We start from the raw sequence: 46,018 nt of genomic DNA, 5'->3' as shown, positions 1-46,018 counted from the left end.
CTGCGGGAGGGTCTCCCTCCGCAGGCATCTGGCGAACCCGAAGGGGTTTCCCGACCTAGGCATCTGGCGTTGGGGTTCCCAAGGACGGTGCACCTGGCGTGAGGGGCGGGGGTGAGGTTTTTTTATTGTAAATAATTAGGCGAACTCGATATATAGCAATCCTATTTGATTTGTGAGAATTGAAAGACACAGATTCCCGACTTCTTTTAGAAGTCGGGAATCTTGTTTTTCACAAATGATTGTCTCAGTAGCAGACTAAGCCACTACCATTTGTGTCGGATACGGTCGTAAATCTTTACGTATTCTTCTCCTGGATGATTCCAAGAGTAGTCATACTCCATACCCGCAAGGGCAAGTTTGCGGAACTCTTCTGGATTGTTGTACCACAACTTCAAAGGACGTTCCAACGAAAATTCAAGCGCATGATAATCTGACTGGTAGAAGACATATCCATTGCGTTCTTCTGGTGGTTTGGTTTGGTCGTAGTCTTTATCAAACACGGTATTAACTAGCCCACCGACTCCGCGAACTATAGGTACAGTACCGTACTTCAAGCCAATCATTTGAGTGAGTCCACAAGGTTCATAATTACTGGGGACAATAATCATATCTGCCCCAGCATAAATGAGGTGGGATAATTCTTCGTTAAAGCCAAGTTCTAAATGAACATCAGGATTATTGTTCAAAAAGTCTTTTTCATGGCGGAAATGATTATTAATGCTTGACTCTGTTGCTGAACCCAACAACACAAATTGTGCTCCATTATGGAGGGCGTAATACATTGCGTGATGGACAAGATGAACGCCTTTTTGCTCATCTAAACGACCAATGTAGGAAATGATTGGCTTCTCAACATCCTGCAATAACAGCCGCTCTCGTAAAGCTTTTTTATTCTTGGCTTTTTCTTCAAAATTGTCTTTGGTGTAGTGAGAGGGAATGTATCGGTCTGTTTCAGGATTCCAAAAATCATGATCAATGCCGTTGAGTACACCAGTGAATCTATCTTGGTGTAGATGCAAGGTGTGACCTAATCCATAGCCAATGTCAGTGTAACGAGCTTCCCATGCATGATGTGGTGAAACTGTTGTCACAGCATTGGAATAAACAATGCCCCCTTTCATAAAGTTCAGGGCAAAGGGATTGAAGTTGTCCTGGAGCTTATCAGACTGGAAGTAGTAAGACTCTTGGTTTAAACCCGTTGCCCAAAGAGTTTCGACTCCAGCAGATCCCTGATGCTTGAAGTTGTGGATAGTGTAGCAAACCCGTTGGTACTCCATCCCATAATATTTGTACATTTCATACAGCATCACAGGAACTAAGCCCGTCTGCCAGTCATGACAATGGATGACATCAGGTCGTTTGTTGCTTTGAAGCAGAAATTCCAAAGCGGCTTTGCTGAACAACGCAAAGCGCATATTGTCATCGTTAGATCCGTAATAGCAGCCGCGATTGAAGAAATTATCCCCAGAGTGGGGTTCAATAAAGAAACACAGCCGCCCGTGTACCCAGCCACAATAAACTGAACAGTGAATTGCACCGCCATACCAAGGTACCCACAAGTTCGTGAAGGCGTCATGGAGTCCCCAAATGTGGTCATAACGCATGCAATCGTACTTGGGCAAAATGAGTTCGACGCTATGTCCCTGGTTTTCTAGTTCCCTGCTGAGTCCGTAAACAACATCGCCTAAACCTCCAGCTTTGATAACAGGAGCGCACTCCGAGGCAATTTGTACGATGTACATCTCTCTCCTCGCTTAACAAAAATTTACTTTTATTATCCTTTCGATCATGACACAAAATATGTACCCATTGGCAAGTCACTTACCCAGTCATTAGGTACAAATCTTAGAAAATGAGCGAAAAAGAACGGGCTGCGCCTCGCAGGCAGTTCTTCTTAAGTAAGAAGCTGGTATGTTGAGAAGTTAAAATTGAGAATTCCAAAGAATATAGCTATCTTGGATTTTAAACTTAATACTGATTAAAATTCACCTCAAAGCAACCCTTGAGGTGAATTTTAATTTTATTTTTCATACATTTTTGAAAAAAAACAAAAAAAGGAGACAAAATGATTTTATTTTTGTCACCAAACAAAAATAAAATCAGAAAAAACAATAGAAATTGAAAGCTTTCTTGATATCATTGCTTTTTATGACTCACTAACAGATATAACAAATGAATTTATTAGGTCACTATTAGAATGAGTAAAGGACTTGATAACCTCAAAAAAATAGCAGAACATGTAAATGAGATAAAGAGTTTGAAATCTTATCGCAATTCAACAACTTCACTTAGGAGCAATTTCTAAATGGCTAGCATCAATATTTCTGATATTCGTCCTGCTGGTTCTGAACTGTTCGTGGATTCTGAAAGCTTCATGAATGATTTGGCTGACCAAGAACTTAGCGCTACTAAGGGCGGGCTCAGTCCTATAGTAATTTGGGGTGTAGCAATAGCCTCGGAGTATGTCATTGGTGCTATGGTTAGCGGTGCTGCTGTTGGGGCTTATTCTGCTCTCAAGAAGAAATAGGAAACAGCGGTAGCTCATTTTTTCTAAGTAACCTTATTTACTTTCAACTAACCACAAATATTACAAACTGAACGAGTGATATCATGGCAACGATTTGTATTCGAGATCTAGCAGGATTTGACCTAATGTCGGACGAAGAAAGCTACTTGAACGAGTTTACTGAAGAGGATTTTCCTGCTATTAAAGGTGGGATAACACCCTTTATTACAACCGTGGTTGCTTTCTCCGCAAGCGCTGGTGCATCTTATGCGATTTCTCGCCTCTTCAAGTAATTTCTTTAAACGTTGATTTCCTTGTTTAAAGCTGTTCAGTTATCAAGAAGGCAATGGTCAATCTATTTTTATCTAAATTCAGCAGATAAAAGTTACTTAATTACCATAATTTATGATAATTAAGTTGTCATTTTGACTTGAGTATAGCGAGAGTATAAATTTTTTGTATTAATATTTTTATACTCTTGCTTTTTCAATCTCAATAGGTAGAAAGTATGGAAATAAATAATTCTAATCTTCCTGAGCTAACAGTTATTTTTTACCTAATATTAGGGATTTCAAACCTAATTGGTGGTGAGTATCTTGCTGGATTTGCTTGGATTTCCTTAAGTATATCGCAATTTATAGTCCAAAAAATAGGGTCTTGGCCCTCTAATATGTTTCGGTTGGAGCGACCGGAAGTTATCCTTGCATGGGTTACATATCTGATATTTGCTTTTTTAATTTTCTATTATTTGATAAATTTGGTAACTAAGAGTAAATAAAATTCCATAAAATCATGTCTTTTACAATAAATTCTCAAAATGTGATCGATTATTTAGTTGCTCACAAGCTCTGCTCCCAGGAAGAAAAATATTTACTCAAAGTTGAGCAGAAGTTGGCAAAAAATTTTAATTTGTTATTGACTTTACCTGGTGAGCGCCAACTTCTCGTTAAGCAAGAGCGTCACAATCAAGAGGGAAAAACTGCGGGTGAATTCTTGAACGAATGGCGACTTCATGAGTTTTTAAAACAATTCCCAGAACTCAGCTACATTCGCTCATCAATATCAGAGGTGCTTCATTTTGACGCCAAGCATTCGATTATTGTTTTCAACTACCTAAATGGGTATCGTGACCTAGCTGATTTCTACGCAAAGGAGAATTTTTTCCCGACTGCGATAGCGAAGCGCAGCGGCGAAGCGCCGATCGCATCAGCAATCGGAACCATTCTAGCAACAGTTCATCGCGTCACTTTAGATCGTCAGGACTACCGGGACTTCTTGTCTCAAAATTCTGAGGGTGATATTATCTCCTATACTCCTAACTTTGGTCTTGGGCTAGAACGGATTAGTCCTGAAGTTTTCGGTTTAGTTCCTGCCGATGGACTGAAATTCTTTGCTCTCTATCAACGGTATGACAGCCTTGGAAAGGCGATCGCAGAACTTTCTACCGCTTTTGAACCTTGTTGTCTAACCCACAATGACCTCAAGTTGAACAATATCCTTCTGCACAACGATTGGGAACAAGCCATTTCCAAAGTAGACCAATCAAGTCATAGCATAGTCCGCTTGATAGATTGGGAGCGTTCTAGTTGGGGAGATCCTGCATTTGACTTAGGGATGCTAATCGCTAGCTACCTGCAAATCTGGCTAAATAGCTTGGTCATCAGTAAGTCTATCGATATTCAAGAAGCTTTGCGCCTAGCTATGACTCCCCTTGATATGCTTCAACCTTCTATTGCAGCCCTTACTAAAGCTTATTTAGGTGAGTTTCCAGAAATTTTAGAGCGCCGTCCTCATTTTATAAAGCGAGTAGTGCAGTTTTCTGGTCTTGGCTTGATTCAACAAATTCAGGCAATGATTCAGCACCAAAAATCCTTTGGCAATGGAGGTATCTGTATGCTTCAGGTTGCTAAAACTTTATTGTGTCGCCCTGAACAATCAATCCCGACGGTTTTTGGAGTGGCAGAATCTGAACTCATTAGCTTTAACCGTTCTCTAATTTAAGTATTTTTATTTACAAAAAAATCTTAATGCAATTACTGAATTCTCTTTCAAATCAACTGCCCGTTTCTCCGCCAGAGGGAGTGCTGGATTCTCTTCAAGACATTGTCAGCAACCTTCAAATCCAGTCCAATTTCTATATTAGCCATCCTGCTTACAAACCCTTAGAGCTTCCTGCTGAGGTGGTAGCCCGCTTTCAGCGACTACCTTCAAATCTTCAAAATAAGTATTTAAGTTTACAACTGCAAAGTTTTCTCTACGGCATTTACTACAACGGCTCCTTACGATCTAGCCTGGTACCAGAAGCAAATTCAGTTGGTTTAGCAGCTCACCAGAATCTAGAGAACAATACTTTTTTGGGGATAGATCTGGAATTTTACGAGCGACTACACAAAAGCAATAGCGGCAAAGGTTACTTTGATCCAGGTTGGTTTGTGCTGCGACAGGAGAGTGATGGTAGTCTTGCTGTCACCAAGGGCGGACTAACACTGCACATTGAGCGCGATCGCCATTTACAACCAACAGAACAATCAGCCACAGTAGGTGACTCCGTCGCCATCCAGATGCCTCGTAATCTAGTTCAAAATGGATTTTACATGGCAGTCAGTGATGCGGGTTTAGACACTGAGCTTGATATCGTCAGAGTTTACTTTAATTTAAGCCCGGAAGGTGCAGTTGCCGTTATGGGAAGTCTAACCCAGCAGCTGAACGAAATCAAAATCCCCTTCACCTTTAAGGTGCTATATAACCCCTCTGACTATGGGCGCTACGACTCAGGGGTTCTCTACTTTACAAAAAGCAACTATGAAGCAGTCCAGCAAGTGCTAAGAAGTGTTTATGCAGAAAATCAATCGCATTTTCGCATAGAAGTGCCTTTATTCACTAAGTGGCTCGCGCCAGGACTTGCTTTAGCAGAAGAACCAGATAACAAATTTAGTGCTTCTGAGAGTTTTGGGATGAACCGCTGTCAAATTATTGCCAGTGGGTTGCTGGAAGCTTGGCACTCTGGGGACGACTCCCCAGAGAATCGGATGGCATCTATCCGCCAACACTTCTCCCTGCTTGGGATTGATTTAAAACATCCTTATTTAAATGCCAACTCTCAAGACATCTACACGCCGTTGAGCCTATGAAACTAACTGATCTCGCGCCACCTAAAATAGTTTCAGCAAGCGAAGTTAATCATGGGGCGGATAAATTCCTGGAATCCGATTTGCCATTCTACCGTAAACTGGGGCGGACTGATTTAACGGTTAGCTGTCTTGGCTTAGGTGGAGGCGGTGGTATCTCTAGTGAGGATACCCTTTACGCTTTTGAACGAGGGATTAATTACTTTTTCTACTCTAGTGATCTGCACCACTATATCTATAGTTCGATGTCTGGGGCGCTGCGCCAACTGTGTGGGCGTGGCTCCTCGGTACGCGAGAAAGTGGTGCTGGCAACCGTGACTTACATCAAGAGTCCAGAAATGGCAATAGCCGCTTTATTAGATCAGTTTGGAGAACTAGGGATTGACTACATTGATGTGTTATTCTGGGGCTGGATTGGTTCTAACGATAGACCAGCTTTACAGGATTGCTTGCAGCTTTCTCCGGATTTGAGAGGTCCCAATAGCGTTTATCAGCGCACCATCGAAAGAATGTTTGGCACCTCAGAACGCCTCAAAAAAATGGGTGCAGTTCGCTACATCGGTGCTTCTTTCCATGACCTTAACCTTGCTGAACAGTGGTTGGACAGCCCCTTGTTAGATGTGGTGATGGTGAGACACAATGTCGCCCACCGCTCTGCCCAGAGCCAAGTGTTCAATCAGGTTAACGCTCAAAATCTTTCTCGACCGGGCATTGTCACGTTCAAGACGACTGGCTCTCACACAAGTTTACTCTGGAATGCCCCAGAGAGTTTACCAGAAGCTTGTTGGCGACCTACTGTGCCTGATTTATACCGCTACTCTTTAACGCAGAATTGTGTTGATGTTTGTTTAACAGGTTTGACTGAGCGCTTTGAGATTGATGCTGCGATCGCAGGAATCCAACAAGGAAAACTGACTCCGGCTGAAATTGATTACCTTAACCTTTACGGGGATTTACATCGCCACAAGCTGAAAATTCAAGAAGCCTCACCTGAGCAACTGATATACCAAGCTTCACGAGAAACTAATCACACCAAGCCATGAAAGAAACTTTAGAAAAAACAGAGTTGCAGCTCTTGCAGGAATTTGCACTGCCAGAAATTTCTCCAGCAACGGATGAAGAAATTATTGCTTATCTACGCCGTTCTTATCAAGTGGCTGAAATTGCAGCTAAAACTGAACGTGACGCACTCATTTTAGGTATCTGTGAGCAGTTTGGTGTTACTGTTTCTGATGAGGAATTGCAAGCAGCAGGAGATGAATTTCGTCTAGAACACACCTTATTAGGAGCTTCTGAAACTCTGAACTGGCTTTCTTTTCAGCGTATTACTGTAGAAGATTGGTCTAGTGGGATTAAAGTATCGCTACTGACAAAGAAATTAAAAGAATTTCTTTTCGGAGCAGGCGTCGATAATTATTATATAAACAATCGTAACAACTTTAAACGTGTGGCTCTGTCTCAAATTCTTGTGCGTGAACTAACAGAGGCACTGAAAATAGCTCACGCAATCAGACAGGAAAATGCTTCGTTCTGTGCTTTGGCACTCTTACATTCAAAGGGTAAACAGTCCAAAGAAAATGGTGGCTTTGCTGGTATTCGCTTTCTTTCAGAACTGATGCCAGATATTGCACAGACTGTTTCTAAAGCAAAGGAAGCCGAAGTAATTGGACCAATTGAAACGACACTTGGTTATCACATCATTAAAATTGAAAAGTGGTTTCCTAGTGAACTCACTGAATCAGTTAGAGAAGAAATTTTGGAATCACTTTTTCAGGGTTGGTTACAAGAAAGACTGAACTTAGAGCTTCGCGACAAAAAGCTATAAAAGAGGGTAAAGCAATGAAGCGTTTTGAATACCGAATTGAACAGGTTATATTCGACAAAAGAGAGTCACGGGATCAACAACTCGTCGATTTGTTGAATTATTTTGGTCAGGAAGGATGGCGTGTAAGCAGTCTTGTAGTTGAGCCACGCATTGCAATGAATGAAAACAAAATCAAGGTATTGCTGGAAAGAGAAGTTAATGACGAAGCAGAAGTTACCTAATTTGGAAGTTATTTTGTCATATTAGTTAATCATCTCTTGCATAATCTGAACTTATCCACTTAGCATGATCAGTTTAGTGTTGTCAACAAAAATGCAGGTGGTATTTTAAGTTAAAAATCAGGCAGAGAACCAATGAGAAAAATACTTGATTCTCTGCTTAAAACTTTTAAATCGCTTTATCTTTTTGTACTTCTTGTCTTAGCCATTCAGAAAATAAATCGGACAAGATATTAGTGCGTAGCTTGTCATCTAACGTCGGTTGAATAAGTTCCTCTACAAAAATCAGATGTACTCCCTTAGAAGTCAAAATTGGCTTGAGAAGCTGGGGAGATTTAACAGCAAAAACAGCAGTAGAAACTTCCGGCTTTAAATCCTTGCGGCGCACTACTCCCCGATATCCCCCTTTCCGGCGTAATTCTGTATTTTGGATGTATTTGTGAGCAACATCAGAAAAACTCATCTCACCTTCCTGAATAGCATAGAAGAGTTCTATTGCTAAGTCTTCATCATCTAGGATAACTTCATACATCGCTACACCAAAATAATCAAGATAATGTTCAAAAAAGTAAGGTTCAACTTTATTTTCAAACAAATGTATTGCTAACTTCCCAGAAATGAGATTGGTATAAGCTATATGTTCTAAATCATCCAAAGAAAGACTATATTTATCTAACCATTTCCAGGTCTCTTCAGCACTCTGAAGTTGATAAACTAATCGGAATTGATCTGCTGCTTTTTGAAGTTCCTCAGTCTCTACTTTTATACCCACTTCTACTACAGTTCTTTCAATAAATTTGCGTGTCATAATTGCTTCGGTTATCTCGGGAATTTTACAAGTTAGCTTGACTTGCTCAAGAATCTCTTCGTTAGTAACGGTGATAGTTGGTGACATGATATCTCTTCTAAATAGGGTAAACAAAATGAAACGTGAAAGATTGATTGATAACTCTATTTTTGTAAAAAAGAGTTAAAGATTTTTTTTTCAGGGAAGTTTTCACGGATTTTCCAGGGATGAGAGTGGTTAAGTTAAGCAATATATACCGCAAACACCTTATAATTTGACTCCACCCTGTTGCAACTTCTTAAACGGATCAAGTAGAAAATCAATAATCCGGCGCTGGCGCACAATGACTTCAGCCGTCGCTGTATCCCCAGGATGCAAAGCGATACATTTATTAGGCGTGGGAATACAATGCTGTTTTAGGGTAATTTCTAAGTCATAAGCTGCCACTTTACCATTAGGCGTGTCCACTTCTACAGTCGTCGGAGAAATTTTCACTAATTCACCTTCTACTACGCCGTAATCCTGAAAAGGATAAGCATCAAACTTCAACTTAACAGGTAATCCTTGACGCAAAGAACCACTTTCAGTTGTCGGCATTTGCGCCCTAATTATTAAAGGCGAACTTAGGGGTGCAATCTCCGCAATCATTGTCCCTGTTTGGACTACAGAACCAGCTTTTTGAATCGGTAACTTAAATACTGTACCACTTTCTGGAGCTTTTAAAATTCGTTGTCCGATTTGAAACTCTAGGGATTGAACTTGACTCTTTGTTTGAGCAATTTCTGCCTGTAGCCCTGTCATTTCTGTTTCCAAATTCTTTAGTGGCTCTTCAGTTTTTAGGATAGCAAGCTTACTAGAATGAGTCAAAGTTTGATAACCCCTTTCCCGTTCTTTCAACTGCAACTCAGCCTGAGCAATATCCGCATCTGCTTGCCGAATGTTTTGTTCATAACTACTTTGTTGTTCTGCTAAACGTAACTTAGCTTGTTCAATATCTGATTTAGTTTGTTCATGGATCTTTTGTTTTTCTTGCTCTATATCTTGCTTTTCTACAAACTTAATTTCTGGAACAACTCCTTTCTTGAAAAGCTGGCGATAACGTTCAACCTCGCGCCGGGTACTCACCAAATTATTCTCTACTAACTTATTAGCCGTTTGACCATACTGGAGAGCTTGCTTTACCTGATTTACTTGAGCAAGTTTTTCTTTCTTTTTTAAATCCGAGGAATTTCTTATAGTATTAAGATTCTGCCGTGCTTGGTCAACTTGAGCCTGCTTTTCCAACTCTTGAGCTTGATTTTGTTGAGCTTGAGTGGTCAAAGCTACAACTAACTGATTCTTCAATAAATTCAACTGCGAAAGTCGATTTGATTGCCCCTCTAACTTATCCTTTACCTGGCGTAATTCTGCTTGAACTAATTCTGATTCCAGTACCAATAAAGTTTGTCCATTCTTAACCAATTCACCTTCCTTGACACGAATTTCCGCTACTGTTCCTGGGACAGCAGCATCTAGCCTAACGGTTTTTCCCTTAGGCTCAAGCCGTCCTCTAGCCATACCTGTTTCATCCACCTTAAACAGCATTGCCCAAGGTAAAATGATAGAGACAAATATCACCAAAAAATACAATAATCCCCTTGTCCAAACTTTAGGAAAACTATCAAGTGAACCCTTTGTTAAATCAGACCAATCATCAGTTAATAAAATTGGTGTTTGAGAAATCAAATTTTTAGCAGGCTGCTCATCCTTATTGATTTGGAAAGAAAGCTGTCCATTTAATTCATTGAATTCATTGCGCTGTTCATCTTTAGGAATTTGGGACGGAACCCGTCCATTCAGTATATTTGGCATGATTTACCGTGATATCAATTTTAGATTTTGGATTGGTAACTGGTAATTGGTAATAGTTTTTTCAGCGTTACTAGTAGCGTCATTTGTCATTGTGTAAATGCTTCTGTGGCTTTTTGCAGCATACGCAACGAAGTGCAGCGATCTCCTGCAAAGACGCTTGTTTGTGGGGTAGAACTTACGGCGCAGGCGTGCGGTAGGTATAGGACAGAAAATCTCGGCAAATGCTAAGGGACGCAAAGTGAAGCATGAAAAGACTTTATTTCATACTCAAGTTCAGCAACGCCGTTTTTTCTAATGATTACCCTTACCTATTTCCACTGTTTACCCTACTGCATTCAACTGCTGTTGATTGAGGTAAAAATAATGTCCTCGTTTCGCCATCAATGCTTGGTGAGTTCCACTCTCAATCAACATGCCCTTATCTAGTACCAAAATCAAATCTGCATTTCGCACAGTCGAAAGACGATGAGCAATAACCAATGTGGTTCGCCCCTTAAGAATTGTGTTCAAATTCTTTTGAATAATGCTTTCCGATTCTGTATCCAGATGAGAGGTAGCCTCATCAAAAATTAACAATTTGGGATTGCCTAATAGTGCACGGGCTATAGCAATTCGCTGTCGCTGTCCACCAGACAACAATCCTCCACCTTCACCAATCTGGGTTTCGTAACCCATAGGCATTTTTTTAATAAACTCGTCAGCCCCTGCTAACTTTGCAGCCTCAATAATGTGTTCCAAAGTTGCCCCAGGATGCCCTAAGCTAATATTTTCTCGAATCGTTCCACCAAACAAAAAGGTATCTTGGTCAACAACGCCAACTTGGTGACGTAAGGAACGTAGAGAAATACTGCTAATATCCTGTCCATCAATCAACACTTTACCTTGTGTAGAGGGATATAACCCCAAAACCAACTTAGAAATGGTAGTTTTCCCAGAACCACTACGTCCCACCAGCGCTATCATTTGCCCAGGTTTGACTTGAAAAGTGAGATTTTCTAGGACATTGACATCGCTTTCTGGGTGATAGCGAAATGTTACGTTTTCAAACCGAATGTCACCCTGAATTGGTGGTAAAGATTGTCGCGCTTGGTGCTGCAAATCCTCTTCAGGTTCCGTATCCAACACATCATTAATGCGTTCGGTTGCAATCAGCACTTCCTGCAATTGATTCCACAACACCGTTAATCGTTGGAAGGGGGTAATAATATTATCCAACAGCATATTAAATGCTACTAATTGCCCAATTGTTAGCTCGTTTTGAATCACCAAGTGTGCACCAAACCACAGCATGACGGTAGTTATCACTGCTTGAATTGTGTTGCTGAAAATTTGTAAGCGATTGCTGATAACTTGTCCCGAAAAGTTAGTTTTTATCTCTTTATCTAATAATTCCTCCCAATGCCAACGCACTGTTTGTTCCACCGCTGTAGATTTAACTGTCCGTACACCAGTTAGGACTTCAATCAGATAACTACTCTCCGACGCCAAAGCATTAAAGATTTCTCGCGAAATTTTCTGTAGAAAAGGTGTGGCAATCAATGCCAGCAAGGCGAAAGGTGGTATGACCAGCAACGACAACAACGCCATTTTCCAGCTATACCAAAACATCAATCCCAGATAGATAAACACAGTTAGTAAATCTAGCAGGATAGATAACGCTTCACCTGAAAGGAAACGTTGAATTTTACGGTTTTCCTGGACACGAGAGATAATATCCCCCACATAACGGGACTCAAAGAAAGTCAAGGGTAGCCGCAAGGTATGGCGAATAAAGGCAACAATGAGTGCTAAATCTACCTTATTTGCTGTGTGGTCAAGTAGATATTGCCGCAACCCTGTCATCGCCACGCGGAAGAGACTAAAAATCAGCAACCCTAACCCTACGGCTGTCAAGGTTAGTTCAGAACGCTGCACTACGACTCGATCAAAAATTAACTGAGTGAATAGGGGGGTAATTAGTCCAAATATCTGGATAAATACAGAAGCGATAAACACTTCCAGCATCACCAACCCATGAGGCTTCATCAACTCAAAGAATTGCCAAAAGGGAGTTGTAGTCTCTTTGGCATCCTTTAAAAAGGCTGTGGGTTGCAGCAGTAGTGTATAGCCAGTCCAGTTGGCTTTAAATTCTGCGTGGCTAAGGGTGCGTTGACCAATCGCAGGATCTGTGACAATTACGCGTTTTTTGGTGATTTCATAAATAACGATGTAGTGCTTGCCTTCCCAATGAACAATCGCAGGCAGTTTTTGCTTAGCCAATTGGTCAAGACTAGCTTTGACTGGTCGTGTGGCAAATCCAATACTTTCTGCTGCCACTGATAACCCCCGTAGTGAGGCCCCATTACGGTCAACATTGGCGATGTCCCGCAAGCGATTAATACTAAAGCTTTTTCCCCAATAACGAGACACCATTATCAAACAAGCTGCACCGCAGTCTGATGCACTCTGTTGAGCAAAAAATGGATAGCGTTTAGTTACGTGCCGCAACAAGTGTCCAACTCGTTGTGTGGGATTTGGAAAGTAAGCCTTGCTTATCTTTTTTTGGGGTTTTGTCTCTGCGGCTGGCATTGACAAACTACTTGTTTTAGCCTCCACTTGAGACTCAACAACCGTCACTGGGAGTTTATCAGAGTCCACTAACAGGGAATTACGCCCACGCGCTTGCTCATACAAATGCTGCCGGATTTGAGGATACTTAGTCATCAAGGGCGACAACACCTCAGATGGAACAAAGCATAATTGCAAATTTACACTCGCCCTAGCTCCATAAGGCTGAAACTTAGCATCTGGAAATAGGGTAAATTCCCCAAAGGAAGCGCCCGTTTCCAGAGTGGCTATTAATTCACCAGCCTCGTCTAGCAACCTCACCTTACCAGTCATCACAATGTAGATACCAGCTTCAGCCTCAGTTCCTTGCCAAAACTTTCCGACTTTTGGGTTTAGCAATTTAGATTCTTGAAGGCAGCACTTCCCTTCTTCGTCCGAAACAGAATACTTCAAAATGTTGTTCAACTGTTGCAGACTAATCCACTGCTCAGATAGATTTTGCACCATGAATCTCTCAGTCCGTACCTAAGGTTGCTAAGTTAAGAGCCAGAAATCCAGTATCATCCGACATGTTTTCGGATTGAAGGTCGTGAATTAATATTTTGGAATTTTTAGGCTTTTCAGTTGTGGCTTCCGAGACATGACTGGGTTTTGGTCGAGTAGATAATCCCATCTGTTTGAGCAGTCGCTTGATATGGCGATTACTCACCTCAATCCCAAATTCTTTCGCCAGATGTTTCTGAAGCCAGGAAGTTGTCCACCGTCTAAAAGAATAACCATAATCGCGGGGACTATGGCTAAACAATTCTTTCAAACGTTCTGAATATGCCTCGTTCACTGCTTTCGGACGACCAATTGGACAATCTTGCCATTGGTGAGCCATTCCACTACGGGCTATATGCGTCCAATGTCGCACTGTAGCCGGACAACACCCTAAACTCTCACAAATTTCAGCTTGAGACTTTCCCTGATCTGCTAGCAGCATAATTTGAATGCGCCGGCGGTATTGGTTAGGCAAATCTTCTTCCAAATTTTTTTGCAGCAGTTTGCGCTGAAAAGGTGTTAATATTTGAGATTCGACCAAAGCGCTGCCTTTGCAAGTAAGTTGATTATTCTGCTGTGACATATTTATCGATTTCGCTAAATGATGGCAAAAACACTTTGATGAACATCATGAAATAAGTCTCCTTATTTGTTTTATTACACGAAGAATGTATCGAGAGTTATTCTCTCATTCAACTCTGCTTTGTCAATAGAAAAAATAAAAAGTTTTTTTTTATAAAGTTTTTTGTCAAACTGACACGCGCTGCTGTTAAATTCAATTCTGATTTATAAAGAAATTTTAAACGCAAGAGTTATAGAAAGAAAACTTCGGTTATAATGCGAAAGCCAGTAAGAGACTGGCAATAAAGCACCTGAGAGTAAGTCGTTAACGTAAAAATTTCGCTGTGAACCTGGCAAAATGATTTTAGGCTTCGTAGCAAGTTTTCAAATGAGATCAATTTTTTTGGTGTAAGATGTCAGTAATACCATTTCACGATTGTGCCTGATACAAATGATTGGTCTTTAATTCTTTCTCCCGGCTCGGGTGCTGTCTATTTGTATCAACTTCAAAGTGAAACGGTATTAGAGTTGTCCTATGAGCAATTAATCGACTACTACAAACTACGCTTCCTTTTCAACAAGTCCTGGACTTGCTGAACCCAAATGTAGAGGGCCGGATTAGTCATGAGGGCGTTAATACGAAAGCACTGCTGTATAGATTTTCGCAAGTACCCATTTCATCGATCTCATGGATCTTTTTAGATTAGGAATTTTTCCCAGCTTGTCCATAACTCCTCAAATAACTAAAGCCAAAACTACATAATTTTATTTACTTTTACTTGAGTGCGTCACCTGATTTCACATCAAACCAGTGGATATTCTGGGGCGGTAAAGCTAATCTAATTTCTTCATTATTCCATTTTTGCTCTGGGGGTAACAATGCACGTATGGTCAACGGTTCTGTTTCAGCAGTTGCAACACGTACACTGACCAAGTTATGCATACCCAAGTTTTCCACCAGATACACTTGTCCTTGGATAACCTGTGTATCATCAGGTTGTCCAATGCGGACGTGTTCAGGACGAATACCTAAGATAATTTCTGGTGGTACTGTTGGTATATCTGGCAAAAGTATGTTTGCATCACCTAAGATTGCAGAACGTCCCTTACAAGGTAGTGTAAGCAAATTCATTTGCGGACTGCCAACAAATCCAGCTACAAATAAATTAGCTGGTTGGTTATAAATGCGTTCTGGTGGGTCGAGTTGCTGAATCAGTCCGTCGTTGAGGACAGCGACTTTTGTTGAAAGCGTCATTGCTTCTGTTTGGTCGTGAGTCACGTAGACTACTGGGGCTTTTTGGGCGGCAAATATTTGTTTTATATCTGCGCGGACTCGTTCCCGCAGGAGTGCATCTAGGTTACTGAGTGGTTCATCTAGCAAGTAAACTTGGGCGCGACGCACTAAGGCCCGACCGACGGCGACTCGCTGTCTTTATCCCCCGGATAATTGACCAGGTTTACGCTGTAATAATTCTTCTAATCCCAAAAGTTTTGAAACTTCCGTGACTCGCTGTTCAATTTCAGTGCGAGGAGTTTTTTTCAGCTTTAGTCCAGAAGCTAGATTTTCGTACACGGACATATGGGGATAAAGCGCATAGCTTTGAAACACCATCGCCATGTTGCGATCGCCTGGTTGCTTAAATGTAATATCCTCATCCCCAAGAAATATCCGACCACGAGTCGGTTCCTCCAACCCTGCAATCATTCGCAGTGTCGTAGACTTACCGCAGCCACTCGGACCGAGTAAAGTCAGAAATTCATTGTCATCTACAGTTAAACTCACATCTTTAACTGGAATGACTTTGGGAGTATAAGTCTTATTTAAGTTTTGTAGTTCCAGTTTCGCCATAATGATTTATCTTTTGATTATTTGTTGATTATCTGTTAATTATCCCTTAACAGCACCAGCAGTCAAACCTTGAATAATCTTGCGCTGAAAGAACAAAACCAGTAAAACTAAGGGCAATGTTCCAATCACGGTTGCTGCAGCAATCGGACCATAGGGAATTTCAAAAACTGTAGCACCACCTAATTGTGCTGCTGCAACAGGAATTGTTTTCATCTCTTCACGGGTAATAAACGTGAGAGCAAAGATAAACTCATTCCAGGCAAAAATAAATGTCAGAATTCCCGTCGTTACCAATGCAGGAAGTGTCACAGGTATTAAGATTTGTATTAACATTTGCAAGGTGTTATAGCCATCCACTCTTGCAGAATCTTCCAAGTCTTTTGGTAACTGCTCAAAAAAGCTACGTAACACTAAAATTGTTAATGGTAAGTTGATAGCAGTGTAGGGAATAATCAGGGCTAAATAGTTGTTCCCTAGATGTAACTTTTGGATAATTTCTAAAAGTCCCAAGAATAATAAAATTCCTGGAAACAAAGTCACAATCAGAATAGCTGCAAGGATAACTCTGCCACCCCAAGGACGCAACCGTGCTAAAGCGTAAGCAGCAGGCGCACCCATAACTAAAGACAAAACTGTAGAAACAACTGAGACAAAGGCACTATTTAATATGTAGCGCAAAAACGGACGACGAGTGAATAATTCCGTGTAGTGATTGAGAGTGATTCGAGAGGGAAAATAAATGGTAGGGACTTTTGAAATATCTTGATTCACTTTGAATGAAGTTAGTACTTGCCACATTGCTGGTGCTAAGCAGAAAACGACCACTAGGGCAACTACTATCCAAAGCAAAATGTTTTCCCAAGATTTTTTTACTTTTGTTTTTGGTTTAGAATTTTTCGTCAAGTTTTCCTGATGAACCGTCATAGAGATTTGAAATTTGAGATGTTATGTTAAATCTGGTTGATTGGTTATCATTCACGTTTTTACCTCACCCCAGCCCCTCTCCTTATTAAGGAGAGGGGTTAGATCAGGTTTTTACGATACGAAAAGTATTCAACTGTATTTCATCTTAGAGTGAGAATTATTAAGAGTAATCAGTTAACAGTTAACTGTTAACTGATTTAAAAGGTATTTACACGAGATTTTTTGAGCAAAAAACTAGCAATAATTACCGCTGCAACTAGTAACAGGAACGTACAAACAACCAAAGCTGCTCCGTATCCAAAATCTAAGTAGCGCATGATGGTAGAATAAATATACAGCGACACCACTTCCGTTGCACCACCTGGACCACCCCCAGTCATTACAGCAATCAAGTCATAAACTCCAAAAGCTTGAGCAAACCGAAACAATGTGGCGATGAGGATTTGCGGTATCAACAAAGGCAGGGTAATTTGATAGAAGCTTTGCCAACGTGTTGCACCATCAATTGCATGAGCTTCGTATAAGTCGGGTGAAATCGACTGCAAACCAGCTAATAACAAGATACTGATAAACGGAGTCGTTTTCCAGACATCTCCAATTATCACGGCTATCATTGCCAATGTCGGGTCTCCTAACCAGTTAATTCCACTTTTAATCAAGCCTAGCCGCATTAAAATATCATTGACAACTCCAAACTGATCATTGAAAATCCAAGCCCAAGCAAGACCAATAAGAGCAGTAGGTAAAGCCCAAGGTAGGATAGCAATTGTACGCACCACACCCCTGCCAAAAAACTCCCTGTTCAACACTAAAGCTATACCTAATCCCAACAGTAACTCTAGCAACACTGTTGCAAAAGTAAATACTGTTGTCGTCCAGAAACTCTGCCAAAAACGACCATCCCCCGACATCCGCACATAATTGCTAAAACCAGAAAAGACGGGTTGCAGATTTGTTGCTAAATTTTGAGTAAAGAAACTCAACCAAAAAGCACGAACTATTGGATATCCAAAGACAAACAACAGTAACAGCAACGCAGGTAGCAAGAAAATCCACGCTGTTCGTTGTTCTCGACTTCTGATTGTTTGTAGATTAGTCATTTCTTTACTAGATGAATACTTGTAAAAAACGAAGAACCTCACCCCGCCCTCCGGGCACCCCTCACGCCAGGTGCACCGTCCTTGGGAACCCCCCTTCGGGTTCGCCAGTCGCCTACGGAGGGAGACCCTCCTGCAGCGCTGGTCTCACCGCAACGCACTGGCTCTCCTTATTAAGGAGAGGGGGATAGTTAGTAATTGGGAGAAATTGATATTATTGGTCATTTTATAAACCTGGTATACAAAGTTTCTCATCAATTAGCCTTTAGCTTTTAGTAGTTGCCTAGTTTCACTAGCTGCAGCTTGCATTGCGCGCTCAGGAGTCATGCGATTTGTGAGTGCTGCACTCAGGTAACGTTGCAAAATATCTGATGCTTGAGCATATTGAGCAATCGGCGGACGCAAAACGGCTTTATCAGCTATTTTAAGTAACTCAGGATAATAGGGGTATTTACTAACAATTTGTGGATCTATAAACAGAGAACGTCGGCTTGGTACAAAACCCGCTTTCAAAATAAACTGGCGCTGTGCTTCTTCACTGGTAAAAAATTGAATTGCTTTCCAAGCTTCTTTAGGATGTTTTGATAATTTAGCAATTCCCAAACCCCAACCACCTAAACACCCTCCTGTACTGTTACCAGGGGTAGCAACCATTGGTTTAATGCCAATTTTACCTTTGAGAGGAGAATCTTGAGCATTTGCTAAGGGCCAAACATAAGGCCAACTGCGTAAAAATGCTGCTTGACCACTTTGAAATATGCGTCTGGTATCTTCTTCTATATATGTTGTGACTCCAGGCGGAGAAATTCCTTCTTTAATTGTGTCTTTGAGAAAGGCGATCGCTTTTACTGTCTCTGGTTTATCTAGCCCTACTTCTAAAGTATCAGGCTTCACCCAAAATCCACCAAAACCTTGCAAAACTTCCACAAACATAGCAGCTGAACCTTCATACTGGCGACCTTGCCAAAGGTAACCCCAATTAACTTTTTGTTGCTCTTTTAAGGACTTAGAAATTTTCACTACGTCTGCGAATGTTTCTGGTGGTTTAAAACCTGCCCCTTTGAGTAAGTCTTCGCGGTAGTAGAAGACTCCAGCATCGCTTCGCACAGGAATTCTGTAGAGTTTACCTTCGTAACGTCCGCCTTCTACATCTTTGGGTGAGAATGCTGCTAATTCGGTTTTTGTGAGGCGATCGCTCAAATCTAACAACCATCCTGCTGCAGCAAATTTCGGTGTCCAAATAACATCCATGTTGATTAAATCATAAGGAGAATCTCCCAAAATAAATGCTGAAGTATAAAGGTCTTCTAGTAGATTCGTCGAATTGGGACCTCCAACAATATTAATACGAATACCTGGGTTTTTTTCTTCAAAATCTTTGACGATGCCTTGCTTCCAAGGTTGAGCATCAGGAGCAGTCATCAACAGATTTAGGACAACTGGTTCTTGCGGTATGGCTTTTGGAATGGAAAGCAAGATCATGCCCAGTAGAACAGCAAATAATATTCCTGTGCGCCATTTGAGGCTTCGTAATTTTTTCAGCTTTTGTTTTATTTTTTTGATTTTAGACATTTTTAGCAAAATATCTCTATTCTAGGAAAATTTTTTTTAAAGGTTTTAATTGAAACATTCTACTCTACGATTTGCAAATCCAAAAATTTACTGAAATATTTTTTCGGAATATATCACTGAGCTAAGGTAGATAATAAAGATCAGCCTTGTTGCATAGTAGTTTATGAAGCTCGACTTGCAGAAGTTTTACCTGGCTTGCAACCCAAGCAAGACCTTAGTTGTGAGCAATCCTCTCGATAGACAATATTATATTGATTTTGCTTCAGTGCGGGGTGGCAGGATAATTGAAGAATTAAAAGAAAATATTACATTTTTTTCCCCCGATGAGCCAACTTGTGAGCTATTCACGGGACATATCGGCTGCGGGAAGTCTACAGAACTGTTGCGTTTGAAGGCAGAATTAGAGGAAAAAGATTTTTTTGTCGTTTATTTCGAGTCTAGTCAAGACTTGGAATTGGGCGATGTGGATATTGCTGATATTATGCTGGCGATCGCCCGCCGAGTCAGTGAGAGTCTTGAAAGCCTTGAAACGCTGGAACTAGACGAACCTAAAGGGTTGAAAAGTTTACTTCACGGTATCAACAAACTTTTGCAAGCAGAATTGGAAGTCTCTGCGGAAGCATCCATTCCGCTGGGTATTGGCAAAATTACAGCCAAAGCAAAAAGCAGTCCAGAACTCCGCAATAAGTTAAGAGAATATCTCGGACCGCGAACCAAAGGAATTTTAGACTCAATTAATGAGGAACTCCTGGAACCTGCTGTTGAGAAACTGAAGCAGCAGGGCAAAAAAGGACTGGTGGTGATCGTTGATAATCTTGACCGTGTAGAGAATTCTCAAAAACCGTGGGGAAGACCACAACCAGAATATCTCTTTGTTGACCGGGGCGAACAGTTACGTCAACTCAACTGCCATGTTGTTTATACTATGCCCCTTTCCTTGAGATTTTCAAATGACATAGAAAGATTAAGCCAGCGATTTATGGTCAATCCCAAGGTACTGCCAATGGTACCTGTGCTGCAACGAGACGGTAGTGTTTATCATGAAGGAATATATCTACTCAAACAGATGGTGCTAGCAAGGGCTTTTCCATATGTACCAGAAGGTTATCGTTTAGATTTGATTAAAGATATTTTTGACACTCCAGAAACATTAGAACGATTGTGTCGTGTTAGTGGCGGTCATGTGCGCGAGTTACTCATGTTGCTTTATGATTGGATAAAAAAAGAACGTCGGCTTCCTCTTTCAAAGAACATTTTGGAAAATGTGGTAAAAGCACGTAGAAATCAAATGAAGTTAGCAATTACAAAGGATGAATGGGAATTGCTGCGACAGGTGGAAAAAAGTAAGCAGGTGCGCGGAGACGAAGACTATCGCAGTTTAGTTCACAGTCGATTTGTGTATGAATATTGCGACTCGGAAGGGTCTTGGTTTGATATAAACCCGATTTTGGCAGAAGCAGCAGAGCTTTAACAATTCAAAATTAAAGACAGTAGTAGATGGAAGTAGATGGACACAAATAAATGAAACAATTCTGTAGGGTGGGCATTGCCTAAAATAGATTTTCTCGTAGAACGTAACTTTTTGCTGGCAATGCCCACCATTAGTTTAATTCTGTCCACCCACTTACAGTGGTTTTCTCTAAGGTGGGCATTGCTCATCGATTTCAAATATCACGTAGGTTTTTCTGAGCAATGCCCACCCTACTAACTAACTACTAACTGACTAACAACTAATAACTCAATATGATGAATCAGCAGGGGCAAATCAAAGAGATTGCAGCTTTTAACGAAAATTCCTTACAAGAGTTAACTTGGGCGATTGAAAGTTCTAGAGGAGAATTTTCGCTGATTTTGGCACTCTGTAATTCTGCGAGTTTGCGACGGCGGCTGACACAAGAATTGCAAGCATCTTGTTCTGTGAAAATTCGTGAGATAATTTTGGAGCAGTCTGTTACAACTCTCTACACAACAATTCAAGCAGAACTGGGTAACGAGCATCCCGAAGCGTTAATTGTCTCTGGCTTAGAGTCGGTAAAAGCGATTGATTTGATGCTCAGAGGTGCAAACCAAGTCAGGGAAGAGTTTCGCAAAAATTTCCCCTTTCCTATAGTGTTTTGGGTAACAGATGAGGCGGTGCAAAAGCTGATTCGTTTAGCGCCTGACTTCCAAAGCTGGACAACAACAGTTGAGTTTGCTATCCCTACTGAAGATTTGATTCAATATATCCAGCAAACGGCTGATGAAGTTTTTGCCAAAGTTTTAGAAGTGGGCGCAGGGAGATTTCTCGATAACGCCGCCCTTAATTTGGGAATTGGTTCTCCACGACGCACCGAGTTAGAGTTAGCGCGAGTAGAATTGCAAAATCGTGGCGTCACGTTACATCCAGAAATTGAAGCGAGTTTAGAGTTTGTCTTAGGTCGAGATACTCGTGGTTTGGAGGAGTCTCGGCAACATTACGAGCGTAGTTTAGCACTTTTGCCGAACACCAACTCCCCACTTCCCAAATTGCTAGAGCAACGCGCTTGTCTACTTTACTGCATGGGCTTGTGGTGGCGTACTTATGCTGTATTAAATCATGTGGAGAGCGAACGCGCTCATGCCACTACTAAAGATTATTTTCAAGAATGTATAACCGTATTTGAACAAGCTAACCGCCAAGATTTAGTAGCTAATTTTATCAATGGTTTGGGAGGAGTGCTGCAACGTATGCAGTGCTGGGATGAATTAGAACCCGTTGCTCGTAAAGCAATAGCTTTGCATCAAACCTATCCCCATCAGTTTAGACTGGCGAGAGCTTATGGTTTTTTGGCTGAGGTAGCAGTTGCTAAATCCGCTTGGAAAGAAGCTCAAGAAGCAGCAAAACAAGCTTTGGCAATTTTGGATAGTGCAGCATCCACCGCAGAAAATTCTGTATCATCAGAAACAATTGCCGATTTAGAATGGGAGCAATCGTCTCACCAAGGTTGGTATTTATTTACCTTAGCAAAGGCACAAATCGCACTTGGCGAGAAAAAAGAAGCCATAACTACCCTAGAAACAGCTAAAGCACGAACTAAAGCACAGTACGAACCAGAGCTTTACATTCAGATTTTGTGCGAGTTACGCGACTGTTACTTTCAACAAGGTGAATATCTCAAAGCATTTCATATTAAATTAGAACTGCGATCCAACGAGCAAACGTATGGTATCCGTGCTTTTATTGGTGCGGGACGATTACAGCCAAAGCAACAGGTGACAAACCCCACTTTAGTTCTGGTAGAACAGCAACAGACAGTTGCTCAAGAAATCGCTGCAACAGGAAGAGAGCAAGATATCAAACGTCTCGTCGAACGCGTAGCCCGCCCGGATCACAAGCTGACGATTATTTATGGACAATCTGGTGTTGGCAAAAGTTCGATTTTGCAAGCTGGCTTAATACCAGTGTTGAAAAATAGAGCAATTGGTACTCGTGATGTTGTACCTGTTCTACAGCAAGTTTATCCTGATTGGCTTCGGGAACTGGGCGATCGCTTAGCTGAGGCGCTTCCCCAAAGACGAACCTCTCCCCCAACCCCTCCCCTACAAGGGGAGGGGAGACAAACTCCCCCCTTCCCTAGCAGGGAAGGGGGGCTAGGGGGGTTAGGTGTAAGCGATACCAAAAGTTTTACATCTAACCCTCTCCCTATCAACGAGAAGGAAACAACAGATGCAGCCAACTCCATCCTCAACCAATTGCAAACAAATGCAGATGATGAACTCCTAACAGTTTTAATCTTCGACCAATTTGAAGAATTTTTCTTCGTTTACAAAGATCCAAAACAAAGACTCACTTTTTATAACTTTTTGCGGGAATGCTTAGATGTACCCCATGCCAGAGTCATCTTGGCATTGCGAGAAGATTATTTATATTATCTCTTAGAGTGTAACGATCGCCTCACGAATTTAGAAGTTATTAATAACAACATTCTGGATAAAGATGTTCTTTATTATTTAGGTAATTTTTCCCGAAAAGATGCCAAAGCACTTATTCAAAGCTTTACTCAAACAACCAAATTATTATTAGACGCAGAACTCATTGATGCATTAGTAGACGATTTAGCCGGTGACTTTGGCGAAATCCGCCCGATTGAGTTGCAGGTAGTAGGGACGCAACTGCAAACAGAGAAAATAAAAACGCTGGCACAATATCAAGAACATGGTCCTAAAGAAGAATTAGTAGGAAGATTTTTAGAAGAAGTCGTCAAAGATTGCGGTGCTGAAAACGAGCAAATCGCAAAACTGGTGTTGTATTTGCTCACAAATGAAAACAACACTCGTCCCTTAAAAACTCGTGCTGATTTGGAATTAGAGCTAGAGGTAAAAGCTGAAACACTCGATTTAGTTTTATTAATTTTAGTGAAATCGGGGTTAGTATTTAAAATACCAGCAGTTCCGGCTGACCGCTATCAGTTAGTACATGATTATTTGGTTCCCTTTGTTCGTCAGCAGCAATCAGAGCGATTGATTGCAGAATTAGAAAAGGAGAGAGAGCAACGAAAGTTAACAGAAGCGAAGCTAAATCAAGCACTGAAAAAGCAATTGCGAGATGCGCGTCGAGCAACATTTACCCTAATAGGATTCTTAGCGATCATTACTGGAGTTGCAATAACAGCAACAACAGTTGGAATAAATTTGTACCTTACAAGTCTCAGTTCATCCTCAGCACAGAACAAACAGCTCAATCAACTGGTATTAGCTTTAAAAGCAGGGAAAATACTACAACAGTTACCATTTGTAGCAATACCTGGAACACAACTCACAATTTCGGCACAACTGAATCAGGCAGTTAGTTCAGTAACTGAACTTAATCGTTTGGAAAGGCATAAGGATGCTGTTACGCACATTAGCTTCAGCCCTAATGGTAAAGTACTAGCTACAGCAAGTAAGGATAAAACCGTCAAACTCTGGGATATTCATGGCACCCTCATTAAATCTTTAGAAACGCATACTGATACTGTGACAAACACTAGCTTCAGTCCCAACGGCAAGATGTTAGCCACAGCGAGTAAAGACAATACAGTGAAACTCTGGAAACTTGATGGCAAAGAAATTCAAGAGATTAGTAGTTGGCAAGCGCACAAAGGCGGTGTTACCAACGTCATTTTCAGCCCTGACAGCAAGATGCTAGCCACAGCAGGTGGAGACAAAACCGTAAAAATCTGGAGTATCGATGGTACAAAGATTGCGACTATAAAAGGGCTTAGTGACCAGGTGACAACACTTAGTTTCAGTCCTAACAGCAAGATGTTAGCTACAGGTGGTCAATACGACACCGTAAAACTTTGGAATCTTAATGGCACACCAAGGAGCTCTATTGATAACTATGGTGCCATAACTATGCGTTTCAGCCCCAATAGTCAGAGTATCACTCTAGCTAATAAAGATGGGACAGTAAAGCTTTGGTCTATTAACGATCCTTTTAAGAGTACTTTGATCAAAAATAGTAATGGTTGTCGTAAGATCAGCCTTCATACCGCTAGTTTCAACTCTAAAGGTGAATTTCTAGCTTACGATGATACCTCAGATGAAAAGAACACATTATTCCTTGCACAATCAGAACAAGTTGGCTGCCCTTTAATACGTTTAGAACACAACGACAGTATTACCCATATAACTTTTAGCCCTAATGGCAAATTGCTGGCATCAGCAAGTCAAGACAAAACTGTAAAACTTTGGAACGTTGAGGCTTTTACTAGTAACAGCAGCACAAGACCCAAAGTAAGGTATAGCTTTGATGGCAAGATTATTGCTACTGGTACTACTAACGATAACACAGTAACGCTCCAGCAGCATGACAGTAAACAACTCAAAACGATTCCAGCAGATAGTTCAATCCTCAGTTTTAGCCCTGATAGCAAAACTCTTGCTACTGCTAGTGCTGAAGATATTGTCAAACTTTGGAGTCTTAATGGTAAAGAAACTATTTTAAAAGGAGATCACAGTAGTATCACTAGTATTAACTTCAGTCCTGACAATCAGCTAATTGCCACTGGCAGTAGCGATAATTTAGTGCAACTGTGGAGTAGTGACGGTACCTTGCTGAAAAACTTGCCTGGACACACAGGTAGCGTCAACAGCATTAGCTTCAGTCCTGATAGCCAAATTATTGCCTCTATTGGTGATAACACGGTGAAACTTTGGCATCGTGACGGTAGGCCGATCAAAACCTTGACTGGACATACTAAGAATGTTGAAGAAGTAGCTTTCAGTCGTGATAGCCAAATGATTGCCTCTATTGGTGATGATAACGTGGTGAAACTTTGGCACCGTGACGGTAAGCTGATCAAAACCTTGACTGGACATCCAGATAACGTTACAAGCGTCGAGTTCAGTCGTGATGACAGCATTATTGCTTCTGTAAGCAGTAGTAAAAACAGACCTCAGAACAGCCAGATAATACTTTGGCGGAGTAAAGATGGTCATTTGCTTAAAACCATTGATAACTATGGCATCAAAAGCGTTAGTTTCAGTCCTGATGGAAAAACTATTGCGTCAATCAATGGTGACAATACTGTCAAACTTTGGAGTCTTAAGGGGAATTTGCTTGTAACCCTCAAAGGACATAACGATGAAATTAATGACTTGAGTTTCAGCCATGATGGCAAAATGATTGCCACTGCAAGTAATGACAGTACCGTAATCCTTTGGAGAACCAGTGATGGCAATCCCTACTGGAGAACCAGTGATGGCTATCGCATCAACACTCTTCGCGGACACAGTGGTGCAGTCTATAGCGTCAGTTTTAGCCGTGATAGTAAAACCATTGCCTCAGCAAGTAAAGACAATACAGTTAAACTTTGGAGTAGCAAAGACGGTCGTTTTATCCAACAGCTGAAGCAGAGTGATCGAGAGAACATTCAGAATTCAGATTATCATCTAGTCCGTTTCAGTGAAGATGGCAAGGTCATAACTTCTGTCAGTGATTTCGCCAAATTCTCGGGTAGACAGTATAGGGATAACTATACAGTGAGAGTATGGAGCAGTGACGGCAAAGAACTTAAAACTCTTCGAGGAAATGGTGAGTTCAGTGGCTTAAGTCCAGATGGTAAAAGAGTTGCCCTTAGTCCAAATGGCAAAATAGTTGTCTTTGCTAGTAAAGATAATGCCATAAAACTCTGGAATCTTAATGGTATTTTACAAGCAACCCTTAAAGGACACAGTGACTGGATCAACAGCGTCAGTTTCAGTCCTGATGGTAAGACGATCGCCTCTGGTAGTGATGACAAAACTGTGAAAATTTGGAACAGTAATGGTAATCTAATCAAAACCATTAAAAAGCATAGCGGTAAAGTTAACAGCGTCAGTTTCAGCCCTAATGGCAAGACGATCGCCTCTGGTAGTGATGACAAAACTTTGAAAATCTGGAATAGTAACGGCACTCCGCGCCAAACAATCGATAAGCATACCCAGAGAGTCACAAGCCTGAGTTTCAGCCCCGATAACAAGACCATTGCCTCAGCTAGTGATGACGGCACTGTTAAGCTTTGGAACAGCAGTGACGGGAGAGAAATTGAAAATTTCCAGCAGGATACCACATTATATAGTGATAATCCGATTAATGCCCTAAATTTCAGCTTAGATGGCAAGATACTTGCTTACGATGGCGTTGGGTTCAGGCGAACACAGCTTTATCTCCCTAACGGTCTTTGGTTCAAAACAGCCACGCTTTCCTCAATTTCGGATACTAGTTTCATCCCTAGCAGTGAACCTCTTATTGTTGCTGGCAATGATGGCAAGTTGGTTTTGAGTTTGGGTTTAGATGATTTACTAAAACAAGGTTGCAACATAGCACGTAATTATCTCAAGAATAACCCGAAGGTTGATAAGAGCGATCGCACTCTCTGCGACGACATCAAATAAACAACCCCAAAGTTAATCCACCACAGACGCGTTAACAAAAAAATTTCCCCACAACTCTAAGCGACTTGTACACTCTTGAGAGATCTGGGGGAACAGCTAGGCATTTATTGTGGTCGATGTCTTTGAAAATGACTGTCACTTCAATATTTTTAGTCTAGAATGTCCAAAATTTTCTTCCGCAGGCAATTACTTAATCACGGTATTAAAGCTTTAATCGGTCTTTCTACTTTAAGTTTAATTAGTCTACAGCGTAACCGTTCCGTTTCGGCGACAGATAAGGTTATTGCCAATCTAGAAACCCAAGTTCCTGTGTGGATGCAAGGTGCGTTAATTCCTGGTTTAGACTTAGCAATTATTCGGGATGGACAACTGTTTTGGAGTCGCGGCTTTGGGGTAAAGAATAGATCTACGAAAAATCCTGTCACTAACGATACTGTATTTGCCGCTGCTTCCTTGAGTAAGCCTTTATTTGCTTACACAGTTTTTAAAATGGTGGAACAGGGGAAACTAAATTTAGATACTCCATTAACAGAATATACTGCTAAACCCTATATTTCTGACCCGAGAATTAAACTTATCACTACTCGCATGGTACTATCTCACACCACAGGTTTTCCAAATTGGAGTGGTGATGATCCTCTCAAGATTGAGTTTTCTCCAGGTACAAGATTTAATTACTCAGGAGAAGGCTATCTCTACTTACAGAAAGTCGTAGAAGAGATAATCCAACAACCTCTAAGCGAGTATTTACAAAAGCAGATTTTAGAACCCTTGGGAATGAACAGCAGTAGCTTCATCTGGCAACCAGCTTACCAAACAACTGCTAGTGACGGACATGATCGCCAGGGTAAACCCATACCTACAAGTAAACCGAAACGAGTAAGTGTAGCTGGAAGTTTACGAACGACTGCCAGTGACTATGCCCAATTTCTTACCGTTCTGATGAAGCCAGGTGAGGCTGATAGTCCTAGACTAACAGAAACGAGCTTAAATGAGATGATGCGATCGCAAATTCAATTTAATCAGTCTCTATCTTGGGGCTTAGGTTGGGGATTGGAAAAAGTGAAAGATACTTCTTTCTTTTGGCATTGGGGCGATCTCACTACATTTAAATGTTTTACACTGGCTTCCAGAGAATTAGGCACAGGAATCGTGATTTTAACGAACAGTCAAAATGGCTTAAAAATTTGCCAAAACATCGTCTCCCAAGCAATTGGTGGACAACATCCGGCGTTCAATTTTAAGATGTATAATTACTCTCTAACGCATTAAAATTGCACACTTATTCTAGCGCTGATTAGCAGAGCACTACAAATTTGTCTGTATTCATCTGTGCTATTTTACGGTTTCTGAGTTTTTTTTGCCTCTGCTAACATTAAATTTGAATCATTCACTCCAAATTTGTAACCAACTCCAAAACTCAGAGGCTTAATACTCTTATTTGTTATATAAACTTTCCTCAAATCAGCTTGATAGCGGTTTGCAAACAAACCAATAGGGTTGGTATAATTGCCATACAAATTTAAGTTCCATTTTGAATTGTCAAAAGCTTTGAAAGGCATACCAGAATCATCTTGCAATACATAGTTACTTTGAGTCAAAATTAACTTTTTAATATCGGAAAAAGTTTCGTAGTACATCAAATACGATGCAGCTTTGAGATAAGTAACTTTATTGTCTAATTGACCAACAAATTTTTTAAACTCAGGTCGTTTTTTCAGTCCATCATCTGATAAATCAGTTGAGAAATAATACAGAGTATCAGCTTGAGATTTTCCTTTTGGGACAAACGTCATCTTGACTCCGGAAACCATACCTTTTTGGAATGGCTGGACTTTACCATCTGTGTCTAATCCAATCTGTTGTACATCAAGGATACGATTTTCAGTACGTGCCAGAAATACATACAAAATCGGTAAAACTCCTTGTTTCTGTAAGTCTACCTTCATTTCATTCGTGAGGAAAAAGCTAAATCGCAAAATTGCATAAAGAGAACCTCTGACTTCCTGCAACTTCAAATCGCGCTTACTCTCTGAAAGACTAGCCAAATCAAAAAGGCTACCCACTGGTTCTAAACCCACTAGTACGTATTTATTGCCTTTTGGAAAAAAAGAATAAGCATATAAAAAATCAGGTCCGCTGAAGGGATAAAAAATAGACTTATAATTAATTTGCTTAAGTTCTTGCTGCGACCATTTTCTAACTTTCGTTAATTGTTGATTTTCTAATTTTGACCAAGTATTATCAAAAAATCGGCGATGATCTTGCCAACTTTCATTCTTTTGGAATTGAGATAAGGGACTTTTACTATCTACATTCATACCAGCAAGGAATTTAGCTGTGTTCGTAAATTTGTCAGATTTTGCTTGGTCGAATGTTGGAGTTGGTTTTGGCGAAGCTTGAGGAGTTAAGTTTACGGAGACTGATTGCTGATTTTCTTGCTTGCTGATTGTATTGTCTTTCTTGATTTGGTTTCCATAAACCCAGTTCATGATAAAGTAACTTGCACTACAAAGAACGCTACAAACGATAAAAAGGAAGATAATGTTTGTTTTTTTCATTTTTTGTTCAGATGTTTTAAAAATATGTAGTTTTTTACTCAATACCGACAAGACTCTTATTCTATTTTTGAGCAACTAGGTAATTTTTTTCTGACTTCACTATTGGGCATTTGTACGACCCACTTTTAGAAATGAAATCGTAGTACTATAATTCTTTGTGATTTATTTCGCAAATCAAGACTCCTTAAGAAAAATTCACTTTATTTTTAGTTGTGAATAGATAAACAACTATACCGATAGCTAAAGTTGCAAATCCTGCTAAAGATTCAACTGGTTTATCAAGCAAAATAAAGACCAACATCCACATACTAATTGCTAAAAAGATAATGGGTGTAATAGGATAGCCCCAAGTACGATAAGGTCGGGGTATGTCAGGATATCTGATTCTAGCAACGAACACCCCTAATACAGTGAGAAACGAAGATAAAGTTAGAGTGAATCCTAGATAAGTAATGATTGCCTCAAAACTAGAAGTAATAAGTAAAACTGTCACCAAAAATAATTGAAGGATAATTGCATAGTAAGGAATATCCTGAGCATTCTTTTTGGCAAGTACTTTAAATAAGGGGATATCTTCGCCAATAACTTGGGTAACTCTAGGTCCAGCTAACACCATTGAACTTATTGAAGAAATGAGTCCTACAGAAATGAGTAACCCCATTATCTTTGCCCCATTTATGCTAAAAAACTGATTGGCAGCTATGTAACCCACCTCAACTTGTCCTGCTAATTTTTCTATCGGTGTAGTATACAAAAACATTAAATTCAGCAGCAAGTATAACACCAGAACAATAAGAGTTCCAAGAATTAAAGCACGGGGTAAATTTTTTTCTGGTTGTTGAACCTCATTGCCTAAATAAATAGCTGCATTCCAGCCTGAATAAGAATAGATGACATACACAAGAGAAATCGCAAACGGAGAACTGAAAATTGTCTCGACATCTGCTGCTGTAGGTACAAAGCTTAATGGTTGTGGTTTTGCCAACAGAAAACCACAAATTATCAGCACAACTATCAACAGTACTTTGAGCACAGTGAATATGAGTTGAAACTTACTGCCAAATCGCAGATTTTGAGTGTGAATTAAGGAAACTCCAACCACGACTAATAAAGCTATTGGGATTGAGGGAAGGATGGGAAACACGCTTTTTAAATACTGTCCTAAAGCCATTGCAGCAGCTGCAATTGGTGCTGCAAAGCCTACTGTCACCGATACCCATCCCGATAAAAAGCCGATGATGGGATGATAAATACGAGATAAATAATAGTACTCACCACCGTTGCGTGGCATTGCTGCTCCTAGTTCGCTGTAAGACAAAGCACCACATAAGGCGAAAATGCCTCCTAGGAACCACAAAAATAGAAGCGCAAAAATAGATTTGATATTTACAACTTGGAAACCTAAGCTAGTAAATACGCCTGTACCAATCATATTGGCTACTACAATACAGGTAGCTGTAGACAGGTTGATACTCTGAGAGTTTTGTTGCTGATTTAAGGACATTCTTTTGTTTCTTATCTTGATTCAAGACTTAGGATACAACTATTTAGGATTTTTGCAGTGAGAAAATTTGATTCTGTGTATAAATATCTGGAATGTTTTATTTTGATTTATAATTTTTCATTTGGAACTCCGCTTTTGGGCATTGACCTCGAATTGCGAGAAGTCATACGGTTATAAACAAGACGAGAGATCTGTGGAAAAATTTGTGTATCATTGGCGTATGCCGAATCCTCAGCAAAAATTGTCAAAACATAAGTAGCTCCACTATTTCCTGTGGTAATCATTGCAGTCTCCGCGCGGGAAAGAGAAACCCAGCCAGCCTTAGAATAAAATTGGGCATTAGTTTTAGATAAAGACTCACCAAAAAAGGTTTCAACAGGGTTAAATCCATCAGATTCTAGCTGTTTTTTTTGCAAAACTTTGGGATTGAAATCTCTTTTTAGCCAAGCGCACATTTTTTTGCTAGCTTGTGGAGAAACAGCTTGACCTGCGTAACAAATTTCGTACAATAGTCTGGCTCCCTGTTCGGTTGTGATCTTATTCCAATTCCAAATTGGATTGCCTAATATTTGCAATTCGCTGCCTTCGGGTTCTGAAAGATTGAGGTAGTCTATCGGAAATGTTTTTTGGCTAATATTAATATGGTTGTAACCTGCTTTCTCGAAAAATCGGTTAACTTGTTGACGTTTGTTTTTCCAAATTTTCAATTTTTCACTCTCTAGTTCTGGTTCAGAGTGCGTATCTGTCACTTCGTCAAGAATGAAGCTAGCAGCCTCATTATCAGACTCCTTAATCATCTTCGCTAGATAAGGAGTAAAATCTTGTTCATTTTTCCAAAGATTGCTTTCTATTTGAGCATATAAAATTACCATCCAAAATAACTTGACTACGCTGGCTGGATATCTCGGTGTATCTTGCTGATATGCCCCAGTCTCACCAGTTTTTGCATCTATCAAGGTAATAGATAAAGCCTTTTTGGGCAGATCTTTAGCAGTCGTAAGATTTACAACATCGTTGACAATTGCTTGCAACTCCTGACTCTGCTTAAATTTTGGAGGTGTTTTGAGATTGTAAACAACTTCTGAATGTTGTGTCGCTTGACGAAAGGGAATGGGCAGTGACTTGGCAATAGCCCAGTCAGGAAGTTTTGGAGGAGTCGTAGGTGAATGGAACGCTTCCTTGGGAGATGATGTAGCAGAAACCTGGACAGGAAGTTTTGCAGGAGTGGTAAGTGAATGGAACGCTTGCCTAGAAGATGATGTGGCAGAATGTTCTGTTTGATGTTTGGTTATTAAAGTGGCTACTACAATACACGCAATTGTCAATGTAATAATCTTTACTTTACCAATTAAGCGTAGTTTTGAGAGTTGGTTAAGAAAAATGTTTTTGCACGATTTCCCCATATTTTTCTAACTTATGAGAGAGGAAAAATATAAAAAGTATAGAAAGCCACTGTATATAGCAATATTAAATCATAAGCCACTTCATAAAACCACAAAAATCTGGATAATCTAGACGTAATAGCCTCAGCTGCGATCGCTGGCAACTGTGGTGCTTGTTGCGACATCCTATCCCATAAGCAGCAGAAGTCATCCACGTCACAGAAAATCTGTGTCACATCTAACCGAGATACTACAGTTTCCATTGCTCAGACGTTATGCGTATTTTTGTCTAAATACAGTCTCAGCTTTTTTTGTACCTTTTTCAACCCGTCGAACTCACGTAAAATTAATCTACCACAGACACGTTAACAAAAAAATTCCCCCACAACCCTACCGACTTATACAGTCTTGAGAGATGTGGCGGAACAGCTAGGGATTTATTGAGGAACTATCACAATTAGAAAAAGGTTTTTTAACCTCAGATTTAGTTTGCCCATCAGGAAATTTCTCGTTAATCAGCAGCTGTTAAATTTTTTCTCCAGATAATTGTTGCACATGCCAATCTCGCGCTTGCTGACGGATAGTTTTTAACTCTTGTTCAGACATTCGCTTAAGATGTTCCAAAATATAGCTCATCCGTCCTTGACACTGAAGTTGATAGCTGTGACGCAAAAGAAAATCCCAGTAGAAAAAATTGAAAGGACAAGCGTTTTTGCCGACACGTTCTTTAGGATTATAAGCACATCCCTTACAATAATCACTCATCTTGTTTATATAGTTCCCAGATGCAGCGTAAGGCTTTGATGCCAAGATTCCACCATCAGCAAATAGCCCCATACCAATCACATTTGTCTGCATCACCCAGTCATAAGCATCAATAAACATGGCATGAAACCAATTTTCTACCGCTTGGGGCGAAAGACCTGCAATCAGAGCAAAATTACTCAAAACCATCAGCCGCTGGATATGATGAGCATAACCAGTACGTAGCAACTGAGTGAGTATCTGGTGCAGACAATTCATCTTCGTGTCACCCGTCCAGAAAAACTCAGGTAAAGGTTGGGTGTGTTCAAAGTAATTTTTTTCTGGATAGTCTGCACTCACAAAATGGTAAATGCCATGCATATATTCCCGCCAACCCATAACTTGACGGATGAAACCTTCTATGCTGTTGAGAGATAGTTGGTTTTGATGGTAAGCTTTCTCTGCTGCTTGAATAACTTCTAGAGGTTGGAGTAACCCAATATTCAGATACGGGGATAGCATACAGTGCCACATTGTCTCTTCCCCTGTCACCATTGCATCCTGGTAAGGACCAAACTCTGGTAGACGATTTTTGATAAACCAGTCTAATATTTCGAGTGCTTGAGAACGAGTGACTCCCCAGCGAAACGGTTCTACTTCTCCGTAAAGTGGAAAACAAAGAGATTTAACGTGTGCAATCACATCCTGAGTAATCTCATCTGGTTCAAACCACTTGGTTGCTGGCGTATTCAACGTACCTTTTGGCGGTTTACGGTTCTGTTTATCAAAATTCCACTCTCCCCCAACTGGCTTATCTCCCTCCATCAAAATTTTAAAACGTCGCCGTCCGTCTCGATAAAAGCCTTCCATTCTTAAACTTTTACGACGTTTCGCCCAGGTTGTAAACTTTTCGACACTCCATAAAAAATGATTGTTAGGAATAAGAGTAATTGTGCAATCTAAAGAAGCCAATTTTTGAATCATTTGGGTGAATGGTTTATCATTTGGCGTCATCACCCGCAACTCAGTTATTTGGTTTTCCTTAATCCATTCTTGGAGTGGTGTTTCAAAATCTTCTGCTAATTTGTATGTGACTGAATAACCAAATTCTCGTAATTCTTCAGCAAAATGTCGCATTGCAGACCAAATCAACACCAGCTTTTGTCGATGGTAAGGGCGTTCTTGGACATGACGCAGCGACTCAATCATAATCACAGGCACTTTATCTTGACAACTTTGCAGTGCTGCTTGTTCTAGCCAAAGTTGGTCGCCTAATATCCAAACACCTATGGTCATTTTTTCCTCTCTCTGTGTCCTCTGCGTCTCTGCGGTTAAAAAAGCAGGTATTTTTAAGCACCGGAAGGGAGTAAGATTTTGCTTTCAATAATTTGCTAATCTTGCCTGTATCCACTCAATATGTTGATTTCTTCTTAGTTTTGCCCAAGTTTTAAAACAGTGAACAGTGAACAACTGATAACTGATAACTGATTTGTTTGAGTTGTAGTGTTACCATACTCGCTTTGCTCAAATTCACGCATTCACGCATCAGCTCTTCTGCTTTGTCAATTGCTGCACCAACAACTGCACCCCCAAAGCCAGTAACCCGATCGCCACTATCGCAAATACTGCAGTTCCTAATGCCATAACACCCACAACTAAGGTACGCACTGCAGAAGAAAGCTTCAGTACTATAACGTTATCTGAATGAATGGGTTTGGTTGCAAAACTTGTCGCTGTGGCAATCATTAGAGAGTATAATCCATACCCAAGTGCTCCCGAAATCATTGCCCCAATCACACAACGTAAGGGACTTGATTGAACCTGCGTTTGAGCTTCTGTTTGTTGTGTTAGATTTTCGTCACTCATAAAATCTTCGCGTCCTTTGCCTGTTTCCGGCTATCTTATCCTTACACTGACGATGCTATCTGAATTCCATGTGAAGTCATGCGAGTCACAAACAATTCTAAATCTTCATCAGGAATAGTCTCCCTCACACGAAGCTTCACTTGTTCAGCCTGCTGTTGCGACTCGCAAATAGCAAATACACTAGGACCAGAACCAGACATCATTGTCCCCAAAACACCAGCGCTAGCAAATGTCTCCCGCAATTGTAAGACTTGCGGATACTCTGGTAACACCACGCGCTCTAAATCATTATGCAGCTTTTGAGCAATTTCCGTTGCGTCCTGATTGAGAATCGCTTTCACTATTGGTCCAGAGTGTATGGCTGCAGCGCGTTCGCTCAAACTGTGGATATCATTAAGATAGGAATCACCAAATTGTTCTCGATAGCTTTTGTATGCCCAAGGGGTAGAGACTGCAAGACTACGGTATTTAGCTAATACTATATATATGTTGTTTAAACTGGGAAGCGCAGATAGTTGCTCACCTCTTCCTGTGGCGATCGCTGTTCCACCGCCCACACAAAACGGCACATCTGAACCGAGTTGTGCTCCCAATTCCTCTAACTCTGACTGAGTTAGCCCTAAATTCCAGAGTAAATCTATTCCTACCAGCACCGCTGCAGCATTCGTCGAACCTCCAGCTAACCCAGCGGCTACAGGTATGCGCTTATTGATGGTAATGTCAACGCCGCCATATTTGGCAAAGCTAGATGGAAACTCTGTCGCCATAAGATTCGCAGCTTTGTATGCAATATTACTATTATCTGCGGGTACTTCCGGATGGTCGCAACGAACGCGGATAGCTTGTCTATCGCTCGCTTGTACAGAAATTTCGTCAGATAAATCTATACTTTGAAGTATCATGACTAACTCATGATATCCATCAGCACGCGCACCAAGAATTTCCAGATGTAAGTTAATTTTGGCAGGGGCGATAAGGGTGTAAGAACGCATATTTAACAAATCAGTGAACAGTGAGTCCAGTGCTGCAGGAGGGTTTCCCTCCGTAGGCATCTGGCGAACCCGAAGGGTAAACAGTGAACAGTGGACAGTGAACAGTGAACAGTAAACAGTGAACAACTGATAACTGATAACTGATAACTGTTTTAACCGCTTAATGCTGAGAAAGTAGAAAAAAACTCAGGACTCATCACTCAGTACTAACAACTCATTTGCTAGAGTTACCCATTGACTAACGCTGAGGTCTTCAGCGCGAGCTTGAGGGTTTATTTCTAATTTTTCCAGTAATTGTGACAGGCGATCGCGCTCTACAACTGATTGCAAATTATTTCGTAACATTTTACGTTTTGATCCAAAGCCGAACTTCACCAAAGTTTCTAATTGTCGCGTATCTGTGGCTGGTGGTTCCACAAGACGTGGGACTAAGCGCACGATTGCTGAGTCTACTTTGGGTGGTGGCTGGAATGCTCCAGCCGGGACAGTAGAAATTAACTCGCACTTTGCTAAATACTGCACTCGTACTGATAGCGCCCCAAATGCTCTTGAGCTTGGTTTTGCGACCAGCCTTTCGGCAACTTCTTTTTGTACCAACAGTACTATCAAGTCATAAGGTTGGGGGTTTGGGTTACTAATTGTCCCCAAAAGTTTTTCTAGAATTGGTCCTGTAATATTGTAAGGAATATTAGCTACAACTTTATTCTGCTTGCCAAACGCCGCAAAAGGTGATAATAAGGAAGGTAAATCTAGTTCTAGAAAATCTCCTTGCACGAGTAAGAAATTTTCTTGGCGTCCGAATTGTTTTGTTAGGCGATCGCACAAATCCCGGTCTATTTCCACTGCAAGCAAAGATTGTACCAAAGGTAATAGACGGCGAGTCAGAATCCCTGTACCAGGACCAATTTCCAGAACGCAATCAGTAGATTGTAACTGAGAAGCTTGAATAATTTCGTTAAGAGCTTTTTCACTTTTGAGCCAATGCTGTGCAAAGACTTTGCGTGGTCTTACTTTTTGAAACTCTTTTTCTATCATGCTTCTAGTTTTTGTGTGAACTACCGACAATTATCCGTCAAGGAAGTGTGGGCTTTTAGCCCTTCGGCTACGCTCAGGGCTAACGGTGAGCGACTTGCATCGAGCGAAGTCGAGATGAGCCGAACCGTTAGCATCCTCGTGTTAAGAATTGCGGTACGGGCGATCGCCCGCACCAACGGTTATCGCGTACTCCGTATGCCAACTGCTATCCGAAGCTAGGTTCCTATTGTCAACTTCGTACCGTTGCGTGAAAGTGTTGTGGATACTGTTTTACTTACAAGGTTATTCTTTGCGGTAACTTCATAGTCTCCAAGGAAGCCCCGGACTTTGTATTCTCCATTGGCGTCAGTTTTGCCAACCACGTCAGTCCACCACTCCTTATAAACCAAGTCCATGTAAACCTTGCCACTCAACTTGAGGTTCCAGTCCCTGTCATAGATTGGTCCATTTTCAAACCATTGTGCACGATCCCAAAAACCCCACATTATGAAGCCATTTGTCGCCGGATGGCCAAAAACAGCCGTCAGACAATCGCGTGTTATGTTAGCCTGTGACTGCTTATCAGAGGTAAAAATATCGAATTCAGTAATTTTAATTGGAAGGTTGAATTTAGCCAAGCGGTCAAGGATGCTTACTAACTGTGGTATCGAAATAATACCATCCATTAAGTGAGATTCTATACCAATACCTCCTAAAGGTGCTCCGTTATTAAGTAGGTACTGAATCTCACTTTCATATTGGTCACCGTGAGTGCTATTGTTATAGAAATTCTCGTTAATGTAGAGAACGGCATTTGGATCTGCCTCATGAGCGGCTTTAAACCAATCTACAAGAACCGACTGACCGAGAATTTTCTGAAAAGCGTTATTGTCAGATGGCTCATTGATAACATCCCAGTCGTTTATCTGGCCCTTTAAATACGCTACCTCGTCACGGATGTGGGTAATGATAGTATCGCGCAAAACCTTATCGGCGGCTGCCTGTCCTTGCTGTTTCAGCGTATTGTTGTACAAGGTTTCCAAGCTGGGTGGCGAATTTTGGAAACTCGGCCAGACAAGATTGTGACCACGTACTGTCAGGTTTTTGTCCCTAAGCCACTTGAGAGTTTCGATGGTTCGTGGACGTAACTCCAAGTTGTCCCACTTTGACCACTTAAGACCATTTTCGATGACCGCTTGATTGAATAGGTGTGGGATACTGTCTCGATACTTGTTAGCATCAGGGTTCGTTGAGCCTGAGTATACAATGTTTTCATCAACTGCACTACCAAAGTTGTAGGCGTGGCGCTTCATCGCAACGTGTACGTCTGCATTAGGGACAGGTGTACCGTTGGCATTGGTCACTAGGACCGTCAAATCACCTTTGCGGTATGTGTTGATATTGTTCGCAGCAGCTTGACGCCACGCATCATTAGAGGAAACCTGCGCGATTAGGTTATTGCCTTTTGTCTGCTGAACTGGGGGAACCGCTTCTTGCGCTAGTGTCAGCGTAATATGAATACCGAATACGATGAGAAAACTGACGAAACCCGATAGCAGTATGCGACTTGTTTGTCGCCTTCGTTTCCATTTCTGCTGCTTGTTGTGATCACGCATATTCACCCTTTGTTGCTTTTTTGATACAAGTGGTTTGATTTGAAAGCGAACTATAAGCTCAATCAGCATTGGAATATTACATTAATGTTCGATAAGAAATTATTTATTGTGTGTGAAGATTCAGGTCAAAGAAAAGGGGTGTAGGGGTGTAGGGGAGACAAAAGCTACTGGGGAAGGGAGAGGGGACACAGACCACAGAAACGGAGGTGCTTCACGTAGTAAAGCACCTTTTTATTCCCTGCTCCCTGCTCCCTACTCCCAGCCCCCAGCTCCCTACTCCCAGCCCCCAGCCCCCTACTCCCAGCCCCCAGCCCCCTGCTCCCAGCCCCCTAAATACGGTTTTCCGTACCTCTTAAGTACGGTTTTGACTCATGATTTTTTCTGTAAACGACTTGCAATGTTTCTTTACAATCTGTTACATTGATTAACAAGAAAAACAAATTGAGGAAAAAACGATGACAGGACGCACTTACGTTGTAGAAGAAGGCAACAGATTAAACAGCTACGCCATTGAACCCAAAATGTACGTGAATGAAGAACAGACGTTTGGCTTCACTGAGTATGCAGAGCTACTTAATGGACGTTTAGCAATGATTGGCTTTGTCTCGCTCATAGTGCTCGAAGTTTTGACAGGACATGGTTTGATTGATTGGATCGCAAGTCTGTAATAACAAATCTGAATTTTTAGAAAACGACCAATTTGTATAAATCAAGAGTTGACAAATGATTACAAAAACTGACTTTAACTTTCCTAAAAACGAGCTTGTTGGATCTGTTGTATTTAGACCTGATTTCAACAAATCTGAAGTAATCACTGTTAATCAAGCTTGGTCATTATTTTTCACTGCAGGTCAAGAAGATAAAGCACTGGGAACAAACCCTGAATTAGGCCGTTTTTTCACTTACCTATTCATTGGTGTTGGAGTAGCGGGAACTCTATGGGCTACCATTTTCAACAGCCTTGCATGAATAGCTATCTCAAGCTTGTAGTTAACGTAAAATCTTCAAAGAAGTCCTGGTTACCTTAACCGGGGCTTCTTTTTTTGGAGTAGAATCTACGCAAATACAAACGCTCTACTCATTTTTTTCAATTAAAAATTATTGGTAACCATTCCACGTGTGTAGAGACGTTGCCCTCCTGCAGTACTGGTTCACGCCACATGCCTCAACGCGCTTAACCCGCGCACGGTAGTGGCTCCCCAACGCACTGCCTCACATGCAATGTCTCTACATTGCAATCGTGATAACGGTATTGCGTTTTATTTCACGCTGTTCTGGAGAAACCTTTTCAGGGAAAACTGACACCGTAATCATCAATCGTTGCAGTGTAGTTAACCACTGAATTAGATTTAAGGCTAAAAACTGATTTCACCAGAGGAAAATTGTATGAGCGATAAGCAAAGCTTGCATCCATTGGCAGATCGCGAGCAACTCAGCAACTCAAATAACTTGGGTGCTAAGTTTGAAGGTTTTTTTCTCCAGATGGTTCTGCCGGGATTGGAAGACAGAGTTCGAGAAATTGTTACCAAAACACTGGGTTCAAATTGGAAGCTTAAATCGATTGGAGATAATCGTACCGAGTTTGAAGTCAGCAAAAAAGCAAATACACTATCAGTCAAAGAAGCTTGGGAGAAAACATATCATCTGCGTTCTCAACCGGGCGTTGTGGATGCACAGCCATTATTTGCTGTTCCTCTACCGTCTTCTGACTGGAATCAACAGTCAAAACAGACAGTTGCAGCTTTTCAAACAGCTGTAGACGAAAGCAGTGATGTAGAGTGGAGTCTCAAGCAGCTTCGAGTTTTAGAGACATGGTCACGCTTTTTTCCTGATCCGAATCTACCACCAGGACATGGGGTTGTCATTGGGCTTCCTGATACAGGTTACACGAAACATCCAGAAATTGTGGCAAATCTACTCCTGAAAGAAAGTTACGATTTTCTCAAAAACGACAAAGACCCAACAGACGAACTCGAAACACATCTAGGCGAAATTATAAACAAGCCAGGTCACGGCACATCAACAACCAGTGTCATGATCAGCCAAAGAGGCGCACAAAGCAATTACCCAACCGGAAAATCTGTAACGGGAGTCGCACCTGGTGCCAAAGTTGTACCCCTTCGAGTCTCATACTCAGTCGTTTTATTGAGTGTAACTAATCTTGCTGACGCGATTGAGTACGCGGCTACTCATGGTGTCCATGTTCTTTCAATTAGCTTAGGAACTGGATTGTTCAACCAGCGTCTGCGGACTGCGATCACATATGCTCAAAAACGCGGCGTCATTATTGTAGCAGCCGCTGGTACTATGATTCCCTACGTAGTTTGGCCTGCTGCTTATGACGAAGTTATTGCTGTTGCTGGTAGTAATCCTAAACGTGAGATTTGGTGGGGTTCATCACGGGGAAGTCAAGTAGATGTGACTGCCCCTGGGGACTCAATTTGGTATGCAAAAACCGATAAGGAGAATGGTGAGTTCAAATATAATGTTCTGCAAGGCTCTGGTACTTCATTTTCTGCACCACTAGTGGCGGGTGTGGCTGCTTTGTGGTTATCCTATCATGGACGCGACCAACTCATCCAACGTTATGGAGCGGAAAAGATTCCCTTCATTTTTAATCAGATTCTGCGTGACAGTTGTGAGAAATTTCCAACATGGAAGCCCAATCTCTTTGGTGAAGGTATTGTCAATGCAGAGAAAGTACTTGCTGCACCACTACCTGATAATGTCACTAATTCAGTCATTGCACCAGCGTTTGCCCTAACAGCACATCCATCTATAGATAACGGCAGACTCGATACGTTTGTCCATCTCTTCGGCCAGCAACTATCAGACAGTCAAGTTGATGGTAATTTTGCTGAAATAAGTCGAGATAACGCTAAGCTACGATCTTCTCTTGCAAAACTGTTACAAACAACAGAAACAGAATTACCAAAGCGATTGAAAGAGGTAGGACAAGAGCTAGCTTTTTACTTTGCTGTTAACCCAGAGCTTTACAAGCAATTTGCAGCTGCTCTATCTAGTAAACAACCTTCTGGGACTCAACTGGAACCAAAAACTTTGACTGAGTCACCAAAACCAAGGAATTTGGATCAGATACGTGAGAAGTTGTTATCACAGGGTGTATCTAAAGTCCTGCAAACAAAACTGAGTTAAAGCAACCTTTTTGTTAAGTTTTGTAAAGAAGTAGCAAATCTTGCGTAATATTCTTTGTTTGAACAGACAGCTATAACATATGCTGCAACAACGATTGTGAAGACCCCCTGCCTGACAAATTGACAGTGCAGGGTTTTTTTTGCGCTGCGAGAGGTTATCCATCATATAAAGTCCTGTAAATCATCATACCTAAGTAATGTTTTTTAGAACACACAGATCAGACTACAGAGTAGGAACGAGAGAATTGAGTTCTGAGTTCTGCATTCTTCTTTAATCATTTTTATTTATGAAAACAACAATTAAAAATATTTGCTTTTATCGTTGTTGTGTAGAAACATAAAGATATAAGAAAAATTTTTTAGCCAAGAGGTGGATTATGAAACGGCAAATAGACAAATATGACTTTCTTTATCAAAGACGAAGTTACCACGGTAACTTCACGCCAGAGGCTTTAGTGTTCAACGCTAATTTACAAGAATTTGCAACACGAGTTGGCTACATTAGCAATTTACAAACTCTTGGAAAGCTCTCTCCACAAGATGCCAACCAGCAAATAACTGAACTCTGGGAACGTTTACAACAAAGCTATTCAGAACTGGGGATTGATTCAAACACAGAAACTAAGGGTTGTATGTAATTGAATTTAATTCTCAACACCAACTCCCGAAATATGAGTCAAAAATCGCTGATAGACAGTACATGCTGTGTCAAAGTCGTTTAACTATAGTCCAAGGGTACGACCTGGGAATCCAGCAACATCAAAGTAGCGAGTTCTTCCTACTGTTTGGTACTTGAGGATGGTCTTTAAACCGTTAGCAGCAGATAGAGATTTCAGCGTAAAAGATTTATACTGAATGTTATCAGATCCACCAACTAGCGCTTCATTTAACACTCGACCAACTAGTTTACCTTGAGTGGACAACTTCAATTTCAGTACTTTCGCTATGGTGACTGCCACATCTGCATTACTTGCAGGAGCTAAGTCTTCATAGTCTTGTTTAAAGTCAGGTCCAATTGCTGCCATTGTGTTGAAAGTATCAGCACGACTAAAACTACCGTGCATTCCCTGTCCTTGCTGCAAAGGTGTATCGGCTAATTCCGCACCACACGCTGTAGGATTGCCGCAACCTGTATCGAAGGAACGAAAGTTGACTAAGATGGATGGCTTGGGAGTGCGTGCTGCACCTCGAAGAGCGATCGCCTCCATTGATAAAGTCCCAGGAATTTCTCCCAAAGAATCATCCACAAATATCCCACTAACATAGTCCTGCTTCAGCAGCAAATCTACAATCTTTTTGGCAGTTGCTTTTTTGTTTGCTGCATTTGGGAGGTAAAGTAAATCAGAACCGCCATTACCAGCAAGGATCACATCTGGGTTTTTGGGATCTTCCCCAATGACACTATTTTTAGAAAACTGTCCAATACTAGGATCTACAGCTGCATTCTTATTATCTGGGTCAAACAGAGGTAACTTCAACTCCTGAGCAATATCAATCGCCACAAAACCAGGTGGGATAAAACCTTTTGGAACCTCCGGATAAGAAAGCGTCGCCGAATAACTGGTTTTACTCTCCTTACTAATTGTCGAAAATCCGTGGTCAGCAGTCAAGAATATATTTGTGCTTTCTTCTAAACCCAAATCCTTTAATGCAGTGCGAATTTGAGCCAGGTTTTTGTCAACATTCTGACGCGCTGCTTGCACTGTCGGACCATTAATACCAGGAACAAGCTGGTTAAGACTATCGCCGTGATTATGCTGCGTACCGTCTGGATCACGAGACCAGAAAACGAACACAAAGGGTTTTTGCCGTTGCTTGAACATTGGCAGAATCACCTTAGTCGTCACATCAGCAAAATATTGCTGCTGAGTTGTATTAGCAACTTTAGTACCAGGAGTCTTGCTGTCGCCAGATTTGCCATTGTCACCGCGTGAAGGTGCTGCTGTTGGTAACGAGTTTTTGGCAAGTTGTTCACTCACTTCAGAACTCAAGGAAATTCCTGTGGGTGTCCCAGTGGCGTCATCAAAAATGATCGTTGGTTCACCTTTTTGCAAAGTCACATCTTGAATCAAAACTGGTCCAATTTTTCCGACTGCAGCAGTGCTAAAACTTGATTTTCTTGCAGCTTCTAGCAGAGTTTGTTCGTTGAGGTAGTTAGCACCAAATTGTTTGTTCACTTCTTGGAGAACAGCATTGTTTTCTAAGAAGGGGACAAGGCTGTTTTTGGCACTTTTGACTGGGGCATTGACTTGGATAGTATTGCTAAAGTCACCAGTATCGCCTAAATAGTGACCGGTGGCGATCGCCGAAGCATTAGCAGTCGTAAAAGTCGGAAACAAAGAGTGACTATTGGTAAACTTGACACCCCGTTCCCGTATCTCATTCATGCTTGGGGTATCGGTAGGATTGATCCAAGTTGGACGCAGCCCATCCGCAACAAATATGATCATATTATGTTGTGTTGCTTGCTGTTGTGTTGTTTGCCCAGAACGTTTTCCAGGCGATGCTGTACACGCTACGATAACTGCAATCACAAAAAGCGTTAGAAATACCCACCGGCGACCGTGTGTAAAAAACCGCATAAACTTCCGGATGTGAGGACACCAAGATTGTATGACTAGAAGGTTAAATTTCAATCTTTAGGACTTACGCACAAGAGATCCCCCAACCCCCTTAAAAAGGGGGCTTTTAAGATTCCCACCTTTTTAAGGAGGGCGATCGCTCTTGAATCGGCGCTAAAATCTTTCCCTCTCCTTTATAAGGAGAGGGATGCCCGACAGGGCAGGGTGAGGTTTTCCCACGGACATGATATAAATAAGTCCTAATTAACTTTGGTGGCTGGCTTTAGTTGTGTAGGTTGGCTAAGACTGCGGAAATAGAGGCTACCCACAACCACCCAAAACAGAAGATATCCTACAGCCTGAACGAAATAGAGTTTTTGCGTATAGCCAAATAAAGTTTTCAGCAAGATTCCAGGAAACTGTCGATCAGGTAAAATACCTGAGAGATCCCAAACTTGGGCACCTAAAAGACAAGAAGTATTTCCTTGTCCGCAAGCATCAGCAACTGAGGAATTAATTTGAGTATAGGCGATCGCCGCCGCATCAAGATGGCGGAGTGCAGAAATCACTAATCCAGAGACAATCAGCAGCAGGAACACGCCCATCACCTGGAAAAATTTGCTCAAGTTGATGCGGATACTCCACTTAAACAGTAGCATCCCGATGAGAACTGCCATACTTAGTCCTCCTATTGCCCCAAGTACGGGTGTCCAACCTTCTTGAAACTTAGCGACGATAAACAAAGCCGTTTCTAAACCTTCCCGAAATACGGCAATAAAAATTAAGCTGAAAATCGCCGAAGCTGCACGATTGTCTTCACCTAAAGCAGTTTTAACTGAGCCTTCGATTTCCGCTTTAAGAAATCGTGCTTGTCGTGTCATCCAGATTAACATCCAGCTGAGCATGGCGATCGCAATTACGCCCAGTCCCACCTCGAAAAGTTGCTTGAAGACAGGTGCATACAGCAAATCAGATGTCTGCAATCCTTGGATTCCCAGATTTAGTAGTAAACCGACAACAAAACTAGCTAAAGTGCCGCTGATAACACCTAAGTATACCCAACGATGCAACCTTTGTTGTTCAGCTTGCTGTAAACAGGCAAAGACGATTCCGACAACTAAAGCAGCTTCGACACCTTCTCTTAAGGTAATGAAAAATGTTGGTAATGCAGCACTCCAATTCATAGTAATTCGTAATTAGTAATTCGTAATTAAGCAACCCAGATGAAATCTGACTTTCTAAATTTACATCTGTAGTCTCATATCTTGCACCAGCTTTTGGATCCGCCAAGAAATAAATTTCTTGGCTTAAAACTCAAGTAAGCTAAAGCTTACTGA

34 protein-coding genes and 1 pseudogene are annotated in these 46,018 nt (G+C 41.2%); 15 read left to right on the top strand and 20 right to left on the bottom strand.

What is annotated here, in order from left to right:
* Positions 1-263: 263 nt before the first annotated feature.
* The gene (gene glgA, locus AC5590_RS22070) at positions 264-1,742 is read right to left on the bottom strand and encodes a glycogen synthase GlgA (RefSeq protein ID WP_169265561.1); all 1,479 of its coding nucleotides are present in this window, start codon (positions 1,740-1,742) and stop codon (positions 264-266) included.
* 563 nt (positions 1,743-2,305) lie between these two features.
* Between glgA and AC5590_RS22065 the strand changes: the two genes are divergently transcribed.
* From AC5590_RS22065 to AC5590_RS22035, 7 genes are all read left to right on the top strand, one after another.
* Positions 2,306-2,527 carry a class IIb bacteriocin, lactobin A/cerein 7B family gene (locus AC5590_RS22065; protein WP_169265560.1) on the top strand — a complete coding sequence of 74 codons (222 nt, stop codon included), beginning with the start codon at positions 2,306-2,308 and terminating at the stop codon, positions 2,525-2,527.
* Between the two features lie 83 nt (positions 2,528-2,610).
* Positions 2,611-2,799 carry a hypothetical protein gene (locus tag AC5590_RS22060; protein ID WP_169265559.1) on the top strand — a complete coding sequence of 63 codons (189 nt, stop codon included), beginning with the start codon at positions 2,611-2,613 and terminating at the stop codon, positions 2,797-2,799.
* A gap of 499 nt (positions 2,800-3,298) precedes the next feature.
* The gene (locus AC5590_RS22055) at positions 3,299-4,507 is read left to right on the top strand and encodes a phosphotransferase (RefSeq protein WP_169265558.1); all 1,209 of its coding nucleotides are present in this window, start codon (positions 3,299-3,301) and stop codon (positions 4,505-4,507) included.
* Between the two features lie 26 nt (positions 4,508-4,533).
* Positions 4,534-5,637, top strand: a complete 1,104-nt coding sequence (locus AC5590_RS22050; protein WP_169265557.1) for a T3SS effector HopA1 family protein — start codon at positions 4,534-4,536, stop codon at positions 5,635-5,637.
* Complete coding sequence (locus AC5590_RS22045) at positions 5,634-6,677, top strand: aldo/keto reductase (protein WP_169265556.1); 1,044 nt, start codon at positions 5,634-5,636, stop codon at positions 6,675-6,677. The genes AC5590_RS22050 and AC5590_RS22045 overlap by 4 nt, the downstream gene beginning before the upstream one ends.
* Positions 6,674-7,459, top strand: a complete 786-nt coding sequence (locus AC5590_RS22040; protein WP_169265555.1) for a peptidylprolyl isomerase — start codon at positions 6,674-6,676, stop codon at positions 7,457-7,459. Before AC5590_RS22045 ends, AC5590_RS22040 begins: the two co-directional genes overlap by 4 nt.
* A gap of 14 nt (positions 7,460-7,473) precedes the next feature.
* Complete coding sequence (locus tag AC5590_RS22035; protein ID WP_169265554.1) at positions 7,474-7,680, top strand: hypothetical protein; 207 nt, start codon at positions 7,474-7,476, stop codon at positions 7,678-7,680.
* A 166-nt stretch (positions 7,681-7,846) separates the two neighbouring features.
* Here AC5590_RS22035 and AC5590_RS22030 read toward each other — a convergent pair whose 3' ends face one another.
* The 8 genes and pseudogenes from AC5590_RS22030 to AC5590_RS21995 all read right to left on the bottom strand — a co-directional run bounded on the left by AC5590_RS22030 (position 7,847) and on the right by AC5590_RS21995 (position 19,408).
* Positions 7,847-8,572: a peptidylprolyl isomerase gene (locus AC5590_RS22030; RefSeq protein ID WP_169265553.1), complete on the bottom strand. Its 726-nt coding sequence runs from the start codon at positions 8,570-8,572 to the stop codon at positions 7,847-7,849.
* Positions 8,573-8,731: 159 nt separating this feature from the next.
* A complete protein-coding gene (locus tag AC5590_RS22025) occupies positions 8,732-10,315 on the bottom strand; it encodes a beta-barrel domain-containing protein (RefSeq protein WP_169265552.1) in 1,584 nt (527 codons plus the stop codon).
* Positions 10,316-10,636: 321 nt separating this feature from the next.
* Positions 10,637-13,369, bottom strand: coding sequence for a peptidase domain-containing ABC transporter (locus AC5590_RS22020; RefSeq protein WP_169265551.1), 2,733 nt, complete (start codon positions 13,367-13,369; stop codon positions 10,637-10,639).
* 7 nt (positions 13,370-13,376) lie between these two features.
* Entirely contained in the window at positions 13,377-13,988 is a 612-nt protein-coding gene (locus tag AC5590_RS22015) for a helix-turn-helix domain-containing protein (RefSeq protein ID WP_169265550.1), read from the bottom strand.
* A 753-nt stretch (positions 13,989-14,741) separates the two neighbouring features.
* Positions 14,742-15,815: pseudogene (locus AC5590_RS22010) on the bottom strand (ABC transporter ATP-binding protein).
* 39 nt (positions 15,816-15,854) lie between these two features.
* Positions 15,855-16,739 carry a carbohydrate ABC transporter permease gene (locus AC5590_RS22005; protein WP_169265549.1) on the bottom strand — a complete coding sequence of 295 codons (885 nt, stop codon included), beginning with the start codon at positions 16,737-16,739 and terminating at the stop codon, positions 15,855-15,857.
* 197 nt (positions 16,740-16,936) lie between these two features.
* Positions 16,937-17,839, bottom strand: coding sequence for a carbohydrate ABC transporter permease (locus AC5590_RS22000; protein ID WP_169265548.1), 903 nt, complete (start codon positions 17,837-17,839; stop codon positions 16,937-16,939).
* 255 nt (positions 17,840-18,094) lie between these two features.
* A complete protein-coding gene (locus tag AC5590_RS21995) occupies positions 18,095-19,408 on the bottom strand; it encodes an ABC transporter substrate-binding protein (RefSeq protein WP_169265547.1) in 1,314 nt (437 codons plus the stop codon).
* Between the two features lie 163 nt (positions 19,409-19,571).
* Between AC5590_RS21995 and AC5590_RS21990 the strand changes: the two genes are divergently transcribed.
* From AC5590_RS21990 to AC5590_RS21980, 3 genes are all read left to right on the top strand, one after another.
* Positions 19,572-20,879: a P-loop NTPase fold protein gene (locus AC5590_RS21990; RefSeq protein ID WP_169265546.1), complete on the top strand. Its 1,308-nt coding sequence runs from the start codon at positions 19,572-19,574 to the stop codon at positions 20,877-20,879.
* Positions 20,880-21,151: 272 nt separating this feature from the next.
* On the top strand, positions 21,152-27,286 hold the full coding sequence (locus AC5590_RS21985; protein WP_169265545.1) for a WD40 domain-containing protein: 6,135 nt from the start codon (positions 21,152-21,154) through the stop codon (positions 27,284-27,286).
* Positions 27,287-27,445: 159 nt separating this feature from the next.
* A complete protein-coding gene (locus AC5590_RS21980; protein WP_169265544.1) occupies positions 27,446-28,558 on the top strand; it encodes a serine hydrolase domain-containing protein in 1,113 nt (370 codons plus the stop codon).
* A gap of 68 nt (positions 28,559-28,626) precedes the next feature.
* Here the strand turns inward: AC5590_RS21980 and AC5590_RS21975 are convergent, their stop codons facing one another.
* The 8 genes from AC5590_RS21975 to rsmA form a co-directional block, all read right to left on the bottom strand.
* Positions 28,627-29,922 (bottom strand): hypothetical protein, encoded by a 1,296-nt coding sequence (locus AC5590_RS21975; RefSeq protein ID WP_248277247.1) that lies wholly within the window; start codon positions 29,920-29,922, stop codon positions 28,627-28,629.
* A 109-nt stretch (positions 29,923-30,031) separates the two neighbouring features.
* Complete coding sequence (locus AC5590_RS21970) at positions 30,032-31,351, bottom strand: APC family permease (protein WP_169265543.1); 1,320 nt, start codon at positions 31,349-31,351, stop codon at positions 30,032-30,034.
* A gap of 107 nt (positions 31,352-31,458) precedes the next feature.
* The gene (locus AC5590_RS21965) at positions 31,459-32,754 is read right to left on the bottom strand and encodes a serine hydrolase (RefSeq protein WP_169265542.1); all 1,296 of its coding nucleotides are present in this window, start codon (positions 32,752-32,754) and stop codon (positions 31,459-31,461) included.
* An 11-nt stretch (positions 32,755-32,765) separates the two neighbouring features.
* Positions 32,766-32,996: a hypothetical protein gene (locus AC5590_RS21960; protein WP_169265541.1), complete on the bottom strand. Its 231-nt coding sequence runs from the start codon at positions 32,994-32,996 to the stop codon at positions 32,766-32,768.
* Between the two features lie 262 nt (positions 32,997-33,258).
* Complete coding sequence (locus AC5590_RS21955) at positions 33,259-34,773, bottom strand: cryptochrome/photolyase family protein (protein WP_169265540.1); 1,515 nt, start codon at positions 34,771-34,773, stop codon at positions 33,259-33,261.
* Between the two features lie 249 nt (positions 34,774-35,022).
* A complete protein-coding gene (locus AC5590_RS21950; protein WP_169265539.1) occupies positions 35,023-35,343 on the bottom strand; it encodes a DUF3082 domain-containing protein in 321 nt (106 codons plus the stop codon).
* 41 nt (positions 35,344-35,384) lie between these two features.
* Positions 35,385-36,335, bottom strand: coding sequence for a 4-(cytidine 5'-diphospho)-2-C-methyl-D-erythritol kinase (ispE, locus tag AC5590_RS21945; protein WP_169265562.1), 951 nt, complete (start codon positions 36,333-36,335; stop codon positions 35,385-35,387).
* A 186-nt stretch (positions 36,336-36,521) separates the two neighbouring features.
* On the bottom strand, positions 36,522-37,370 hold the full coding sequence (gene rsmA / locus AC5590_RS21940) for a 16S rRNA (adenine(1518)-N(6)/adenine(1519)-N(6))-dimethyltransferase RsmA (RefSeq protein ID WP_169265538.1): 849 nt from the start codon (positions 37,368-37,370) through the stop codon (positions 36,522-36,524).
* 15 nt (positions 37,371-37,385) lie between these two features.
* On the opposite strand from rsmA, the gene AC5590_RS21935 reads away from it, so the two are divergent.
* Entirely contained in the window at positions 37,386-37,589 is a 204-nt protein-coding gene (locus tag AC5590_RS21935) for a hypothetical protein (protein WP_169265537.1), read from the top strand.
* On the opposite strand, the gene AC5590_RS21930 is transcribed toward AC5590_RS21935, so the two are convergent.
* A complete protein-coding gene (locus tag AC5590_RS21930; RefSeq protein ID WP_169265536.1) occupies positions 37,586-38,965 on the bottom strand; it encodes an endo-1,4-beta-xylanase in 1,380 nt (459 codons plus the stop codon). The genes AC5590_RS21935 and AC5590_RS21930 overlap by 4 nt on opposite strands.
* A 455-nt stretch (positions 38,966-39,420) precedes the next feature.
* Between AC5590_RS21930 and AC5590_RS21925 the strand changes: the two genes are divergently transcribed.
* The 4 genes from AC5590_RS21925 to AC5590_RS21910 all read left to right on the top strand — a co-directional run bounded on the left by AC5590_RS21925 (position 39,421) and on the right by AC5590_RS21910 (position 42,758).
* Positions 39,421-39,633, top strand: a complete 213-nt coding sequence (locus tag AC5590_RS21925) for a CAB/ELIP/HLIP family chlorophyll-binding protein (RefSeq protein WP_169265535.1) — start codon at positions 39,421-39,423, stop codon at positions 39,631-39,633.
* 55 nt (positions 39,634-39,688) lie between these two features.
* Positions 39,689-39,934, top strand: a complete 246-nt coding sequence (locus AC5590_RS21920) for a hypothetical protein (RefSeq protein WP_169265534.1) — start codon at positions 39,689-39,691, stop codon at positions 39,932-39,934.
* A 417-nt stretch (positions 39,935-40,351) separates the two neighbouring features.
* Positions 40,352-42,121, top strand: coding sequence for a S8 family peptidase (locus tag AC5590_RS21915; RefSeq protein ID WP_169265533.1), 1,770 nt, complete (start codon positions 40,352-40,354; stop codon positions 42,119-42,121).
* A gap of 376 nt (positions 42,122-42,497) precedes the next feature.
* Positions 42,498-42,758 (top strand): DUF7219 family protein, encoded by a 261-nt coding sequence (locus AC5590_RS21910; protein ID WP_169265532.1) that lies wholly within the window; start codon positions 42,498-42,500, stop codon positions 42,756-42,758.
* Between the two features lie 84 nt (positions 42,759-42,842).
* Here AC5590_RS21910 and AC5590_RS21905 read toward each other — a convergent pair whose 3' ends face one another.
* Positions 42,843-44,702, bottom strand: a complete 1,860-nt coding sequence (locus tag AC5590_RS21905) for an alkaline phosphatase family protein (protein WP_169265531.1) — start codon at positions 44,700-44,702, stop codon at positions 42,843-42,845.
* 239 nt (positions 44,703-44,941) lie between these two features.
* Entirely contained in the window at positions 44,942-45,865 is a 924-nt protein-coding gene (locus AC5590_RS21900; protein ID WP_169265530.1) for an FTR1 family iron permease, read from the bottom strand.
* Positions 45,866-46,018: the final 153 nt, after the last annotated feature.

The organism is Brasilonema octagenarum UFV-OR1, assembly GCF_963888615.1.
Taxonomy (GTDB): Bacteria; Cyanobacteriota; Cyanobacteriia; order Cyanobacteriales; family Nostocaceae; genus Brasilonema; species Brasilonema sennae.
Note: the sequence above shows the minus strand (reverse complement) of the source record. Positions and strands in the feature narration are given on the sequence as shown.

Bases quoted from the DNA above. Each gene is read 5' to 3' on its own strand.
- AC5590_RS21955 (WP_169265540.1), bottom strand. From the start codon at position 34,773: ATGACCATAGGTGTTTGGATATTAGGCGACCAACTTTGGCTAGAACAA.
- AC5590_RS21915 (WP_169265533.1), top strand. From the start codon at position 40,352: ATGAGCGATAAGCAAAGCTTGCATCCATTGGCAGATCGCGAGCAACTC.
- AC5590_RS22040 (WP_169265555.1), top strand. From the start codon at position 6,674: ATGAAAGAAACTTTAGAAAAAACAGAGTTGCAGCTCTTGCAGGAATTT.
- AC5590_RS22060 (WP_169265559.1), top strand. From the start codon at position 2,611: ATGGCAACGATTTGTATTCGAGATCTAGCAGGATTTGACCTAATGTCG.
- AC5590_RS21910 (WP_169265532.1), top strand. From the start codon at position 42,498: ATGAAACGGCAAATAGACAAATATGACTTTCTTTATCAAAGACGAAGT.
- AC5590_RS21925 (WP_169265535.1), top strand. From the start codon at position 39,421: ATGACAGGACGCACTTACGTTGTAGAAGAAGGCAACAGATTAAACAGC.
- AC5590_RS22005 (WP_169265549.1), bottom strand. From the start codon at position 16,739: ATGACGGTTCATCAGGAAAACTTGACGAAAAATTCTAAACCAAAAACA.
- AC5590_RS22065 (WP_169265560.1), top strand. From the start codon at position 2,306: ATGGCTAGCATCAATATTTCTGATATTCGTCCTGCTGGTTCTGAACTG.
- AC5590_RS21980 (WP_169265544.1), top strand. From the start codon at position 27,446: ATGTCCAAAATTTTCTTCCGCAGGCAATTACTTAATCACGGTATTAAA.
- AC5590_RS22035 (WP_169265554.1), top strand. From the start codon at position 7,474: ATGAAGCGTTTTGAATACCGAATTGAACAGGTTATATTCGACAAAAGA.
- AC5590_RS21970 (WP_169265543.1), bottom strand. From the start codon at position 31,351: ATGTCCTTAAATCAGCAACAAAACTCTCAGAGTATCAACCTGTCTACA.
- ispE (WP_169265562.1), bottom strand. From the start codon at position 36,335: ATGCGTTCTTACACCCTTATCGCCCCTGCCAAAATTAACTTACATCTG.
- glgA (WP_169265561.1), bottom strand. From the start codon at position 1,742: ATGTACATCGTACAAATTGCCTCGGAGTGCGCTCCTGTTATCAAAGCT.
- AC5590_RS22020 (WP_169265551.1), bottom strand. From the start codon at position 13,369: ATGGTGCAAAATCTATCTGAGCAGTGGATTAGTCTGCAACAGTTGAAC.
- AC5590_RS22000 (WP_169265548.1), bottom strand. From the start codon at position 17,839: ATGACTAATCTACAAACAATCAGAAGTCGAGAACAACGAACAGCGTGG.
- AC5590_RS21905 (WP_169265531.1), bottom strand. From the start codon at position 44,702: ATGCGGTTTTTTACACACGGTCGCCGGTGGGTATTTCTAACGCTTTTT.
- AC5590_RS22050 (WP_169265557.1), top strand. From the start codon at position 4,534: ATGCAATTACTGAATTCTCTTTCAAATCAACTGCCCGTTTCTCCGCCA.
- AC5590_RS22055 (WP_169265558.1), top strand. From the start codon at position 3,299: ATGTCTTTTACAATAAATTCTCAAAATGTGATCGATTATTTAGTTGCT.
- AC5590_RS21990 (WP_169265546.1), top strand. From the start codon at position 19,572: ATGAAGCTCGACTTGCAGAAGTTTTACCTGGCTTGCAACCCAAGCAAG.
- AC5590_RS21930 (WP_169265536.1), bottom strand. From the start codon at position 38,965: ATGCGTGATCACAACAAGCAGCAGAAATGGAAACGAAGGCGACAAACA.
- AC5590_RS21960 (WP_169265541.1), bottom strand. From the start codon at position 32,996: ATGGAAACTGTAGTATCTCGGTTAGATGTGACACAGATTTTCTGTGAC.
- AC5590_RS21950 (WP_169265539.1), bottom strand. From the start codon at position 35,343: ATGAGTGACGAAAATCTAACACAACAAACAGAAGCTCAAACGCAGGTT.
- AC5590_RS21900 (WP_169265530.1), bottom strand. From the start codon at position 45,865: ATGAATTGGAGTGCTGCATTACCAACATTTTTCATTACCTTAAGAGAA.
- AC5590_RS22015 (WP_169265550.1), bottom strand. From the start codon at position 13,988: ATGTCACAGCAGAATAATCAACTTACTTGCAAAGGCAGCGCTTTGGTC.
- AC5590_RS22025 (WP_169265552.1), bottom strand. From the start codon at position 10,315: ATGCCAAATATACTGAATGGACGGGTTCCGTCCCAAATTCCTAAAGAT.
- AC5590_RS21995 (WP_169265547.1), bottom strand. From the start codon at position 19,408: ATGTCTAAAATCAAAAAAATAAAACAAAAGCTGAAAAAATTACGAAGC.
- AC5590_RS21920 (WP_169265534.1), top strand. From the start codon at position 39,689: ATGATTACAAAAACTGACTTTAACTTTCCTAAAAACGAGCTTGTTGGA.
- AC5590_RS21965 (WP_169265542.1), bottom strand. From the start codon at position 32,754: ATGGGGAAATCGTGCAAAAACATTTTTCTTAACCAACTCTCAAAACTA.
- AC5590_RS22030 (WP_169265553.1), bottom strand. From the start codon at position 8,572: ATGTCACCAACTATCACCGTTACTAACGAAGAGATTCTTGAGCAAGTC.
- AC5590_RS22045 (WP_169265556.1), top strand. From the start codon at position 5,634: ATGAAACTAACTGATCTCGCGCCACCTAAAATAGTTTCAGCAAGCGAA.
- rsmA (WP_169265538.1), bottom strand. From the start codon at position 37,370: ATGATAGAAAAAGAGTTTCAAAAAGTAAGACCACGCAAAGTCTTTGCA.
- AC5590_RS21985 (WP_169265545.1), top strand. From the start codon at position 21,152: ATGATGAATCAGCAGGGGCAAATCAAAGAGATTGCAGCTTTTAACGAA.